We start from the raw sequence: 57,671 nt of genomic DNA on the forward strand, positions 1-57,671 counted from the left end.
GGCGGCAGCACTGCAAACGACACCGCGCACAACACCAGCGCGCCCACCGAAGCGACGCCGCTCATGATTTGATCCGTCGACCAGTAACGCCCGCGCACCTTTTCCGACACCAGTCCTTGCAGCCATGTGGTGATCGCGGCCGCGCCGACCGAGCGACTCATCGAATAACAAAACATCGCGACGACCATCGCGACGATCATCCACGGTTTCACCCCGTAGGCCGACAGCAACGCCAGCGCGAGCGGCACCAGCAAAAACCAACTCCGCGCACCCCACCCCGCCATCGTGAGCCGTTTGAAGCCGAGTTTCGGCAACAAGACGGTCGCGACCACTTGCACCGGGGTCAGCAGCAACGGCCACGCATACACGAGGCCCGTTTGAAACGCGTCCGCGTCGAGATACGCCATGAACAGCACGATCGGCGTGCCGGTCGCGATCTGCCAGTTGAGCGCGTTGAAAAACGCGAAATACAATCCCTGCCGGAAAGGATGCAGTTCGGGATCGCGATGAGGAAAAAGCGATGCCATCGGATTTCAAATTGCCACCGGCAACACACGCCCGGCGGCAATCGTCTTAACCGAGCAACTTCTTCCAGCGTTTGAACTGGCGCGCGACTTGCGCCGGCCCCGGCATACCGGTGCCCTTGCGTCGCGCCATGGCTTTCTCGAGGTGGAACGACTCCACCCAATCGGCTTCGAACTTCGGATGAACGCTCTGCACTTCTTCGAAAGTGAGGCGATCGAGCGCGACATTGTTTTTCTCGGCCAGCTTGACGACCGCGCCGACGGCGTGATGCGCATCGCGAAACGCTACGCCTTGGCGCACGAGATAGTCGGCCAAATCGGTTGCGAGCAGCGCGGGATCGGCCACTGCAGTCGCACATTTCTCCGGCAAAATTTCCATGCCCGCAAACGTGCCCGCGAGGACTTGCAAGCAGAGCACCGTCTGGTCGTGGCTGTCGAATACCGGCGGCTTGTCTTCCTGCAAATCGCGGTTGTAAGTGAGCGGTAAACCCTTCGCGAGCGTGAGCAACGTGTGGAGATTTCCCTGCAAACGCGCCGACTTGCCGCGCAGCAATTCCATCGAATCCGGATTTTTTTTCTGCGGCATCAAACTCGATCCGGTGCAGAACGCGTCGGGCAGCTCGGCGAACTTAAATTCCTGGCTCGCCCACAAAATCTGGTCTTCCGCCATGCGCGAAAAATGCACGCCGACGAGCGCGCACGCCGAGGCGAACTCGATAAACGTGTCGCGATCGCTGACCGCATCCATGCTGTTTTGTGTGACGCGCGGTTTGCCCTTGGCGTCGACAAACCCGAGCGTCTCTGCAGTGAACTCGCGGTCGTTGGGCAACGTCGTGCCCGCAATCGCGCCGGAACCGAGCGGACACCAGTTCGCGTGATCGGCGACCACCGCGAAACGCTCTGCATCGCGCTGCAACATCTCCAAGTAAGCGAACAAATGATGCGACACGTAAACCGGCTGCGCGCGCTGCAAATGCGTGTAGCCCGGGATGAGCACGTGGCCGTATTTTTCGGCGACGGAAAGAATTGCGCGCTGCGCATCCTGAATGCCGGCGATAATCTCCGCACAGGCCGCTTTGAAATAAAGGCGCATGTCGGTTGCGACTTGATCATTGCGGCTGCGCGCGGTGTGCAATTTGGCGGCGGCCGGCTCGATCTTCGTCAGCGCCTGCTCGATGTTCATGTGCACGTCTTCGAGCTTCGTCTGCCACTTGAATTTGCCGCTCTCGATTTCTTTCAGCACGACGTCGAGGCCACGATGAATCGCGTCACGCTCGTCGGCCGTGATCAGGCCGACGTGAGCGAGCATCGCGGAGTGCGCTTTGCTGCCTTGAATATCGAACGGAGCGAGTCGGCGGTCGAACGAAACGGATTCGCTGAACCGCAGCATGAGGTCGGCGGGACCCGCCGAGAAACGTCCGCCCCAAGTCGCTTGTGCTTTATGCGCCATAGAGGGCGAAGCAACGCCGCGCCGCCGGTCTTGGCAACGAGATTTTGGGTCGCGTTCGCGCAACATAACGTTGCGAAACCGGTCTGGGCGTGAGCATCTTCGATTCTATGCGTTTGCTCGCGTTAGCCAGTCTTCTCTTGGTGGCGGTGGCTGCACTTCAGGCCGCGCCGCCCGCGCTGCCCTCACGCACCGTGATCGTGGCGCCAATGAAGACCTCCATTTACGTGGGCAGCGTAAAACTCAACCCGGGAGTGCTCACGTGGCAGGGCGACGGTTTCGCGACCACGTATGAGGCCAAAGTCACGCCATGGTTTTTCTGGGGCGAAAGCGGCACCATGCTCATCAAACTCACGCATGATTCGCTCGGTCGACTTGCGATGGGCGAAACGGTCGAATTCACCGGTGACGCTGTAAACGAGAAAAAGAAAACACGATCCATCACGGGGCGTGCCCAGCCCAACAGCGCAACCACCGGCAAAATCAAAGTCCGCATCATGGCCGACGGGGTGGAACTGATTTTCAACTCCACTTACGAGTTCACGGCGGAACGCGGGCCGGACAAAACGTAGGTAGGGGCGGTTACCCTTAACCGCCCTGTGCGATGATCGAAAGCCAAGGGCCGTTAAGGATAACGGCCCCCACCCCAATCCCGACCTCACTCCGCCCAGTGAAACGTCACCGGCTTATCAATTGCCGGATTCAGGCTGTGGTGCACGGGGCAGTTCAGTGCGGCTTTTTCCAAAACACCCTCGGGATCTTTTGATTTTGGAAACGGCAACCAAACCTGCGTCGCCATGCGCACGATGCGACGCGGAGCATCGGTCGACATTTCCTTCGTGATCTCCCACTTGATTCCGGGAATGTCGAAGCCGAGCTTCACTTTCGACGCAATCGCCATGGTCGTCACCATGCATGAGGCATAAGACGCGACCGTTAAATCCGTCGGCGAAAATGCGAGTCCGCGGCCGTGGTTGTCCTTGGGTGCGTCGGTTTCGATGACTTGATTCGAAGGACCGTGCGTGAGTTCGCAGTTCAAACCGCCTTTATAAACACCAGTGCTTTTGACCATCGGAGGAGTTAGTTGAATTTCTTTAATCGAGCCGCGACATCTGCGCGCAGCCGGTCGATGTAGTTGAGGGTGAATTTTTCGATCGAGAGTTTTTCGTTCTGCACGAGCGGCGTGAGATCCATTGCCCACGTGAGCGCATCGGCTTTGTCCGTAAAATGCGAAGTATGAAACGTCGCGTTGGCGAGCCGGCGACCGGCGGTCGCGAGGTCGTAACGTTTTCCTCCCGCGATCTGGGACTGGAACACGGCGACAAGTTTCGCGGCGAGTTTCGGATTCGCGGAGGCATCGAGCACTTGTTTGTCTTCGTCGAGCAGCCAGTCGAGGTTGCGCCACACTTCACAGCCGTAAACTTGACGCGGCCGTTTCGCTTTCGGCATCGCACGCAACGCTTCGATGCACCGCAGAAATACCGCGATGTGCGTGTCGTGTTTATCGGCGGGATTGTGGAGGTAAACGGTGTGCGGCGCGGTGGCTTCGAGAATCGCGCCGATATCGGCGCGCACGCGCGGTTCTTTCGCGCTCTTCACCAACGAACTCGGATGCGCGAGTTGCAGCATCGCGGAAAATTTTCCCAGCTTCGCAGCTTTGCGCTGCTCAAGGCGACGCTCGGCCTTCATCTGCTCGTCGGAAAAGTTCGCGTAGCGCCCTGCCCGCGGACTGCCGCTGCCATCCGTGACGACCACGCCCGTAAACCAGCGCTCGTCACTCGCAAAACATTCGGCGATGCCGTGATACGCCATGATCTCGATGTCGTCTTGGTGCGCGGCAAGGCAGAGGTGCGTCGTGCGCGCGAGCGCTTCGGCCACCGGAGTTTTGCTTGGGACGAAAATGTCAGCGTGAACTTGGGAAAGATTCATAAATCAAAAACCGTTATTCGCTTTTGAGATTCAGCCACTCGATTTTTTCCGCGCGGCCCACGGCGTTAAATTCCACCAGCGCGCCCGACAGCCGATTGTCGCCCGTCGCGATTTCAAAACGTCGCGGCATGCCGTCGAGAAAACGACTGATCACCGGCTCGATTTCGCGACCGATCACCGACTCATGGGGGCCGGTCATCCCCACATCGCACATGAAGGCGGTTTGCTTGCGCAACAAGGACGCGTCCGCCGTGGCGACATGCGTGTGCGTGCCCAAAACCGCCGTGACGCGTCCGTCGAGATGCCAGCCGAGCGCCTGTTTTTCCGAAGTGGTCTCGCCGTGCACCTCGACGAGCGCGCCGTCGAATTGCCCCGCAAGTTTCGTCAGCAACGCGTCGATCCCGAGGAACGGGCAATCCGCTTTCAAATTCATCAAACTGCGCGCGAGCACCGTCACCACGAGAAGGCGGAATCCATTTTTTTCCAAGATGAGATGCGTGCGGCCCGGACACGAAGCAGGCAGATTCGCCGGACGGCACACGCGCTCTAAACCGACGATATCAGTTTCGAATCCCTTTTGATCCCACACGTGATCGCCGAGCGTGATCGCATCGACGCCGGATTCGAGGAGCGTCTTGCAAATCGATGCGGTGATGCCCGAGCCCGCCGCGGCGTTCTCACCGTTGGCGATGACAAAATCGATCCCGCGCTCGACGCGCAGTTTGGGCACGAGCGTTGTGACGATTTCGCGCCCAGGTTTGCCAACGATGTCGCCGATAAAAAGAAGTTTCATGCGCAGCTAGACCGGTGAGCCAACCGCGCAGGGAACGACTCGGCAACGCCCATTATTTTGCCAGATAGCTGGCGCTGCCCGCATTGCCGAACGAGGTCGGACTGACGCGCGTCGCCTTGCCGCTTTCGGTATCAAGCACCCAAAGGCTCGTCGAATTTGCAGCGCGGAACGTGCACAGCACGTGGCGACCGTCCGCGAGCCACACCGGCTCGATCGCATCGGCGGGAGCCTTGGAAACGATTTTGGCCGAGCCGGCGGTCATGTCATGCACCGCGATTTGAAAGCCGCGGCCGGCGCCAGCCGTGAAAACGATTTTATTCGGCGCTGCAGCGCTCCAATCCGGTTCCGCGCAATAGCCGGAGACATTGGTCGCGAGGCGCGTCATCGTGCCGCCACCCGCAGGCATCACGAAAAGTTGGGGCCGGCCCACCGCCATGTTATCGGACGTGAAGACTAAGCGCGAACCATCCGGCGACCACGCCGGCGAAGCTTCGACTGATGTGTTCCGTGTGAGGCGTTTGATTTGGCGGCCAAATGAGTTTCCGACGTAAACTTCGGGGTTACCCTCACCCGACAACACCATGGCGACTTTCGAACCGTCCGGACTGAAACGACCACCGCTGTTCGTGCCCTTCAAACTCACAAGCACAGAAATGCGACGCGTGCCTAAATCGATCACGTAGATATCCGGGAAGCTCGTGCGGTAGCTGGTGAAAACAATTTTGCTGCCGTCCGGCGACCAACGCGGGCTGACGATTTGTTTGCCTTCGCTCGTCCAACGCAAGACGTCGCCGAAGAAAAGATCCGAGGTGTAGATTTCCGATTTGCCCGACTTGCCGCCGACGAAGGCGATTTTACCGGCGAAGAATCCCGGCAGGCCGGAAGTTTTTTTCACGGCGACGTCGGCCGCTTTCAGCAAGGCGTTGCGCGCGTTCGCGCCGGTCACAGTCTCGCTGTGCACCGCGCCGCCACTGCCCTTGGAGATCGCGACAGTCACTTGATTCGCGCCTGCGGCCGTGAACTTGATCGCAAACGCGCCGCCCGTGGCAACTTCACGAAATTTACCGTGGGTGCTGAACGCCTGACGCGCGAGCGCCTGCAGTTCGGGGGTGCTCGCGGACAGCGAGACCGAAATCGCATCGCCGGCGGCGACTTTAACCGTGCCGATGTCCTGGGCGGTGGATTTGACGACGAGAGCCGTCGCGCAAGCGAGGCTGAGAATGAGGCGAAAAGCTTTATGCATGAGGGTGAGTCAGTAATTAATGACGAAAGTGCGCGCGGGGTTTTTGTTTTACTCCCGGCAACCTCCTCACAAGGTCAAAAGCGCACCGTTTTCCAAGCAATTTTCGCACCGTTTTTTCGTGACCTCCGACTCCCTCAAAGAAGCTCTCAAACAAGTGAAGTATCCCGGCTTCAGCCGCGATATCGTGTCGTTTGGGCTGGTGCGCTCGGCAACATTTGCAGAAGGCACAGCCAAAGTTTCCGTCGCGATCACGACCTCCGATCCGAAAGTGCCGGTGATGTTGAAGCAGGAAATTGAAAACTGCCTGCGCGCTCAGCCCGGCGTGAAGGACGTCATCATCGAACTCGCCGTCTCCGCCGCAAAAGCCGCGCCAAAAGCCGGCCAAGGTAACCTCGCCAGCGGCTCGACGCCCCCCGGCATCAAGCACTCCGTCGCGATCGCGTCCGGAAAAGGCGGCGTGGGCAAATCGACCTTCGCCGTAAACCTCGCGTGCGCGCTCGCGCAGTTGTTGGAGAAACGCGGGACGCCCGGGCGCGTGGGACTGATGGATTGCGATATTTACGGGCCGTCGGTGCCGTTGATGCTCGGCGTTTCCGGTCGCCCGAACGTCGAGGGCGAATCGCTAATTCCACTCGAACGCCACGGCGTGAAGGTGATGTCGATGGGCTTTCTGGTGGACGACAACACTCCAGTCGTGTGGCGCGGCCCGATGATCATGAAAACGATCCAGCAATTCGTCCAAAACGTGAAATGGGGCGAACTGGATGTGTTACTCGTGGATTTACCGCCGGGCACTGGCGACGCACAATTGTCACTCGTGCAAACGCTGCCGCTCGACGGCGCCGTCATCGTAACCACGCCACAAGCCGCGGCGACCAACATCGCCCGCAAAGGCGGCATCATGTTTCAAAAGGTCAATGTGCCAATTCTGGGCGTGGCCGAGAACATGAGTTGGTTCGAAGACGCCAATGGCAAGAAGCAGTATTTATTCGGCGAGGGCGGCGGCGCGCACACGGCGGAAGCCCTGGCGACGGAATTGTTGGGCCAAGTGCCGCTTTTCCAAGAAATCCGCGCCGGCGGTGACTGCGGGTTACCCGTTGTGGTTAACTCGCCCGAGAGCAGACCCGCGCACGTTTTTCGCGATATCGCAGAGACCCTCCTGAAAAAGCTGAAGGTCTGAGCACGCGGGTTGACAGATGCTCGCGGAGTTCTCTACTTTGGCCGCAGATGACATTGAAGCAGGCCAAACTCAGCTGACCACTCGCGTTTGGCACTTTTTTTCCTGCCGCCCGTAAGACCTATCCATGACCGGCACCACCAACAGCCCGATCGAAACCAGCGGAAATCGCGAATTTGTTAAGCAATCCAGCCTTTACCAAGAGTTTCTCGCTGAGCGTGAGGAGATCTTGAAGCATAAGTGGATTGAGTCCGAGCGTCTCGGCTACGACATCGGCTTCGAACGCGCCCTCCTCGACTGGATTCGGAAGCATCGCGACAGCTGGCGCGCGGCCCGGCGGGCGCAAATTTCCGCCGCCGCGACCGCTCCCGCAGGTCCCGTTTCGTTGGAAAAGAAGTAAGTCGCGCGCATGAAACGCGTCGGTCTCGCCGCACCCTTTGTTTTGCTGGCGGTGTTGAGTATCGCTTCGCGGTGGTTTCCGAATGGCAGCTTTTTGGGTAACGTCTGGTTCCTCGCTTTTCTCGGCTGCATTTTGCTCGTGCCGGTGTTGTCGCGGCTGTGCGTGTGGCTCGGCTACATCGCCCTGTTTTACCCGTTTATCCTGCTGGGCCTAATCGTGGCGCTCGATTGGGGCAACCTGAGCATCGGCTGGAACTAAAAGAAAAAGGCCGGCTCCGTAAGGAACCGGCCTCAAAGTGAAACGGGGATTAACCCGAGACGCGCTTACTTGATCTCTTTGTGCAGCGTGTGGCGCTTGAGGAAGGGATTATACTTCTTCTTCTCGATGCGCTCGGTGACGGTCTTCTTGTTACGCTTCGTGAGGTAACGCGAGGCGGGTTTACCCTCTTTGCGGGCTTCGGTGCATTCCAATGTGACGGTTTCTTGCATGGCTTTAAATGGGTTGTAAAGGCCGAGAGCAAAGCCGCGCGCATCCCGCGTGCAACCTAAAAGTTTTCGCAGTGCAAAAGTAAGCTGGAATACCGAAGCGAAGAGAACGTTCCTCGGGATAACCTCCCACTTTGGGTCGCTCCAAGCGACGAGCAAGGCACTCGTCTTTAAGAGCTTACCTTCTTCTCCGTCAGTGACATCATCACTCCGCGGCGAAAAAGAGTCACTTGCCCGGTGCTCGAAGAAACCACGATCGCGATGCAATCTACAGCCACCGAAATCGCCGCCGCCGCCGCGTGGCGTGAACCCAGACCGCTCGGCAATGAGTGATTATAGTCCGCCGCCTGAATCAGCGAGCCCGCTGACTCCACCACGCCATCGCCCCGCAGAACGAATGCGCCATCAATCGACGAAAACTCCTTAATCGTCTCGTCCATGAAGGGATTGAGAATGTTTCGATCTTCCTCCTTGTAGCCGTAAAATGGATTAAGCACGAGCGGCTTGATGACGTTTTTTACGTTTTCGCTGTCGCCGATCACAAACAAACAACCGACGGGCCGGCCCTCGCGGCCTTCCACCGCGAGTTCCATCGCCACCGCCATTACACGCTCAAGCACTTCCGGTTTCACATCCGCAGGCAACAAATCCGCGTGCCCAGTGAGGAGCGTCTGAAATTCGTTTTCCACATCGACCACCACGACGGTGTCGAACTGGTTGCTGCCCGCGAGGCCGCCCACGCAGCAAATGCGGTCAGTAAATACAATCAATCCACGCGTCAGCCCGATGAGCACCGCACTGCGTAATTGCGCCAAACGCTGGTTGGAGAACGAACGCACCTGGATCGTTTCATCGAAACGCGCGGGATGATCATCCGCATCAGTGAGACTGCGCGTCACCAGAATCGTTTTCAACGACGTCTTCCATTTCGGTGATTCAAAACCGCCCGAAAAAGTATCGCCGAAAACCATCAAGCCCGTGCACCCGCTGCCGCGCGCAATCACTTCCGCTTCACGCAAAATAACTTTGTTAACCTTACTCTGCGCCGCTGGCACCGCCTTGATCGCAATGCCACCGAAGCCTGCGAAAAGACGCTCATAAAGGGTGTCGAGATCCGGTGCATCAACGAGGCTGTTGACGAAATCCTGCTCCTTCAGCAAACGCGCCAGCGCAGCGAGCACTTGAAGGTAATCGCGGGTTTTCTCGTCCGCGATGAGCATCAACACAAGACGCACGGGCTCGTTCTCCATCGCACCATCGTAACGAACGCCGTAATGGCTGCGCCCCACCGAGAGAATATAACGCCGGCTCATCTTTGTGCGCACGTGCGGCAGAGCCACACCGCCCCCGAGATAAGTCGTCATCGTGTCTTCGCGGCGCATCAGGCCTTTCAACAGCGAATCACGATTCAAATCCGGAAACCGTTCCACCGTTTGATTAAGCAATTCCTCCATCGCGCCGTCCATGTCGGCGCTGCTCAGATCCACCACCCGGTTGCGGGAAATATATTTGTCTAGCCGCATGCGTTAGCGTGGGGGACGCTCATTTTTCCCACTCGAGCGCGCCCTTTTTCACTTCGTAAATTAAACCGAGCACGAGCACGCCTAGGAAAAATAAAATCGGGGAAAGAATCGCGATGTTGTTCGCGAGGAAATCGCGGTAAACAAACGTCCAAGGAATCAAAAACACGACTTCGATATCAAACAGGATGAACAACATCGCCGTCACATAAAATTTAACCGAAAAACGTGTATGCGTGGTGCCTTCGACCGGCACGCCGCACTCGTATGGCGTATCCTTGATCGCATTCTTGCGAAAGCGCTGGCCAAAAAATTGGCTGAGCAAAATCACCGTGATGGTGATCACGCCAGCGAGCACAACTTGGACGAGAATAGGAAGATAGGCAGCAGAACTCATCGCTGTCACCATGCGCGGAAGCCCCGCTCCGCTTCAAGTGGAAATTTTCAGAAACAAGCGATTCGAGCACGGGTGCTTACGGAGCAGATTAGAGGAGAATGGCTCCAGGCACAAAAAAGCCGCGGCTTTTAACCGCGGCTGTTGACTTAGGTTTGATCCAATGAAGCGCGCTTAGCGCTTCTTTACCAAGCCAAGTTCCTTTTTGATGTTTGCCACGCTCGGAACAGAAATGCCCAGCTTGCTCGCGATTTCAGCACCCGTTTTTCCATCATGCACGAGGGATTTCACCTGCGCCTTGATCTCTGGCGTGATTTTAGCGCGCGTGCGCTTACCGCTGCTCGCTTGGGCCTTCTGGAAAGCCCCGCCCGCGGCTTTACCTGCGGACTGAATTGCGTTCACAAAATCACCGACCGTCTTGAAACCAAACTTACCCGGCAGCGCTAGCAGCTTGCGCTGACGTTTAATAAGTTGCTTCTCCAAGGAAGCCACCTGCTTTTTCAATGTTTCGAGTTCGAGGAATTTATTTTTGCCCATAGCTCACAATAGAGAAAACTCCCTCCAAAACGCAATCCGTATATACCCTGTATCGATAGCTTGTCTTGTGAATAATCAGAACTATCACCGCCACGTCAGCTAACTTGGCCGAGCCGCTTCTCGCAACGACACCAAAAAACTTCCATGCACGACTCCTCTCGCGACGCACGCATCCAAGCAATCACACGCCCTGACAAAGCCCTGTGGAAATATTATTTACTGGGCGCTATAGCGATTCCGCCCGCATTTCCGTTCGTGATATTACCGATGTATTTCCGCTATCACACGATGCGGTATAAATTCACCGACGATGGCATATCCATGAGCTGGGGGATCTTATTTCGCCGCGAGATCATCGTGAATTATGCGCGCATTCAAGACATCCACCTGCGGTCAAATTTTGTCGAACGCTGGCTCGGCCTCGCGCGCATCCTCGTGCAAACCGCCTCAGGCAACAGCTCCGCCGAGATGACCATCGAAGGCATCAAAGAATTCGAAGAGCTGCGCGATTTCCTCTATGCACGGATGCGCGGCGTGAAAGATCATCATCCGCATCCAATCATCACGTCCGCAATTGTGCCACCGAGCGCCGCATTGACCAATGACCACGACGCGCTGACGGCTGCATTGCGCGAAGCCACCAGCGAGTTGCGCGCCCTTCGCGTAGCGTTGGACAAAAAACAATCTTAACGCGACGACGCATGTATACTCATTCAAGCTCGCTGCTTTTACGCTGGCTCAAAGTCCCGCCGGAACCGCACGCACCGTTCGGCGCACCGGAATCCTTGCGCGTATTTCGCGCGGGCAAAAACTTTTTCAAACTCAAGCTCCTCGGTTGGGGCGTCGGTCAGCTCGTCGCGCTCGCCGGTGTTCTTTTCTGGGCGTTTCTGTTTCTGCACGTCGAGGATCGCGTAAAAGCCGAGCGCGTGGCGCGCGCGGAACGCGCCAACGCAACGGCCGCTGCGCCTGCGAACCCAGGGCCCGCTGCGGGGCAATCGAGCACCCTCACCGAACCAAGTCCCGCCGAATCCAGCGCCAAGCCGGTGAAGAAAAAACGCGCGCGCGGCCAGGGTTATAAAGGGATCGTCAACGTGTTTGTTGAGCTAGCTATGAGAATCCCACCCAAAGCCTGGCCGCTCTTGTGGGCACTTAAAATCGTCGGCTTCCTGATCTACCTCGCGCAAATCCCGCTCACCTACTCGGTCATCCGACTGGATTACGAGATGCGCTGGTATGTCGTCACCGACCGCTCGCTGCGCATCCGCACCGGAGTCTGGAGCGTGCAGGAACTCACCATGAGTTTTGCCAATCTCCAGCAGGTCGTCGTCACGCAAGGCCCCCTCCAACGATTACTTAAACTGGCCGATGTGCGGGTCCAATCCGCCGGTGGCGGCGCTGACACGCATCATGGAGAAACGGCCGATGGCATGCACACCGGTCTCTTTCACGGCGTCGAACATGCCGATGAAATTCGCGACCTGATTCTCGCTCGGTTGAAACGGTTTCGTGAAACCGGGCTGGGCGATCCGGATGAAGTTCGCACTGTCCACGCGTCCGACTGGCTTTCCAACCAGCACGCGACAACAACCGCCGCGACAACGAACGTTGGGGCATCATCAGAAGCGATTGCAGCGGCCCAGGAACTGGCCGCCGAAGCCAAGGCGCTCAGAATCGCGCTCAGTTAAACCTCGCGGGATAGCGTGCCTGCAATTTTCGCGACGCTCGCGCCGCGAAAAAGCACCGACCAATCACCGCGGCGCTTCGCCGAGTTTTTGCCAGGCGGCATGCTTGGTATCGGTGGAGCCCACGCCCAGTTGCGCGGCAAAATCGAGCATACGCGCGTCTTCTTCGCTGATCGGTTCAAACCCATTCTTTTTGCGCGCCGCATTAAGCCGTTCCAGCATGACCGAATCCAACAACACCGGATCCGCACTCATCAGCAAACGCGGCTCGGACACCGTGTAGAGCGAGTTGAAATACGGGCCGCCGATGAATTGATAGAGCTGCAAGCTCGTCAGCGTGATCGCCCACGTCTCACGCAATTCGGGAATCGCCGACATCTCCGCCACCGCTGCCGGCGCCGTGGCCGGGCTCCTGAAAAAGCGGAATGTATTCGAAGCGTTCCACAACGTCGCATTCACCAGTGAACCGTTCACGCCCAGCACGGGATGATCGGTATAAACAGGAAGATTAATCCAGAAATCGGCTTCGAGAAACAAGGGCGTCGCGAGGAAACTCTTGCGATCCTCCTCGGTCGTCGTGGTGGATTTTCCTCCCGCCGCTTGCTCGACGGCGCGCTCATTGGTCACCGGATCAAAACGCGCTGGCAACGGGCTGTCGTAGAACCAGGTCGGGTCGTAATATTTACCCGATTCCAACACAAACATCTGGTGGCCCGGGAATGGCAGCACGCCTGTTGAAAATGACGGCAAATACCCCGTGAGGCGCAGGCGCAGCGGATTCAAACCGACGAGGAAGATATTTTCTTTCGTGAACCCGCGTTTCTCGAGCGCGACGATCACACCGCGCACAAGCCCAAAGGGCGTCGCGAGGCCCGGGCCGGAGTCAGCGTAGATTTTCAGGCCGACCTTCTTTTTTGGGCCGGGCTCCAGTTTCTTACCGCTCTGGCGCTCGAAATCCTGAAGCAGCTGCTCCACGGCGTAGCGGTAATCCGCGTCGCTGAAGTCAGCGAGTTTGTGTTCCCAAATCGGCGCGACGGGCGCCGCTTTTTCAGCGGGAAACGCCGACGCGATCGCGCTGGCGAAAGTTAAAATGAGAACCGTTTTCTGCAGGAGTGAACGCATGTGGATGAGCGCGCGAAGCGCCGAGTCAGACGGGCGCGCAACTTGACAGACCCCAACGGCGGTTAAAAGTTTAATCTTCCCGCATTTCCTTGCGCGGTTCACATTCCGCCGCCTCGTCCACCGTGCCAGTCATCAAAACCACCAGCCTTCGCGATCTCAAAACTCGCGTAAACATCCACGACGTCGTCGCACGCGTGGTGGCCTTGAAACCAGCCGGGGGCGGACGCTTCAAAGGCCTCTGCCCTTTTCACTCGGAAAAAACGCCCTCGTTCAACGTTTCCGCCGACAAAGGTTTCTACAAATGCTTCGGTTGCGGCAAAGCCGGCGACATCCTGAATTTCGTGATGGAGACGGAAGGATTGCAGTTCACCGAAGCAGTCGAAGCGCTCGCCCAACGCTTCAATATCACGCTCGAATACGAGGAAGGCTCCGGCGGCCCGACGAAAGAGACGCGCTCGTTGCGGCAGGAAATTTTCGACATCCACGACCTCGCGACGGAATATTATCGGCAGGCTTTTCTCGCACAGACACCGCACGGCGAGTTCATCCGGAATTACTGGGAAAATAACCGCAAATTCACGGCGGAAATCGGTGACGAATTTAAAATCGGCTTCGCGCCCACCGAAGATAGCGGACTCGCGGCGGCATTGTTAAAACGCAAATTCTCCGAAGACGCACTGCGCCAATGCGGTTTGTTTTTCACGCGCGACGGCGCCGTGCTCACGCATCACACGATGCGCCCGCGTTTCCGCGGCCGGTTGATGATTCCGATTCGCGACCATCAAGGCCGCGTCGTCGCCTTCACCGCGCGCCAGCTCGAACTCACGCCGAAAGACGACGCCTCGCACGAGGCCAAATACGTCAACTCGCCCGAGACGCCGATTTTCACGAAGAGCAATTTGCTGTTTAATCTCGATCGCGCCCGCAGTCACGTGGCCGATGGAAAACCGTTCGTGCTCGTCGAAGGACAACTTGATTCATTGCGCTGCTGGAGCGTCGGCCTGAAGACCGCGATCGCGCCGCAAGGCACGTCCATTACCGAGGGGCAACTCGCGTTGCTGCGGCGTTATCATCCGACTGTGGAATGCTTTTTCGACAGCGACAGCGCCGGTCAAAAAGCCGCCCTGCGCTTTCTGCCGATGGCTCTGAAGGCCGGACTCGAAGTGCGTTTCCTGATGCTCGCAGGCGCAGAGAAACTCGATCCCGATTTACTGTTTCTCGAACGCGGCCTGGCGGCCTACGAAGAGGTTCGGAAAAGTTCTCTTTCAGCGATGGACTTCGCGTGTCGCTCGCTCCTGCCGAATATCTCCGGCGCTTCCGCCGAACAAAAATCGCGCGCCGCCACGGCGCTATTCGAGATCATCGCGCAGACCGATTCCAATGTCGCGCGCATGTCGTTTCTCGGCGAAATAGCCGGTTTGTTGCGCGTGCCTCCCGGTTCACTCGAGCGCGATTTGCAAAGCTACCTCGCGAAAAACGCCAACTCGCGCTTCGCGCCCGCGAACAACGCCAAGCCCGCCGGCGCGCCCGCACGCGCCGCCGCCAATCCCAACGACTCGCGCGGCAAAGCCACGGAAACTCACCTGCTCTTCCTGTGCTTGCACCACGAACGGCTCTTGCGCGCACTTGCGACGCAACTCCCGCACGAGTGGATCGATTCCTCGCATATCTCTGGACGCTTATTGGATCGTGTGCTCGCCGAGGTCAGCCATGGCGATTGGCTGGGCCGTGAAAGCTTGGAGCAACTAATTGAAACAGAGGAAGAAAAGACTTTAATCGCGTCATTGTTATTCGAGGTCGTCGACGACGATGGTTTGGCGAAGATCGCGAACGAAGGAATGCGCGCGTTACAGCGCCGTTTCCTCGAGCCGCGCCAGAGGCAAATAGAACTTGAAATAGCCTCGAAAGGGTCGAATGGTGACTCTGACTTACTTTCTCTCCTAAAACAGCGCGCAGAAATCACTCGACAGCTCCTCAATCCCCTCAAGCTTTCGCTCGATTTCTGAAGCACCTGTAAACGCCGCCGACCAACGTTAAGCTGCCCGCTGAGTAACTATTTACGCTATGCCGCATTCCAAGAACGCCAAGACCGCCAATGATAAAGCCCATGCCAAAGCGCACGCCGCTGAGGCCAAGGAAAAAGCTCACGACAAGCACGCCGCTCCCGCCAAACACGCGGCTCCGGCGAAACCCGTCGCAGCAGCGGCGAATGGTAACGGCAAACAGGTCGAGTCCGGCAAAAACACCGCCCTCGCCGCCGCCGTGGATGCGACCAAGGAGTTCAAGGAAAAGGCTCTCGAAAATCTCTCCGGCGATCTCAACGACAAGATTCGTTACCTGATCCGTCTCTCGAAAGAGCAAGGTTACCTCACTTACGCGGACATCAACGAGGCGCTTCCCGAGTCCGTCGACAATCCCGAGGACATCGAGAACGTTATCTCCGTCCTCCAGAATCTCGAAATCGACATCCTCGATCCGCAAGAAGTCGAGGGCTACAAAGCCCGCCAGGAAGAAGCGGAAGAAGAAGAATCCCGCACGTCGAATAACGACATCCTCGACGATCCGGTGCGTATGTATCTCAAGCAGATGGGCCAGGTCCCGCTGCTGACGCGCGAACAGGAAGTCGAAATTTCCAAACGCATCGAGACCGCCGAAATCAATGCGCTCGCCGCCCTTTTCGCTCTCGGGCCGGTCGGCAAACACCTTTCAGACCTCGGCGAAAAACTTATCCTCCGCACGGAGCGCTTCGACCGTCTGGTCATCGACAAGAAAATCGAAAGCCGCGACGCCTACTTCAAGGGCCTCGAAGGTCTCGTCAAAACCACGCGCGACAACGACGTCGCCGCCACTGAAGCGTGGGACGATGCGCAAAAATCCAAGGACGAGAAACTGAAAAAGAACGCGATGATCCGCTTCAAGAAGCGCGATAACGTTCTCCGTGCGACCTACGTTAAATATTATTTCAAGCTGAAGGTCTTCGAGGATTTCCTCATCGAACTGCGCCCGAAGATCAGCGACGTCGAAAAATGTTTCAGCGATCTCCATCGCGCGAAACATCCGAAATCGAAAAAAGACACCACGATTGACGTCCGCGCAGTCAACGCGCGCCTCAAGCAACTCGAACACGAACTCCGCATCACGCCGGAAGGCCTGATGGAAACGTTGAAGGTTGCCCGCGGTTTCATTCGTGACGCGCACCAAGCCAAGACTGAGATGGTCGAGGCCAATTTGCGCCTCGTGATCTCCATCGCGAAAAAATACACGAATCGCGGCCTCTCTTTCCTCGATCTCATCCAAGAGGGCAACATGGGCCTCATGAAGGCCGTCGAAAAATTCGAATACCGCCGCGGTTACAAATTCTCGACCTACGCCACGTGGTGGATCCGTCAGGCCATCACTCGCTCCATCGCCGATCAGGCCCGCACCATCCGCATCCCGGTCCACATGATCGAGACGCTGAACAAGGTGATGCAGGTTCAGAAGCAACTCCTCCAGGAATTCGGCCACGAGCCTACCCCGGAAGAAGTCGCGGAAGAAATGAATCTCCCGGTCGAGCGCGTGCAGCAAATCATGAAGATGGCGCAGCAGCCCATCTCGCTCCAATCCCCGGTCGGCGACGGCGACGACACGAGCTTCGGCGATTTCATCGAAGACAAGTCCGCGGACAATCCTTACGACATGACCGCCTTCTCGCTCCTCCGCGAAAAGATCATGGACGTCCTCGATTCGCTCACCGAACGCGAACGCCGCGTGCTCACGCTGCGCTTCGGCCTCGTCGATGGCTATAGCCGCACGCTCGAAGAAGTGGGTAAACAATTCAAAGTCACCCGCGAACGCATCCGCCAGATCGAGGCGAAAGCGCTTCGCAAAATGCGTCACCCGACGCGTATTCGTCAGTTGCACGGCTTCTTCGACGCCGAGCAAATCGACAACCCGCAAAACCTCCTCAAGAAGCCGCCGGCAATCCCCCCGCAGTTCATCAAACAGGGCGGCCCGCTGGTGAAAGCGCTTTTCCCGCAGGACTAAGCCTCTGCTTTAGCCCTTTACTCACCGTTTCGTTAAAACAAATTAATCACCATGTCCTCACTCGCCCCAACCTTTCTGGCCATCGCCGGCATCGGTCCGACGGAATTGATCATCGTTTTGATCATTATCCTGCTTCTTTTTGGCGGTTCAAAACTTCCTTCCCTTGCGAAAGGCCTCGGCCAATCCATCAAGGAATTTAAGAACGCGGCCAAAGACGATCCAGAGGAGAAAGACTCCAAGAAGTCCGACGCCAGTTCGAAGTCCGGCAATAACTAAGCCGGATTTAATCCCACTGCTTTTTCAAAGCGCGCCCCAAACGGCGCGCTTTTTTATTTCCGCAGATCGTTTTTGAAGAGTTCGATTTGGTCGCTGCTGCCCAGCACGAGCACATCATCTCCGGCCGAAAAAGAATCCGTCCCGCTGGGATTGAGCAGGCGCACGCCAGCGCGGTTGATTCCCGCGACTTGCAACCCGTAGATCTTGCCCAAGGCGAGCTCGGCCAAAGTTTTTCCCGCAAACGCGCTTTCCTCCGGTATCTGCACCGAGTCCATGCGCACGTCTTCGAAATCTGATACCGATTGCACGCCTGACACTGCGCGCAGGAACGTCTTGGCCGCCGCGATTTGCTTCGGCTCACCCAGTAATAATACGCGATCGCCGGGATAAAGCGCCGTCGATGGCGCTGGATTCCCGAGCATCACCCCCTGCCGGTCGACTCCCGCCACGACCACGCCGAACTTGGTGCGCAAGCCGAGTTCATCGAGCGTGCGTCCCCGCACATCCGCCAGATCCGGCAGCACGCATTCCGTCAGGGCCATTTCCCAATCGCCATGCGGAGCCAGCCACGGGGCCTTGGCGGCGGGTGCCTTTTGTTCGTTCTGGTTCAGCCGCTCCTGCAACTCCACCTCCATCATGCTGTGCCAGTAAACAAATTTGGTGCGCAGCAGCGTCACGACGATTCCCGCGACGAGCAGCGCAATCAAAGGCACCCAGCGCCCCATGCCTTCGAATGGCACGAGCGCACTCACCCACAGAAAAATCGCCACCCCCGCCGCCACCTTGAGCCCGGTCTCGACCACTTTTCTAAAAATCGCCGCGCGCGGATGCCCCTGCGTCGTGGAGTCCGCGATGATCATCGCGAGCGCGGAAACATTGCGCCAAATTGCCAGCAATGGCACGAGCGTCACGAGTCCGAGCGTTCCCCAAAACACGATCTCGGCAGCGCGAGGAAAATTGCTGCCACTTGGAAGGTATTCTTCGACCAGGACGAAAAGCTGGTTCGAGAACAGCAGCAAGCCCGACACTAACAACACCTCGACGCCAATCTGGATCAGGCGCTTGCGGCTCAGCTGCCAGAGCACATTTTTCCGGCCGCGCTGTTGGAGCCGTTGCAACCAGTTCCGGTAGCCGCTCTGCACGCTTTGCAACCACTGCGGCTGCCGCGCGAGCAGCGCGTCGGCGATTTTTTCCGAGTGCCGCGTGAGCAAAGGAGCGACTAACGACGTCAACAAAGCCACGCCCACCGCCAGTGGATAAAATTTCGCCGGCACCACCGCGAGGCTTACGCCGAGTTGCGCGATGATCAGGGAAAATTCCCCGATCGGCGTCGCAATCAAACCGATGCGCAACGCGTCGCGCACTGGCGTGCCCGACAAAAAGAATCCCACCGTGCACACGAGCGGACGCATCAGCAGCGAAAACACCGCCACCACCACAATCAGACCTGCCGTGCTGCCGAGCATCCGGATATCAATCTGCATGCCGATCGCCACGAAGAATACCGCGCTGAACACATCGTGCAGTCCCTCGAACGTGCGTTCGACCTGCGTGCGCTGCGCCGTTTCCGCCACCACGCAGCCGAGCAGAAACGCCCCGAGCGCCAGCGAATAGCCCGCGCGCGCCGCGATCACCGCGAGGCCCAGCAACAAGCCGGCCATGCAAAGTGTTTGGAGTTCCTCGCTCACCGCCACCGAAAGCCGCCGCAGCAGCCACGGCACGGTGAGCAAACTCAACACGCCCGCGAGCACCACAAACGCGCCCATCACGCCAATCGTCTCGCCGATTTTCGTTCCACCACTACCGCCTCCATCAAATTTTGCGAACGAGCTGAGAATCGTGAGCATCACCACCGCCACGACGTCCTCGACCACGCTCAAACTCATCGCCGATTGCGCCGTCGCATCGTGCGTCACGCCGACCTCGACGAGAATTTTTCCAATAATCGCCGACGACGAGACCATTAACATCGCCGCGAGAAACAACGTCTCCGCCGCATTCCAGTGCATCGCCGCGCCGAAAATCCGCGTGAGATAATAAATCAGCAGCGTGTTGATCGTCACCGCAAACACCAGCGGCAGCCCCATGCGCCGCAGCCGGCGAAAACTCAGCCGCAGCCCGATGCCAAACATCAAAAACACCAGCCCGAGTTGCGAAAGCGTTTCAATGCGCTCGACGTCGGTCACCAGCGAAAATGGCGGCGTGAACGGACCGATCAACATGCCCGCGCCGAGAAACCCCACGATCACCGAAAGCCCGATCCGATGGCAAAGCCAGCCGACCAGCCCCGCCACAATTAAAACCACCGCCAGATCTTGGATGAAATCAATGCCGTGCATGCGCGTCAGGGCCTAACACGGCACAATCACCACGACCGTCAAGCCCGCAGGTTTTGGCAGCCGAACTTGAATGGGTCGTTGTAGGTTGCGAGCTTGCTCGCAACGTAGCGTTGCCGACTCGCTCGCTCCATTTTCACGCCAACCGCGTCACATCCGACGCTCTGAGAAAAATCTTCACGCTCTCCGCGAGCCCGGCTGCATCCTCCGCATCAAAACGCGCCAGTTCTGGGCTATCCAAATCCAGCACGCCAATCAAATTCCCGGCCGCATCGATTAACGGCAGCACGATTTCCGAACGCGACGCATGGTCGCACGCGATGTGCCCGGGAAACGCCTCCACATCCGGCACGACGACTGTTTCGCGCCGTTGCACGGCGGTCCCGCACACGCCCTTGCCCACTTTAATGCGCACGCAGGCCACTTTCCCTTGGAATGGCCCCAGCACGAGTTCGTTACCGCGCAGAAAATAGAAACCCGCCCAGTTCAGCCCGCTGAGCCCCTGCCACAACAGCGCCGCCATGTTCGCGGCGTTCGCCAGCCCATCGCGCTCACCGTCCAACAACGCCGCCAGTTGGGCGTTCAATTCGCGGTAGCGCTCGGTTTTGGAAATTCCGTCCGTGGTTTTGACGACAAACATGGATTCGATGAAGTGACGTTCACATGAATCTGCCTGCCGTGGATTCGCCAGCTTGTTTTCATCGAAAAATCCCAGGCGCTCGTCCGCGTTAAACTCTTTCCGCCCACGAGTTTGCTTTTGACAATTTCCGTCGCCGCCCGCTTCTATTCGTCAACCCGCCACCGCCACAATGTTTAACCAACTGCTGGGACTTTTCTCCAACGACATCGGCATCGATTTGGGCACCGCCAACACCCTTGTTTACGTCAAGGACAAGGGCATCGTGCTCCGCGAGCCCAGCGTCGTCGCCGTGCATACGGCCTCCCGCAAGGTGCTGGCCGTCGGTGACGAGGCGAAAAAGATGCTCGGCCGCACGCCCGGCAACATCACCGCCATCCGCCCGATGAAAGACGGCGTCATCGCCGATTTCGACATCACGGAGGCCATGCTGCGCTACTTCATCAAGAAAGTGCACAACAACTCCAAGATCGTCTCGCCGCGCGTCGTCGTCGCCATCCCGAGCGGCATCACGGAAGTTGAAAAACGCGCCGTTAAAGAATCCGCCACGCACGCCGGCGCCCGCGAAGTCATCACCATTCTCGAACCCATGGCCGCTGCGCTCGGCGTCGGTCTGCCCGTCGATGAACCTGCTGCGAACATGATCGTCGACATCGGCGGCGGCACCACGGAGATCGCCATCATCTCGCTCCACGGTATCGTGTTTTCCAAATCCATCCGCGTCGCCGGTGATGAGATCGATCTCGCGATCATCAACTACATGAAGCGCGCCTACAATCTGCTGATCGGCGAGCGCACCGCGGAAGAAATCAAAGTCACCATCGGCTCCGCCTACCCGCTCGATACCGAACTCGGCATGGAAGTCAAAGGCCGCGACTCCGTCGCCGGTTTGCCGAAAACGATTCACATCACCTCGCAGGAAATTCGCGAAGCCCTCGCCGACACCATCGCCTCGATCGTTGAAGCCGTCCGCGCCGCCCTCGAACGCTGCCCGCCGGAACTTTCCGCCGATCTCGTCGACCGTGGTTTCGTGATGGCCGGCGGTGGCTCGCTCATCCGCGGCATCGACAAACTCCTTTCCGAGAAAACCGGCCTGCCCGTCACGGTGGCCGACGACCCTCTGTCGGCCGTCGCCAACGGCACCGGCGTGTTCCTGAACAACATCGACGAACTCTACCGCACCGCGGCGGATTTCTAAGCCGGACATGAGAATGTCACCGCAAAAACTGGACACGTGGTCTAAGCGAAGAGTTGCCGGTCAAAAGGCGTTTCGCGTTCGCTCCAGTTTAATTGCAGGTGGAATTCACGCGATTCTCCAATCGTTGCTCTCGCTGAGTAATGTGACCGACTTTAACTGGAAAGGCATTGTTTTCATGACGGTCTTGCTCGGCGTCACGACGTATTTTATCGCGGGCGCAATCTGGCAACAAAACGAATCCGCCTTCTCGAAACACGTGAGCGGCGCTTAAGTCGGATTACCCGCAACCCGCGCCGTGCTCCCGAAACGTTTCGATCAGATTCGCCCCTTCTTCACGCTTGGCGTGGTGCTGTTCGTGTGGCTGTTCGTCCCGTTGGTTTTAAAGACGTTTTCGCGCACTACGTTTTTCGAAATTCAAGCGCCGCTCGCGCTGGCAGATTCTTACGCGGAAGACCTGCAAACGTTCTGGTCGAACCGCCTGCATTCAAAAGACGAACTCCTTAAAGCCGGCCGCGAAACCGCCGGGTTGATCGCGCAATACGATTTTGCGGTGCAGCAAAATCGTCACCTCGAGGCCGAGATCATGCGCCTCGAAAACTTGCTGAACCTGCCGCCCATGCCGGCTTATCGCTTCGAGCCGGCGCGCGTGGCCAAGCGCGATTTCAGCGGCTGGTGGCAGCGGATGATTCTCCGCAAAGGTAAAAACTTCGGCATCACGGTCGGCGCACCGGTCGTATTTTCAGGCGGCGTCGTCGGGCGCGTCACGGAAGTTTACAGCTACACGTGCGTCGTCGATATGCTCACCAGCCCGACCTTCCGCATTGCCGCCACTATCGCGGGCGACAACCGCCCGATTAGTTTCCAAGGCGGCATCAACGATTCCTTCCAACCGCCGCGTGGCAGCGTGGAATTTGTGCCCAACGAAATTCTCGTATCCGCCAATGCGCCCAAACGCCTCGTAACTTCCGGTTTGGGTGGCGTGTTTCCCGCCGGACTTTACCTCGGCGACGTCATCAAACTCGAGAGCAGCCCCGATGGGCTTTTCCAAACGGGCAATGTGCGCTTCGACGAACGCCTCAGCACGTTGAGCGAGGTCACCATTCTCGTTCCGCTGAACTCCGAGGATTTCTGATGCGCCGTTTTGATCCGCGCTGGCTGGTCGTCTTTCTTTCCAACCTGCTGCTCTTCTGGCTGGTGGGTATCGCGAACAATCATCTCGCCCACTTTTCACTCTTCGGACTTACCCACGCTTCGCTGCACCTCTATATCTGCGGATTGGCCGTCGTATATTCGGCCATGCGGCTTGATCCAAAACACGGGGCCATTGCGATGATTTTGACCGGACTCGCCTACGACGCGATGGAGCCCGTTCCCTACGGAACTCACGTGGTGCTCCTCGGCCTCGTGCACGCCACGCTGGTTTACGGGCGTCGCCGTTTCCCGCGGGAAGGCGGCGTGTTTGGCATCGTGCTGGCGCAGTTCGCCAACCTCTTTTTGTTTATCGCACTGTCCTTTCTGTTGGTCGGCGCCAATCCGCACCCGGCGGAAGCATGGCTGCGCATCTTTGTCGATCTGCTGGCCTCGCAAATTTGCATTCTCGCCGTCGCACCTTGGTTTCTCGCGCTTCAGGAAAAAATCATGGGGCTTTTGAAAATTCATCCGGAAACCGGCCGCCGCGTGCTGCTTTGATTTTTTGGCGCGCCTGACTCTTTTAACGCCGTGAGCAAATCCATCGAAACCTACAGCAATCGCAACCCGCGCCTGCTGGTATTCCACGGAATCGTGCTCGCCCTCATCTCCGTGCTCATCGGCGGGATGGCGTTCCGGCAACTCTTCACGACCGCGATTTACAGCGAGCGTGAGCGCAAACAAAACCAACGTCGCGTCATCACGCCCGCGCCGCGCGGAAATATCTACGATCGCGACGGCGAAATCATCGTGGGCAATCGCGCGCGTTTCTCCGTGGTGCTCGACCTCGCAACCTTGCGCGGCGAATTCCGCTCCGAATACAATAAGATCAAGCGCAACTTCAGTTCCCTCGACGTCAAGGAACGGCCCAACGTCGCCCAACTCTCGCAAATTGCCCGCACGACCGTGGCGCAACGCTACCTGGATCAAGTTAACACGATTCTGAAGCGTAAGGAAAAAGTGAACGGCACCGAACTCAGCCGCCACATCGAGCAAACCCTGCTGCTGCCCTACGTGCTGCTCGACGATCTCGCGCCCGAGGAATACGCCCGCCTGCTCGAACGCCTGCCGGTCAACGCGCCGGTGCAAGTCAGCACGTCGAGCAAACGTAATTATAATTTCGGTTCCGCCGCCGCGCACACCCTCGGCTACATCGGCGTCAACACCGACCCCGAGGTCCTCGATTTTCCCGGCGACGACCTGCTGCAATTCAAAATGAAAGGCACGGTTGGTCGCGCCGGTCTCGAAAAAATCTTCGACGAACAACTCCAAGGCACGACCGGCGCCGCGATTTACCTCGTCGATCCCGCCGGCTACAAAATCGACACTCCGCTGGAGACGCGTAAGCCGCAACAGGGCCAGGATCTGCACACGAGCCTGGATATGGAATTACAGCTCGCCGCAGAAACCGCCATGGCAGGCCGCACCGGCGCCGCCGTCGCGATTGATGTGCGCACGGGCGAGGTGCTCGTGCTCGCCTCGAAGCCCGACTACGACACGGTAACACTTAAACCCAATCTGGAGCCCGGCGTTGACGTAGAGAGTTCTGGATTGTGGCTCAACCGAACCATTCAAGGACAGTATCCACCTGGATCGACGTTTAAACTTATCACCGCGATCGCCAGCCTGCGTGCTGGGGCAGTTCTTCCTTCTGACAGGGTGCTATGCCCCGGTTATTACATGGTGGGGCGTCAACGCTTCGTGTGCCATGTTCGCAGCGGTCATGGTGAACGCGACATCGTAGGCGCAATCCGCGATTCCTGTAATATTTTTTTCTACAAATACGGCCTCGAAATTGGTCCAGAGCTGATTGCCTCTGAAGCTCGACGCTTTGGCTACAATCACCCAACTGGCATTGAGCTGCCCTCGGAATTCAAAACACCACGAGTCGCCGATCCGGAATGGCGCAAGATTGGGTGGAAAAGCGCCAACTTGCAGGACGGCATTTGGCGAATGGGCGACACCGCCAACACTGCTATCGGGCAAGGTGACACGCTTATCACCCCTTTGCAGGCTGCCTGTATGATCGCATCACTTGCGCGGGGTGAGACCGAGACGAAACCCACGCTCCTCCACGATCCGAAGCGCCCTGCATTTCATTCCGCGCCTCTTGGCCTGTCTCCTTCCGACTACAACCTGATCCTTGAGGGCATGAAACAGTGCTACCAGATCGGCACTGGAAAGCTCGCAAGAGTCGACGGACTTAGCGGCGCCGCAAAGTCAGGCACGGCTCAAAAACATCCAATCGAACTAGCGTGGCTCGTCGCTTTCGCGCCGGCGGAAAACCCGCAGATCGCTGTCGCGGTCGTGCTTGAAGGCAAAGAAGATCAAAGTTTTGGCGGCGGCACCTACGCCGGTCCGGTCGTGAAAGCCATCCTCCAAGCGTGGAAAGACAAACGCGACCGACCGCCAACCCTTCCCAGCGCGGCACCCGTGAATCTCCGCATCGAATAAGCGACTTCAGCGCGGCTTGCGCGTCCGCTTCGCCTGCTTGAACACGACGCGCGGCTCCGGCCACGTTTCGCGTCGCCCGTAACGCAACCGCCGCAACTGCTCGAGCGTGCGCGCCGACTCCGTCGATTGCTCCGCGCTCACTCCGCGCTCGCGCATCGTGGTCAGCCAGCGACCCGCATCCCGTCGCACCGGGTCAAATTTCTCCGCCCGACCCCAACCGCGGGCGCGACTCCAAAACCAGCCGAACGCCCGCCACAAGCCCCACGCCACTGCTCCGACGCCAAGCACAAATACCGCGGCCCGCGCGACGCGTTTCCCGTCCCAGGGTTTACCGATCCAGGTTTTCAACTGCTTGGAAATCGCGCCGAATTTCTCGCGTAGCGCCGCGCCCGCATCGGTGGTCAGCGCCTTCACTTGTTGGAGCATCTGCACCTGCGCACGCGAATCGAAATTCACGATCCGCCGATACCACAGCACGCGCAAACTATCGAGCCGCGCCGACCAGCTGCTGTCGTTCGCCCGCTCCGCCGCCTGCGCGGTGGCGGCTTCGATGGTGTTCGCCGCACCGGGCGTGGCATCGATCCGCAGCCATGATCCTTCTCCGTCAAAAATCTCCGTCCACGCGTGGGCATCCGAGTTTCGCACCATGTAATAATTCTCGAACGCGTTTAACGTTCCGCCGTGAAACCCGGCAATGACGCGGGCCGGATGTCCCGCCGCGCGACTTAAAACCGCCAGCCCCGACGCGAAGTATTCGCAAAAACCGACCTCATTCGAATCGAGCCACTTCACAATCGCGTCGCCGTCGCCGCTCGGAATATTCGACGAACGCGCATACGCGTGCCTCGCTCGCAGCCACGCGGTCGCCAAAGTCGCGAACTCCCGCGCGGTCGTGCGTTTGCCCTGCGTGATTTCCGCGAGCATCTTTTTCACCGTGGCTTCGTTGACCGCGCCCTCGGGTGTTTTCAGCACGACGCGCGCATCGTAACTTTGCGCTCGGCCAGTTGGCCGGTCCGCCCGCGCCCATTCCTGCAACAGTCCCGAAAACTCGGCATCGCGCAACGTGTCGCCCATCACGACTCCGTCGAGTTGGAACGCCGTCATCGTCATCGGATCCGCGCGCAACGCCACGAGTTGCTGCGACGGCAACGACTGAAGGGGCGTGGTCTCGCGCAGCCGCAAGGTGCCAAACGAACCCGGCAGCGGAAAAAAACGGCTGACGCCTGCTTCGTAATAAAATGTCCACGTGCCACCGACGACATCGCTCGTGCGCCGAGCGCGCCCGCGCACGACTTGCAGCGGACGCTGCCCGCGCATCAGTTGCCCCTTCAGTTGCGCCGACATCCTGAATCCGTCCTTCGTATATTCGTCCAACACCGCGATTCGCAAATAAGGCACTTCTCGCAAACTCGCCGCGTCACTCAAGTCGACGCGCATCGCCACGCCGCTGTCCTGCACGAGTTCGGAAACTGAACCCAGCTTGATCGTGTCGGTAAAACCCGTGCGGTTCTGTCGGGTGAGATATTTATCAAGAAAGTATCCGCCCGCGATTTCGAAGCGCGGGATGATCACGAACAACAGCGCCGAAAATCCCACGACCAGCGCAAACAACCCGCTCGCAAATCCCAGCAATCGCCAGTCGGTCACCGCGCGCATCCGTCCAAAAAACGGCCGCCACCGGCCTTTCGCCCACGCGGGCGACTGGCTCATCTCCGCGTAAGTCAGCGCCGTCGCCGTCTGCTCCGACATATCGATCAACGTGACGACAAACAGAAATCCCAGCGCACACGCCGTGAACAGCAGCAGCAAAAACGCGAAGCCCAGCGACACCGTCAGCACACCGGCCACCACAATCAAAAACAAGCCGAGCACGATCAGCTGCAAGTCTTCGCGTTTACGCCGGTAACTCGCCGCGCGATACAACACCAGCAACACCGCCAGCCGAATGAGCACCGGCATCGTGTCTGGGCTGATGGCGTAATCCACCACTGCCACCGCGATGATTGCGGGCACACCTAATCTCCACACCAGCGCGGGCACGCGCGACGGCAGTTGCGGCCAGATCAACGTTGCGCCCACGGCTAACGTCACGATTCCCACCAATGTGAGCGCTTCGATATCGAGAAAGAACACCGTCCATACCGCCACCAGTGACATGGCGCCGCCGAGCAGCCATTTCAGGCGACGCAGTTCGTCGAGATTAAGCTGACGCGGTTTGCTGGCCATCGACATAAGCGGCAACTCCCCGCGCCCCGTTGGGCGCAAATGTGATTAGATTTTTCGTCGCCGTCGGACCGTCAGCCCCACGGCTTTCAAACGTCGTCGGCTTGATTAACGCCAGCGTATCCAGAAACGCTTCCACATCCCGCACGCGGCGCACCTCCACCAGCGGCCCGCCGTTCACGCTGATCGCGCGCAAACGCCCGGCAGCGAACAAATCCTCCACCAACGTCCCGGCAAACGCGCACAACAACTCGAACTGCTCCGAATGCGTCCATACCTCCGCCGGCGTATCGAATCGCAGCGCGTAGCCATCCTGGCTGTCCGCCGCGAATTGCCGCACCATCAGCTTGCCGAGCCGCGCGCTCGCCTTCCAGTGAATCAACCGGTGCGAATCGCCGCGCTCGTATTTGCGTAGTGCCAGCAAGTCCTCGCCGATACCCGCGCGCGATGTCTTTCGGCCCGCGCTGCCGGCGAAATTCGCCACCGCGCCCGTCCATTGATACTCCACCTGCGCCGGCCACACGAGCACCGGACGTTTCAGCGCCACGCCGATATTCTTTTTCAAAAATCCAAAGGGAAAAAGCGAACCCACCGCGGAAAGTTCGACCAACGCTTCGCCGCGCCGGTCGGGTTTCACGCCCCAGTCGACCGCGACCTCGGCCCCGGGCTCGATGCGTTCGCGATAAAAGACGCGCCCAGGCGTCACGAGCTTCTCGGCCGCCGCCAGAATCTCGCGCATTTTGAGTTCTTTCGTCGGTTTAACATCAATCGCAGGCAGACACGGCTGCGTCGCGAGATCAAACCACAGCCCGTAAGTCGGCAGCCATTTCTTCCGATTCAAAATCTCCACCACGACAAGCGTATCGTGCCCCGCGCGCCACGGCCCTTGCGGACGCAACCGCCAGCACACGCCCTTAAAATTAAACCACGAGAGCAGTCCGCTGAGCAGCAGGCATGCGAGCAGGAGCGACAGCGTAATGAACAAAATATTACTCGAGGTATTATACGCCGCCGTGCCGATGCCCATCGCGACCACCATTAAAAAAATGCCTGGCACCGTTGCCGAGATCCGGTGGCGTCGCACCGGAAACACCAGCGCCCACACCAAATTTTTCCAGCGAAACCCTCGCCGCCGCTCCTTCGCGCCGGGCCCGTGCCAGTCACCACTGCCAGCAACATCGAACGCCGAGCGCTCAACATCCAACGTCGAAGGTAAAGCCGTGGTTTGGGTGCTCAAAGTTCAGAGTTCCGTGTTCGACGTTCCACCCGCTTCACTCCGGCACCGCAATCGACGCGATGATCCGCTTCAACGCCGCCGTGACCGTGCGTCGTTCCTCCATCGCATCCGACGTCTGGCGCGCCAGCGACAAGCGATGCGTGAGCACGGCTCCTGCGATGGATTGCACGTCTTCGGGCAAAACAAAATCACGTCCCAGCACGATCGCGCGCGCTTGCGCAGCGATGCGTAACGCAAGTCCCCCGCGCACGCTCGCCCCGGCTTTGAATTCGGATTCCGTGCGCGTGGCGGTGATGATTTTCAGGATGTAATCAAGCACGCTGTCCTCGACAAACACCTGACCCGTGAGCGCCTGCATTTTCAGCACTTCGGAGCGTGTCACCACCGGATTGAGCGCGATGGCATCGTAACCCAATTTAGGCGCGCGAAGAATTTCCAGTTCATGGGCCGGCAGCGGATAGCCCATCTGCAAACGCATCAGAAAACGATCCATCTGGCTCTCCGGCAGCGGAAAAGTGCCTTCGTAATCCACGGGATTCTGCGTCGCCACGACCATGAACGGTGCGCCCACCGGATGCGCCTCACCATCCACCGTCACGCGCGCACGATCCATGACTTCAAGCAGCGCCGACTGGGTCTTGGGCGTGGCGCGATTGATTTCGTCCGCCAACACGATGTTCGCGAACACGGGGCCGGATTTGAACACGAATTCCTTCACCGTATCATCGTAAATGGAAACTCCCGTCACGTCCGTCGGCAGCAAATCGCTGGTGAACTGAATGCGCGAAAACGCACAGTCCATCGAGCGGGCGAGCGAATACGCGAGCGTGGTCTTCCCCACGCCGGGCAAATCCTCGATGAGCAAATGCCCGCCCGCGAGCAGGCACACGAGTGACTGTTCGATGACGTCGTCCTTGCCGCGAATCGTCAGGCGCATGTTAGCCTTCAGGCGTTCCAAAGCGTCGCGCACCAACGCGACATCAGCAGCAGAAGCGAAATCACTCATGCGCTCACGCTAGGCTCGCACCCCGACCGCGCAAACGATTTTCCAATTTCGTGTAACGTCAGTTTTGAAATGGCCATCCCCAACGTTTGCGCCAACAACCACCGGGCACCATGGAGCATTTCGAACACGCGTTGATCCTGATTTTGCTGCTGACCGCCCTGAGCGTCGTCGGGCGCTGGCTGCCGTGGCCGCAACCCATCACGTTTGCCGCGGGCGGCACGCTCGCGGCCTTGCTGCCGGGGTTTCCGCGCGTGGAACTCGATCCGGGTTTCTTCTTTCTTTGCTTTGTGCCGCCGTTGCTTTTTTCAGATGGCTGGCTGATGCCGTTGCGTGACTTTCTCGCCGAGCGGCGCTCCATTCTGCTGCTCGCGACGTGGCTGGTGGTTTTCACCACGGTGAGCGTGGGCCTGGTCGCGCATTGGCTGGTGCCGGGATTGCCGCTGGCGATGGCGTTTGCGCTCGGCGCGGTGGTTTCCCCGACCGACGCCGTCGCGGTATCCGCAATCACCCACAAGCTGAAGATCCCGCCGCGACTCACCACGATTTTGAATGGCGAGAGTTTGATGAACGACGCCACAGGCCTGGTGGCGTTTAAATTTGCGCTCGCGGCCATGTTGGCGGGCACGTTCTCGCTGAAAGCCGCGACGCTTGATTTTCTCTGGCTGGCCATCGGCGGTTTAACCGTGGGAATCGTGATCGCGTATGGCGTCGGTCGCATCCGCGATTTGCTCAAAAATGTCCGCAGTTCCGACGCGTTTGTTGAAACCAGCCTGTCGCTGCTCACGCCCTACGCCGCTTATCTCGCGGCGGAGAAACTCGGTTTATCGAGCATTCTCGCAGTAGTCGCGGCCGGCCTGTATTCCGGTTGGCGCGACCCAATCAAACTGAGCGTCTCCGCGCGGCAGACCTCGTGGACGGTGTGGTCGGTCGTGCTCTTCTGGCTCAACGGCCTCGCATTTATTCTACTTGGGCTGCAATTGCCGGGCTTGCTCACCAACGTCCTGCAAGAATTTTCCGGCACGCAACTCCTGCTCTTCACCGCCGCGGTTGCCGGCACCGCGATAATCAGTCGTCTGGTCTTTGTGTTTCCCGGAGCTTACTTGCCGTATTTGTTGCGGCGTAAAAAAACTCCCACGCAAACCGCACCTTCCTCCCGTAGCGTTCTGGCGATCGGCTGGGCCGGCATGCGCGGCACCATCACCCTCGCGGCCGCACTTTCGATCCCCGTATTGCAGGCGGACGGATCACCGTTCCCGGGTCGTGACATTGTTATCTTTCTCGCGCTGGGTGTAATCGTCGTGACGTTGTCGTTGCAAGGCATGACCCTCAGTTCGCTGCTCTGCTGGCTCAAACTGCCTGTCGACGATACTCGTTTAAAAGAAGACCGCGTCGCGCGGATTGCCGCCGTCGAAGGAGGCTTGGGCAGCCTGCGTAGCCTCGAACAAACCGCCGACTCGCCCGAAGAAGCCGCCGCACTCGGCGCCGTCATCGCCGAATACGAACACCGTCTCGCCGAACTCACGGCCCAGGGCGAAACCCAAACCAGCGCGCAAAAACGCCGCAAATCCAGCCGCAAGCACCGACTCCATGCGTTGCGCGCCGAACGTCACGCCGTTGATGATTTGTGGCGCCGCGACATCATCACGATTGAGACGCACCGTCCGCTGCAGCAGCTGCTCGACTACGAAGAATCGTTACTCGACGGTCAGCCCGAGCATCAGGAAGCGTAACGCCCGCCTCAGAGAATCGGCGTGAGCGGCGAGCCGACCGCTTTGAAGAGCCTCGTTAAAATCTCTTTCTGACTCAACGCACCGTCTGCTCCCGGAAACGATCCGGCTTCGCGATAGTTTTGATAAAACGCTGGGTCGCCCGCCGGAACTTCCTTTCCACCGGGGCGCAGTTCGAAGCTCGTCGTGTTTTGCACGGGCCAGAGATCGACGGGCCCGAGTCCCAGGATGCCGTCGATCAAGCTATTCAGCGAATCCAAGCCGAGTGGCACCGCGCGTCGCGCAATCACCCAGCTATTCTCCGCACGCATGTCGCGCTCGATTTCTTCACGGAGCTCACGAGCAAACGCCGCGTCCTCGACGAGGAGGCCGACTTCGGTGTTAAGCGATTCCGAGCGCGGATCTAAATTATAGGAACCGATGTAAGCGACGCGATCGTCCACCACGAGCGACTTCGCGTGCATGCAAAGAAAAGGCCCGCGCGCGGGCTTGCCTGAAACGGGACGGGACTTGGCATCGATAACCATCGCGGGATAGCGTGGGAATAACGTGAGCAACGAATCGGGCAGCGGCCGAAATTCGTGCACTTCCAACTTCAGATCTTCAACGTAACCCGAGCGTAGCCGGTAATTCGCCGAATACGCGAGCAAGTTGTCCGTCGAAGCGAAACTGTTGGACGAAATTCGAATGCGCAGGTTCGGTTTCTTCTCACGCAAATCGAGGATCAGTTTACGCGCCGGTTTGCTGAGCACGAGATACGGCGTCTGCATCACGATGTCGTTTTTTGCCTGTTCGAGCGCTTTCCGCAGTTCGCGAGTAATGCGTGCCGAGCGCGAAAAATAACCTGAGGACTTGCCGGGTTCGTCACTGATAAAAGTCACTTTTTCAACGGGCCTCAGCAAGGTGCCGAAGCGTTTCGCAATCAGCGCAACGTCGCCCGCCTCGCGACCCAGTTCATCAAAGTAGCCGCCGAAATCGTAGTCGGCGCGCGTGGCGTAGTGTGGATATTTCCCGTTCGCGATCAGCGTAACGACATCCTTAAGTTCGCGACTCGGCACCGATTGCCGGTAAGCCCAAAACTGTTCGAACGACTCCGATGCTTCTCGCGCCACCGGCCCGATGGCCAGCACGTCGCGGTCGCGAAAATTCATCGACCTCGAGTGATCGTAGTAAGTGTTTTCGATGTTGCGCCCGCCGGTGATCATCACGGCGTCATCGAAAACCATCAGCTTGTTGTGCATCCGCTGGTTCACGTCGCGGAACGACTGGATGCCAGCGAGAATGGTGTGATAAAACGACGCCTTCATCCGCGCCATCGTCGGACGGTAATGCTTCACCTCCAGATTCGGATGCACGGTGGCCAGAAACGCCGCCGTCTCCGGATTCTGCTCCGAGACCATGTGATCCGCGATGATTCGCACCTTCACCCCGCGTTTCGCCGCCTCGATCAATTCATACATCAACAGCCGCCCGGATTCATCGTTTGTCCAAATAAACGTCTGCACCACGATCGAGCGCTTCGCCTCGCGAATCAGATGCACGCGCAGCAGCAGCGCATCGTAGCCATTCCCGATGATCGCAAGGTGGTTGGATTGCCCGGCTTCAATGGTATCAACGTTCCCACCGAGCAAGGAGGAGTAGGTCGACGCGACCGACCTGGCAGAACTCTCCGCGCCCAACGCGATGTTCGCTGAAAGGAAAAATAACGCCGTTGCACTGCACCACAATCTGCCGTCGCTTAGCCACCGTCCGATGAAAGCAAAGTTCACTCTGTCACTAACACTGCGCGCACTGCCCGGTTCAATGCGAAATCTCGCCGCGCTCGCCGCCATCGCACTCGCGAGCGGCTGCGCGACGAGCGGGCCGAATCATCTCTACGCGACTTTCACAACAGACAGCGCCATCCACGATGTCACTGCGGGCAAAGACATCCCGAAGATCATCCGGGCCGACGACCACGTGGTCGGCCTGGCCTACGATTTCAACACCGATCATCTCTTCGCGCGCATCGCACCCGCGCAGATCATTCGGGTGATCGAACGTCCTTCGGGAAAAATCCTGCGCGAGATGCCGTTGCCGATTGAACTGCACGCAACCACGCATGCTGATCTCGCGATTCGCTCGAGCGACCGTCACTTGTTCGCCGTTCATCGTGACGGACGCTCGATCGTGGAATTGCATCTTTTCGGGAAAACACTCCGCGTATTTTCACTCGTCGGCCAAACTGCGTCCATCGACGGTCTCGCCTTCGATCAACGCGACGGACATTTGCTTGTGCTCACAGGAAACCTTGTCGTGCGCTATTCTGTGCAGGGGGGCGAAGTCGATCGAGTGACACTTGATGCGCCAATTAACCGCCCCGTTTCGCTCGGATATGACTCTCACGCCCGGCACTACTTTGTGCCGCTTGATAACGGCTATGAAATTGGCGAATTCGACGCAAACGGTCAGATGCTCGGAATTACAGGGGGGCGTCCTGAAGGTGCCATCACGGCGCTTGATGCCGGCGCACGGTCACTCGTGCGCGTATTTTGAAAGTAACCCGGGGCGTCTTTCGCCTGTGTTCAATCCATCTCGGGCGAGAGCCCCGTGCTACTCACTGCACCCACGACACCGCTTCGATCTTGCGCGCCAGTTCGACGTCTTTGGCCGTCACTTTGTCACCGGCGTCATGGGTAGTTAACCGGATGGCGACGCGCTTGTAGACATTCGTCCATTCAGGATGATGGTTCAACGATTCAGCTTCGAAGCCCACCCGCACCATAAACGACAGCGCTTCGCGAAAATTGCCGAATTCGAATTCTTTCACCAGTCCATCTCGTTTGAATTTCCAACCGTCCAGAGTTTCCAGCGCGGCATCGATTTTAGAGCGAGATAAGGGTTTGGCCATAAACGCACTGAACTGCCGCCCTTCCCCCTTGTCAAATTTGCGCGCGCCTCCCTAAATCGCCAACCGCCCATGCCTTCAGAGAATTCCGCTCAAATCCCACAGCACATCGCCATCATCATGGATGGAAACGGGCGCTGGGCGAAACAACGCGGCCTGCCGCGCCTCGAAGGTCACCGCCGCGGGGTCGAAACCGTGCGCACCGTCGTCGATGCCGCCCGCGAACTCGGCATCCGTTACATCACGCTCTACGCATTTTCCGTGGAAAACTGGAAACGTCCGACCGAGGAAGTTTCCGGGCTGATGGGACTGCTCGATTATTTCCTCAAGCGTGAGCTGAACAATCTGATCAAAAACAAAGTGCGCCTGCTCACAATCGGCCGCACGGATCAGTTGCCCGCCAACGTCCAACGCGAACTGAACCGCGTTAAAGAAGCGACGAAAGAGTTCACCGAGTGGACGCTTGTGCTCGCGTTGAACTACGGTGCGCGCACCGAAGTCGCCGACGCCGCCAAAGCCTACGCCGCGGCCGTGCAAGCCGGCACTGAAAAGCTCGACGACGCTTCGTGGGAAAATTTCGCGCGCTACCTTTATACCGCGGATATTCCCGAGCCCGATCTACTCGTCCGCACTTCCGGGGAACAACGCATGAGTAACTTCCTGCTGATGCAATGCGCGTATTCGGAAATGGTTTTCACGCCGGTGCTGTGGCCCGACTTCGGCAAAGACGATTTGCAGGCCGCCATCGATGAATATAACAAACGCGAACGCCGCTACGGCCTCACGACCGAACAATTGAAAAGCGTCTCGAAATAACCCGAACTTTACCCCACCTCGCCATGGCCAAACGCATTTTCAGCACGCTCCTGCTCTGGGGCACAATTCTCGGCGGACTCTACCTCTTCGGCGCTCACGCCGCCATCGTGATGCTCACGCTGCTCACGGCACTGACGCTCCATGAATTCTACGGCATGACGGCGAAGATGGGCGCGCGCCCGTTTCACTGGATGGGCGTATTTATCGCCGCGCTCATGGTCGGCGCGCCTTACTACATCTCTTACTTCACCGGCGAACGTGACGTCGGCGGAATTCCCACCCTGCTCCTGATCGCGGCCCTCATCATTTCGTGTTACCGAGTGTTGGGCGAACGCGACACCAGTAACCGCGTCGAGACGATCGCCTCCACGGTGGGCGGCCTGTTGTTTATCCCGTTCATGCTGCAATTCCTCAGCGCCATCCTCATGCGCGACGCGGATAGCGGCGACAATCTCGCGCTGTGCTTGTGGCTCATCGCGGTTTCAAAATTCTGCGATGTCGGTGCGCTTTTGACCGGTCTTGCCTTCGGTAAACATAAAATGTGCCCGACGATCAGTCCGAAGAAAACGTGGGAAGGCGCTGTCGGCGGCGTTTTGATTTCCGCCGGACTCGGCGCAACCATCGCATTTTTCGCCTCGGCTCGTTTGCCCGAGGCCATGACGCCCCTCATCGCCGCGCTCATCGCCGTGCCGCTCGCGATCACGACAATTGTTTCAGATCTAATCGAGTCCGCCATCAAGCGTCGCGCCGACACCAAGGACACCGGCGCACTCATTCCTGGAATCGGCGGCGCGTTCGATTTGACGGACAGTTTAATCCTGACGTCACCGCTGGCATTTTTCATTTTCGAGTTCCTGCAATAACCGGCGCGTTGATCCCACTCTGTGTCCGGATTTAATTCTAAACGTCGCGTCGTTCTCCTCGGTGCTACTGGCTCCATCGGCGAAAACACGCTACGCGTCATCTCGGCGAATCGAGATCGCCTCGAACTCGTCGGCATCGCCTCGCACGGAAAGCACCAACGCCTCGCCGAGATCGCGCGCCAGTTCGGCGTAAAGCATGTCGGTGTTTACGATTCCGCTGCGTATAAAAATGCGCGCCAGAGCACAGAGTTTCCGGTCGGCACGCAATTCTACGAAGGCGCCGCCGGCTTGAGCGAACTGGCCGCGTTACCCGAGGCTGATGTCGTTTTGATCGCCGTCGTCGGCACGGCCGGCTTGCAACCCGCGCTCGCGGCGATCGCGGCAAAGAAGACCATCGCCCTCGCCTCGAAGGAAGTGCTCGTGCTCGCAGGAAAATTTGTGATGGCCGCCGCGCGCGCCAGCGGCAGCGCCTTGCTGCCCGTCGACAGCGAGCACAACGCCGTTTTCCAATGTCTCGAAGGCCACCGCTCCAGCGACGTGCGCCGCGTGGTGCTCACCGCGTCGGGCGGGGCGTTTCGCGATTGGCCCGTGGAAAAACTTTCCACCGTCACCGTCGCCGACGCGCTGAAGCATCCGAACTGGGCGATGGGCCCGAAGATTACTGTCGATTCGGCCACGCTCGCAAACAAAGGCCTCGAATTAATGGAAGCCCAAGTGCTGTTCGGCCTGCGTCCCGAGCAGTGTCAGGCCGTCATTCATCTGCAGAGCGTCGTGCATTGTCTCGTTGAATTTAAAGACGGTTCGATGCTCGCGCAGATGTGCCCGCCGTCGATGACGTTTCCGATTCAACACGCGTTGCTTTACCCCGAACGCGCGCCCGCCGGCACGGACAGCGCGTTGCCGCTGGAGAAAATTTTCTCCCTCGATTTTCGGCCGGCCGACGAAGGCCGTTATCCGTGTCTGCGCCTTGCGCGCGAATCGATGCAGGCAGGCGGTGTCGCTCCCGCCACCTATAACGCCGCGAACGAAGTCGCCGTGGCGGCTTTCTTGCAAAACCAGGTGCCCTTCCTTGCCATTCCCGGCATTATCGCTAAAACCTTGGCCGCCGTGAGAAACTTCGAACCAGGCACACTGGCCGAAGTCCTTGCGGCCGACGCCGAAGCCCGGCGCCTCGCCCTTCAATTTATTTAAACAGATTCGCCGTTCGGCTTCGCTCCCTACCCAAGCCATCCCCACATGGAATTATTTTCCGGTATTTTTAGCAGCATCTGGTCGATCTTTCTCATCGTCCTTTTCTTCGGCGGTTCGATTTTTGTCCACGAACTCGGTCACTTCCTCGCCGCCCGCCGTCGCGGAGTAAAAGTTGAACGTTTCTCCATCGGCTTCGGTCCGAAGATTTTTGCGTGGCGCGGCAAAGACGGCGTCGAATATCGCCTCTCGTGGCTTCCGCTCGGCGGCTACGTCGCGTTGCCGCAACTCGCCGATATGTCCGCCATCGAAGGCGAATCCGAGGACGTGGAAAAACTCCCGCCGGTCAGTTACACGACCAAGGTGATCGTTTTCGTCGCGGGCGCAGTCTTCAATATTCTCTTCGCGCTGGTGCTCGCGACTATCCTCTGGATTTCCGGCCGCCCTGAATCGGAACACGTCACGTCGACTCGCATCGGTTACGTCGCGGAGCGGATTGAACTGCCCGATAAAACCATCGTGCCCAGTCCTGCCTTCGCCGCCGGCCTCAAGCCCGGTGACAAAATCATTTCGATCGACGGTAAGACGATGCGCAGCTGGCAGGATATTCTCAATTCCATCGTCTTGAGCACTCGCGTGGACGCAGCCGGCGAGCGGACAGCGATCTTCACGATCGAGCGCGATAACTCGATTCAAGACATCACCGTGAAACCTGTCCGCACGGGCGAAGAACGTTTTCGCAAAGTCGGCATCGACGCCGCCTACGAAGTGCTGGTCAAAAATGTTCGCCCCGATTCGGCCGGCGCCAAGATCGGCCTCCAGGCGAACGATCGCTTCGCGGAGTTGGACGGCAAACGCATCTGGAGTCTCCTTTCGCTGGGCATGCAGTTGTCCAAAGAAGCCGGCGTGGAACAAAAGCTCACGATCCTGCGCGATGGAAAACCGCTCGTGCTCACGCTCAAATCCGTCGGGGCCGACGCCTCGAAGTCACTTCAAGGCGTGGAGTTCACCACCAACTGGCGCCAGCTTCATCAATCGCCTTTGGAGCAAATTCAAGTCGTGCTCACGAACACTTACCAAACGCTGACCACGTTACTTCACCCCAAAGGCGACGTCAGCGCCCAGAACATGAGCGGCGTCATCGGAATCGGTCGCGGTTTTTGGGACGCCCTGCAATCGGATCATCCGGTCGCGTTCGTGCTCTGGTTCACGGTTATGATCAACGTCAGCCTGGCGTTCTTCAACCTGCTCCCGATTCCCGTGCTCGACGGCGGCCACATCGTCCTCGCCACGATCGCGAAGCTGCGAGGTAAACCACTCCCGCAAAATTTCGTCCTGACCACCCAAAGTGTCTTCATGGTGCTGCTCTTCGGGCTCATGCTCTACGTCACGGTGTTCGGCGACATGCGCCGCATCTTGAGTGATTTCCGCGCCGAAGCGGCGGCTCAAAAAGCCGAGTCGAGCAAAGCAGAGCCGGCCAAGCCTTGACGCTTTTTGCGCCCTGCGCACCTTGTGACGCATGTCTTATTGCGCGTCCCGCTACCACACGATCCGCCGCCGCACTGTTGAAGTGATGGTCGGTTCTGTCGGCGTCGGCGCGCACAATCCCGTGCGAATCCAGTCGATGACGACGAGCGACACGCAAGACATCGACGCCACAGTAAAACAATCCATCGCGCTCGCCGAAGTCGGTTGCGAAATCGTCCGCATCACCGCGCCCAACGTGCCGGCGGCGCGCTGCCTCAAGGATATTCGCGCAAAAATTTCCGCCGCCGGTTTCGCGCACATTCCTCTCGTCGCTGACATCCATTTCCTACCGTCCGCCGCGATGGAAGCCGTCGAGCACGTGGAAAAAATTCGCGTCAATCCAGGCAACTACGCCGACAAAAAGAAATTTGCCGTCAAGGAATACACCGACCGCGATTACGAACAGGAGCTGGAGCGCTTGCACGAATCGTTTTCGCCGCTCGTGAAGCGTTGCAAAGAGCTCGGCCGCGCGATGCGCATCGGGACGAACCACGGTTCACTTTCCGACCGCATCATGAACCGCTACGGCGACACGCCTCTCGGCATGGTGGAGAGCGCGCTGGAGTTTCTCCGCATCGCGCGTTCGCACGATTATCAAGGCATCGTGCTTTCGATGAAAGCGAGCAACCCGAAGGTGATGATCCAAGCTTATCGCCTGCTCGTCGAACGCATGCAGCAGGAGGACATGCATTATCCGTTGCATCTCGGCGTGACGGAAGCCGGCGACGGCGAAGATGGCCGCATTAAATCCGCAATCGGCATCGGCAGTCTGCTCCTCGACGGCCTCGGTGACACCATCCGCGTATCGCTCACCGAGGATTCCGTTTACGAGATCCCGGTCGCGCGCGCCATTGCCCAAAAAGCGATGAGCCTCTGGCAAGCGCCCCAACCCGACGCCAGCGCGTTTCCGCTGAGTGATTCGCTCGACCCGTTTCATTTCGTGCGTCGCGAGACCAGCGTCTTGCAGCTTTCTGAAAAATGCACGGTTGGCCCTGAGCAAGCGCCCCGCGTCATCGTGCGCGCCGCGGGCATCGCCGCGCTTTCGGAAACAGCGAAACAACTTTCCGCGCCGAAGCTCAAAGACACACCGCCGGAAGGCCTGCTCGTTAAAATCGAGTGCGTCGCCGACCTCACCGCGCTGCGCGACTCCGTCGCGACGCTCGATCTTCCGGTTGAATTCCTTGCGCTCGAACTCTCGCCCGCGCTCACGCCCGCCGACCTCGACGCCACGCTGGTCGCGAGCAAACGCCGGTTGATGCTTGTGCGTTCTTTCGCCGCCGACGAAACGGCGAGGCTCAACGATTTCGTGACGCTCGTGCGCAAGCACGGTCATTTTCTCGCCGTCGAAATCGCGCCCGAACACTTCACGGCTTACGAAAATCTCCTGCGCCAACTCGGCGACGCGAACCTGCTCTTCACGCTCTCTGTGCTGCGTCCGCAATCCGTAGCAACGCACGCGACCGGCGCATATCGTCGCCTACTCGAACACCTCAAAGCCGCCAGCTCGAAAGCTCCAATCTGGATTCGCAACACCGCCGGCGTCGCCGTGAGCGGCGACAATAGTTTTCTGTCGAAATTAATCGAAGCGAGTTTCCTTACCGGTGGACTGCTTTGCGATGGCGTGGGCGATCTCGTCAGCATCGAAACCGAAACGGACGCCGCCCGCGCCACTAAACTTTGCTACAACGTCTTGCAAGGCGCCGGAGCGCGCATTTCAAAAACCGAATTCGTGGCCTGCCCGAGTTGCGGTCGCACACTGTTTGATCTGCAAACCACGACGCAGCGCATCCGCGCGCAAACCGGTCACCTCAAAGGCGTGAAAATCGCCATCATGGGCTGCATCGTCAACGGCCCGGGAGAAATGGCGGACGCCGATTTCGGTTACGTCGGCGGTGCACCGGGAAAAATCAATCTCTACGTCGGCAAAAACTGCGTCCAATACAACATCCCGCAGGTTGAAGCCGACGCCCGCCTCATCGCACTCATCCGCGAGCACGGCAAATGGGCCGACCCCGAGCCGCATCAGTTAGCGAACGCCTAGTTGCACCGTCGCAGTGGCGCTCGTTATTGCGCTGCTGCGCAGGCCCGGCGTGAAATGCACGCTTCAATGCGTGAACTAAAAAAATTTCGCGCTCAGCCCTCGTGCCAATTTCCCGATCTTACGTCATATCGCCGTTAGCGCGCCGCTTCTGAAATGCATATTCCGGGTGTTTTCAGAGGAAAAATCACCGCCGAGTTACGAAGCGTTTTTCGCAACCAAATAATCTGAAAAGTTATCGTTCGGTTTTTGTGAATAAACTGTCGGGAAGTTGCTCTTGAAACGCATTTTTTGATTCACGTTATTCGCAAAGTCATTTTTAACCGTCCTCCTCCCGGTTGTTCTTTGTTCAGTCCCGCTCCGCACTCCGTGCACCGCCTCCCTCAAGGTTCTCCTTAGACGCTGGCTTCTAACTACTTTCCCGCATCCTCCCCACGCGCGATTGGGTTAAAGTCTCCCTTTACCATTTTCCCTTGCGAGCGACGGCCCACGACGAGCGAAACGGCCCTGAAACAAAAGCAATTGCCGGGTTGTGAATAAACCGTCACCACACTCGCACGCTCATGCCCCCATCACCACTCCAGGCCAGTCTCTGGGAAACCGTCAAATCCGACCTCAAAGCCGTATTTCCGGATGACGTGTATCAAATGTGGTTTGAACCGATGCGCTGCCTCGATAGCTCCGAAGACGCCATTGCGCTCGGCGTGCCTAATGATTTCGCCGCGATCTGGATTCACGACAACTACCTCGATCTGATCACCCAAAAACTGCGTGCCGCCGCCGGTCGCATGGTTTCGGTTAATTTGAAGAAGTGCGCCAGCAACGGCACCGCTGTGCAAGTGCCGGCCATCGAACCCAAGAGCCGCATCGCTCCCGCTAAACGCACGGTTCGCTACGACGAGCGCTCTGCTGCCGCCGGTTCGCTCAACCCGCGCAACACCTTCGAAAATTTCGTCGTTGGTTCGAACAACCAACTCGCGCACGCCGCCGCGCTCGCGGTCGCGCAAGCTCCCGCGCAGGCCTACAATCCGCTTTTCATCCACGGCTCGACTGGTCTCGGTAAGACCCACCTGATGCACGCCATCGGGCACAGCATTTTACAGCGCAACCCCGAGGCCAAGATCGCCTACCTTTCTACGGAGAAGTTCACGAACGAATACATCCACGCGATCCAAGAGAACGCGCTCACGAAGTTCCGCCAGCGCTATCGCAACGTCGATGTCCTCCTCGTGGACGACGTGCAGTTCCTCGCCGGCAAGGAACGCATCCAGGAAGAATTTTTCCACACGTTCAACGACCTCTTCGAGTCGCAGAAACAGATCATCATTTCCAGCGATCGTCCCGTGACGGAAATCGCCACACTCGAAGCCCGGCTCGTTTCTCGTTTCCAATGGGGCCTGTCCGCCGACGTTCAGTCGCCCGACCTCGAGACTCGCGTCGCCATCCTTCGCACCAAAGCCGCCACGCTGAAGATTCAGCTACCGCCCGCCGTGATCGATTTCATGGCGCAGCACATCTCGAAAAACATCCGTCGTCTCGAAGGTGCGCTCATCAAGATTTCTAGCTACGCTGCCCTCACCGGCAAAACGCTCGACCTCGCGACGGCCGAAAATCTTCTCAAGGACGTGCTCATGGAGGAGGCGCAAAATCGCCTCAACATCGAAGGCATCCAAAAGCGCGTCGCCGATCACTACCAAATCCGTCATTCCGACATGACGAGCAAGCGCCGGCCCAACGCCATCGCGTTTCCGCGTCAGATAGCGATGTATCTCTCGCGCCAACTCACCCGTCACTCTTTGCAGGAAATCGGCCAGGCTTTCGGCGGACGCGACCATGGCACCGTCATTCACGCAGTAAAGACCGTCGAGAACATGATGGATCAGGACGACTCCGTAAAAGGCAGCGTCGACTTCTTGAAAGCCCAACTTTCCAAGTAAGCATTTTTCACTCTGACTTTAAGGGCTTGGCGAGTTGCCAAGCCCTTTTTCTTTGGTAGGTTTCCCGCCAACTCATCCATGAAACTTTCGCCCGAACAAAAAGAAACCGTCGCCACCTGGGTGGCCGCCGGTGACAACCTTTCCACTGTCCAGAAAAAGCTCCGCGACGAGCTCAAGATTTCGATGACTTATATGGACGTCCGTTTTCTCGTGGATGATCTCGGCCTCGAACTCAAAAATCCCGCGCCTAAAGCCGACACGTCTGACGTCAGCAAAACTCCGGCGCCCCAACCTGCTGCCGCGCCCGCAGCCGATGACGATTCCCACGCAGACGAAAATCTACCCGAAGGCGGCGCACCTCCGGACGAAGAGCTTCCCGAAGACGCCGGCGTGGCCCCAGACGGCACGCTCCCGCTCGCAACGAACGTCTCGCTCGAACTCGACCGCATTGTCCGCCCCGGCACCGTCGTGAGCGGCACCGTGACCTTCACCGATGGCATGACCGGCAACTGGGGCCTTGATCAATACGGCCGCCTAATGCTCGACGCTGCGACCAAGGGCTACAAACCCTCGCCCACCGACATCCAAGCGTTCCAAAAAGAACTCCAAGTCCAGCTCCAGAAGCAGGGCTATTGAGCTTCGGGGAAATCGCCCGCGCGCCGATCAGTCTTTAGCGACGAGCGGTGATCACGGCACTTCGCGCATTTGCTCCAGCATTTGCCGCGCCGCATCCAAATCAGGACGAAGCCGCACCGCTTCCTGAAAATGCTTCTTCGCTTCACTCCAGCGCTGGAGTTGGATTAGCGCGTTGCCGAGATTGTAGTGGGTCAGCGCATAATCTGGACTCAACCTTAGCGCCTCTTGATAACTCGCTACGGCCTCGAGTGGCTGTCGCAATTCAACGAGCACAATTCCCAGATTCGCGTGCGCTTCCGCCAGCGAGGGTTTCAGACGCACCGTTTCCACAAGCGTCGTCCGCGCTTCGTCCATGCGCCCCGCTTGCGCGAGCAATATCCCCAGATTTAACCGGGCCGCGATCTGCTCAGCATCCAATCGAATCGCTTCGCGGTAAGCGGCCATCGCCTCCTCCGTTCGACCCACACCCGTCAGCGCACGCCCGAGAAAATAATGCGCATCCGGCATCGTTGCCACCGCGAGAATTGCTCCGCGTAAATGCGGAATCGCCTCCTCGTAAGCGCCGCGATCCACCAACAGCGCACCCAAATTCGCATGCACTGGCACATACTGCGGCGCGATCCGCAGCGCCGCACGATAACACGCGATCGCTTCATCCACCTGACCCGATGCCCCGTAAGCCAGGCCCAAGTTGTAACGCTTGAGCGCGGAGTCGGGATCAAGCTCTAGTGATTCCGCATAATACCTTATCGCTTCCGCCAAATTCCCGCGTGCGAAATGCGCGGTGCCGAGCCCGGCCAACGCTCGCGAGTTATGCGGCGATGCCGCGACGGTGCCTTCCCATAGCGTCAGATCATCCCGGTAATCATGATTACGCGCGATCGTTGCTCCCCCCGAAGCCACCGCTATCAGCGCTAACCCGACGCACCCACGTCGCCCCAGCCAGTGCACCACGCCCACCGCAGCCAGCGCCACGACCGCAATCAGCGGTAAATACATCCGATGCTCCGCGATAGTCTGCGTCGTGAGCGGCACGATGCTCGAACTCGGCGCGAGAATCACAAAAAACCACGCGCCCACAAAACCAATTACCGGCCGACGCCACAACGCGAACGCCGTGCCACCGAGCAATCCCACGATAATGACGCCCCGCCACCAAACGTCGCCGAGCGATTTCACCACCGGCGTGCCATAGTCGACGATCAACGGATGCGGCCAGAACGACAGCTTCAGATAAATCGTCAGCGCACGACACTGCGTCAGTAAATATTCCCACGAGGTAACGCCTAAGCCGAAGCCCACGGTGCGCCCACGCTGCTGATTGTGCAGCATTAGCCACGCAAGCCACAACCAGGTCGCCGCCAGCGCGAGATAAAGTTTTTTATGCCGCTGCCACGCTCCGCGAAATGTCCCGCTGATAAAGGTGCGGTCGTAAAGCAGGGCCAGCACCGGCGCGCCGGCCACGATTTCTTTGCTCGTCATGCCGGCCACACAGGCCGCAATCGTCAGCGCGAACCAAACTTGGCTGCCCGATGCCGTCGCGCGGATAAAACCATAAATCGTCGCCAGGAAAAACAGCCCACCGAGCACCTCGGTGCGCTGGATCACGCACGTCACCGATTCGGTCAGCAATGGGTGCACCAACCAAATCAGCGCCATGCACCACGCCAATAGTTCGGCATTTTCGCGCACGCGCGCACTCATCACGTCCGAGCGCAAGGTCCGGCGCGCGATTCCCCACAGCGCCAGTCCGGCGAGCGCATGCAAAAAAACATTCATCACGTGATACCCGCGCACCTCGAAACCGCCGATGGCGAAGTTGATCGCCAGCGACAAATTCACCAGCGGACGCCCCGTTACGCCCTCGCCGTTGGCCGGCGGTGAAAGCGGCACGGTCAATGGCCAGAGCTGACGAATCGTGGGGTTGCCTTGAATCGATGGGCCGTCGTCGAACACAAACGGCACGTCGAAAGAATTCCAATAAACGACGAAAGCCGCGATCAAGAGCGCGCCACCGCCAAGCAATGTTTGCCGGTTAAGCATTCAGCATCCGCACGAATTCGACTTCGTCGATTACCGCGACTCCCAACTCCTTCGCTTTCTCAAGTTTTGAACCGGCTTCCGCCCCCGCGAGCACATAACTGGTTTTCTTGCTCACACTCCCGGACACTTTGCCACCGGCGGCTTCGATTTTTTCAGCAGCTTCGTCGCGAGTCATTGTTGGCAACGTGCCCGTGAGCACGAACGTCTTGCCCGCAAACACCGTGCTTCCGCCCGCGGCTTTCGCCGCAGGTGCCTGCGGCTTCACGCCTATTTCCAGCAACTCGGTAACGACGGCCCGATTTCTTGGCTCTGCAAAGAATCCGACAATCGCCGCCGCCATCGTTTCACCGATGCCGGCGATCACCACGGTTTTGTTCGCGATAAAATCTTCCATCTTCGCGTCGGCGAGTTTCTCCAAATCACGAAAGTGCGCAGCCAAATCCTTCGACGCCGCCACGCCGACGTGCGGAATGCCGAGCCCGTGAATCACGCGCCACAGCTCGCGGGTCTTCGCCGTTTCAATCGCCGCGAGTAAGTTGTCCGTGGATTTTCCGACGTTTTTGCCGAGCGTCAGCAAGTCATCGCGCTTCAACCGGAAAAGATCAGGCATTTCCTTCACCCAGCCTTTCTCCACCAAATCGTCGATCATCGCACCGCCCAAGCCGTCGATATCCAGCGCCCCTTTGGAAACGAAGTGTCCGAGCCGACGCCGCACTTGCGTCGGACAACTCAAATTCGGACAACGCATCGCGACCTCGCCCTCTAGTTGCACGACCGGCGTCTCGCACACCGGACATTTTTTTGGAAACTGATACGGCTCACACGAAGGAGTCCGACGTTTCAAATTCACCTCGATGACAGCTGGGATGATTTCGCCGGCTTTTTCCACGAGCACGTAGTCGCCGATGCGGATGTCTTTGCGCGCGATCTCGTCTTTGTTGTGCAACGTGGCGCGCTGCACCGTGGTTCCAGCAAGCAACACTGGCTCAAGTTCGGCCACCGGCGTCAGCACTCCCGTGCGCCCCACTTGCACCGTGATCGCCTTGATGCGCGTCTCCGCGCGCTCGGCGGCAAACTTATACGCGATCGCCCAACGCGGTGCTTTCGACGTGCTGCCGGCTTCGCGTTGCAGACGAAAATCGTCCAGCTTCACCACCGCGCCATCAGTCGCGTAAGCGAACGAATGGCGCAATTTATCGAGTTCGTTCACCGCCGCCCACGCCGCATCAATTCCCGTCGCGCACCAATAGCGCTCCACCGTCGGCAAACCCCATTGCTTCACGAGTGCGTGGTAACCGCTTTGTTTATCGGCCACGGCCGGTTCGCAAAAACCCACACCGTAAAGCACGATCTCAAGTTTACGCTTCGCGACTTCTTTCGTGTCGAGCTGCTTGATTGTGCCCGATGCAAGATTGCGCGGATTCGCGTAAAGTTCTTCGCCCGCTTCTTCACGCTCTTTATTGATGCGCTGAAATTCCTCCGTGGTGAGATAAATTTCACCGCGAATCTCGATCACATCGGGAATGGGCGCATGCTTCGACGCCTTCAGCTCGCGGGGCAGCGAATGAATCGTCTTGGCGTTCTCCGTGACATCGTCGCCTTCCTCGCCGTTGCCGCGCGTGACTGCGCGCACGAGTTTTCCGTGTTCATAAGTCACGCTCACCGCGAGGCCGTCAACTTTGGGCTCGATCACGTATGCCAGTTCTTCGCGATTAAACAGTTTCACCAGCCGCTGGTGAAACTCACGAAATTCCTGCTCAGAATACGTATTGTCCAAACTCTGCATCCGCGCCCGATGCCGGTATTGGGTGAAACTCGCTAGGCGATCGTCGCCGACTTTCTCCGTCGGCGATTCCTGCGTGGCGAACTCCGGAAACTTCGCCTCCAAGTCCGCGAGTTCGCGCTTCAATGCATCGTAATCAAAATCCGCGATCTCCGGCTTCGCGTTGCGGTAATACAACTCGTCGTGCCGCGCGATTTTTTCGCGGAGCGTGGAAATCTTTTTTTTGGCATCAGCCGGTGTCATGGGGCGGGCGTGAGATTGGCGAGAGGTAACGATTCAACTCCGGGCCTGCGTCGCCGCAACGGCATTTCGAGCAGGAGCTGGTAAGGTTTCCAATACGCATAAAGCGTCGCCGCCACCACTGCGCCGAGCGTGTCGGCGATCCAGTCTTTGAGGTCAAACGTGCGCATCGCCGTGAAGCTTTGGCGAAACTCGTCGCCCAAGCCATACCCTGAAGTGAGCAGCACCGCCCAAATCACGCCCGCCAAAGGTCGTTCACGCAGCCAGCGATTACGAATCACCGCGGTGGCTAGCGCGCCGTAGATGGCGAAGTGCGCCACCTTATCCAATTGAAACCATCCGCTTTCAATCGCCACCGCGGCGCGCCCGGAGCACCAGGTGACGGTGGCCGCGAGCAACATCGGCCACATCCAAGCGCGGCTTGCGTTCCAACGTCTGCTCATCGCGAGGTTTGGATTGCGCGCAAAAGCGGCTCACGAATCGCCAACATTCCTTTGTAGCTCGCGACATCATCGGGCATGGTTCGCAATGCGCGCTCAAATCCTTTCGCCACGACCGCGTCTCTCAAAAGCACTTCGACCGGAATGACGCGGAGCTTGATTCCAAAAATCACTCCGCGTGTCACCGGCAGCGCGGCCAAAATTTGGTCCTCGATGCGCACCCACATTTTTTGGAGATCGATCGGCAGCGCCAGTCGCGGGTTCTCGCGATGCGGGTGCATGTTGAGTTCCGCCGTCGCGGCGAGGCCCCAATTTGCACGCTCAAAGGCCAGACCCGGACGCAGTTTTTGCAGAAACTGCCCGATGCTGGCTCCCAAAGTCGCATTCAGTCGCGGCACCACCCCGTGAATTGATTCCAAGCCGAGTCCAAATTTTTCGGCGGGAGCCCACGACGACGGAAAACACACCACGCCCGCCTGAAGTTGAAAATGCCCGGGTGTGTCCTCACGCATCAGCATAAAATCCGGCTCCAGAGCCTCGCCAAGTTGCAGCAACCGCTCGCGCGCGCTGCCTGGTTTCACACCCGCGCCCACCCATTGCGGTGCCAGCGATGCCAACTCATCAACCAGCGGTTCGGCCTCCGGTAAAAATCCCAAGTAGTGCTGCGGTTCCGTGGCCAACCACCATTTGCGTTCCGCCAGCACCGCCAAATCCGGCCGGCTGAAAAACTCTGTAAGATCGCCCTTCCTCAACGTCAGATGGAAGCGGTAATCTTCATCAGGAAAAAGCTCGGGGAGTGGTAGCGGCATAACCTGCTTTAACCGTGCGAAATGCAGGCATGCTGCCAAGCTTCCGCCGCACCCTTTCACAAAAAAATGGTCGGGCCGGTGAGATTCGAACTCAGAGAGGCGCAGACGAGTCATCCGAACCATCAACGCGATACAGAAATTGCGAAATGAGCAGCACACCAAAACGCGCATTCATTTTACGGAGTGGACATCAACACGTCTTTTTTCCGAAGGACTCGGTTGAACTCTGCCGGCAGCACAGCATGCACGTGAAATGACGCCCGCGGGTCTCCTCTACTCGGGGAGAACCTCAAAAGGAATATTGCGCGTTCACTTGCAGCACGAACCAGTTTTCCCGGTCACTTGTGAAATAACCCAAATCAGCTCCCGCTCGGAAGCGTTCGACTGTGCCGCTGATTCCTGCCCCAAAGTAAAATTGGCCGGCAGATGATGATTTCGAGAGACCCGCGCCAAGGTTAGATCCGTTGATGGCTGAACTGCGAATCGTGGCATCGCTTCCAGATAAATGTTCGAGCCACGCCACGGTCGCATGAGGAATCCAATTTCCCTGACGGCCGCTGACGCGCACGCCTGCCACGCCGTAAGATTCATCCACCGAGAAAGCTTGCAGGATACGGCGATCGGGAGCCGTCCCCTGCTCCGTAAACCCATCGGTGTCGGAAGTCGCTTTGCTCAGACCGATAAAAGGTTGGGCGGAGACCGCGTCGTTCATCGGGATCTCATAGGAAATCCGCACGGCAAACGAACCGCCCTCGCTGTCGTAGTTGGCCTTCGACGTGCCTGCATCGTTCACACGCGTGCCATCGTTACTCGTGTTGTCGATCGCACCGGCTACCGACATACGGAAGTTTCCCGCTTCAACGCCCACCCATGCACGGCCCTGAACGGTGGAGGCTTCCACCGTGCCGTGGATCGGCGTGGGCGCAGGGGAATTCACCTCGCTGTAACTCGTTTTGATACGAGCGCCGCCGACACCGATACCAAAATTCCAGTTAGCTTTTTTCCAGTTGTAGCCAATCAGGCCGGTCGCACCGTCTGCTTCGCGGGAAAAGCTATCATCACCGCGATCGATCTCGCGGGAAAGATATCCGGTCGAGGCTACAATTCCGGTAGCCGCGATCAGCGAGTTATCCAGACCTACAAGATCGTGCCGCGAGAGCGCCACCTGGGTTTCGACGCCCGAAGCATACCCATTGAGAGTATCAAAGTTTGAAACTTGGGCCGGGAGCCCCGACGAAATCGCGACCGTCAATAGCGCGAAAGCAAACAGGCGGGACGAAGGGATTCGAGAGCTCATAACTGGGGTAGTATACGGTGGAGTGATTGGAAACGAGAGATCCTGCAAAGCTGGGATCAGTGGGAAATTTTTAATCTAAAGAACGCATTCGTCGCGGACGATAGCGGATAACGGGCACGCCACGTATCGATGCCACCACTGGAAGAAACGATTTCATGGGTGACACCGACTGCGCTCCAAGACGTCAAGCTGGTCGATACTTCCACTTCGTAAGTAACGTCAGTGATCGCGGTCGGGCGGGTGTAGAGATAAACCCAGTCTGACGAAGTGGTGCTGACCTCTGGCAGGTCTTCGGCGACATTGGTCCTGGCCGAAAATCCGAGCGCATACTTGAGCAGATTGGACAAACCGTCCTGACCATAGACCGCATTCGGCCCGCTGACGTTGGCATCTGCGAGTTCGGACGACGTAAAATTAGTCGCGCGCCACGATTCGAATCCGCCGCTCACAACGAACGATCGGGTAAGGCTGACGGAAGCGTAATTGGTATTCCCCGCTTGGGTCGCGGTGACACTGACCGCACCCGATCCAGTGAGCGTGAGTTCATTGCCTGAAACTGTGGCCGAACCGGTGGCGCTGAAAGTCACCGCGAGTTCCGAACTTGCTGTCGCCGTCAACGTGATCGGCGTGGTCGAGTATGGACGATCCGCCAAGGGCGCGAAGGTGATGGTTTGTGACGCTTTGGCGATGACCAGGGTATCGCTGGCGGATCCGGAATAGTTGGGATCGATAATCGTCGCGACGACCGCGTAGCTCCCCGCATTGGTCGGAGCGGTAGTCGAGCCAGCATAGGTGATTGAAACCGTGAGGCCTGTCGGCATGGTCGTGGCGGTAACGCTCTTCGCCGTGCCATCGTAGGTTGCGCTGAGATTTCCTAACGAGACGGTCGCTGCGGGCGCGCTGACCACGAAACTGCGTTCAACCGGAGGCGCAGGATTATAGGTCGCGTTGCCCGACTGTTCTGCGCGAACAGTGACGGTGCCGGCACCGGTTAGGGAGAGTTGATTACCCGACACGGTAGCCGGGCCAGAGACCACACTGAATGCCACGCTCAGGCCCGAACTCGCGGTCGCACTCAACGTGATTGGAGTGGAGCTGAAGGCCTGATTTGCCGGGCCGCTAAATGTGATGGTTTGATAACCAGAAAAATCTTCGCCCACCACCAAGACTTCGCCGCCGGAGTCAACGGCCAGCGTGGTGATGGCACCACCGCCGGGAACGGGCGATTGCGTCACAGTCGCGCTGCCTGCTGTGGGATAGTTGAGTTGAACCAGATCGTCACCGCCGACAGCCCATCCGGTCGAAGTGCTGACCACCGCATTGAGATTTTCGGAGACCAGGCCGGAGTTGACATCGGCGTTGAACGTTTGTCCACCGTCCACCGACACCAAGAGCGTGCCCGCATCACCCACGGCGAGGAGCCGGCCAGCGCCGTTACTCGAAACATCATTGAGCGGCGCAGCCCCAACAACCGAAACCGCCGACCAAGTTTTGCCATCGGTGGAGTTGAGGATACGCGCATCGAAAAATCCGTCAGAGCCCACTGCAGTCCAACGCGTGGTGCCGGTATCGTAGGCCACGGCGTGAAGCGTCCCGCTAAGACCGGGAACGGAGCCATAATTCCATGTCGCGCCACCGTTGTCCGACCAAAGCGTGACCAAGTTACCGTTGGCTTTGCCCACCGTGACCCAGAAGCTGCCATCCTTACTCGCGACATCGCGAAGTTCACCCACAAACGCCGGCGCTGCAGAGACACTCAGATCGCTCCAGCTCTGGCCGCTGTCGCCGGAGCGCGCGATGAAACCGGCGTCACCGATCGCCACCACGGTGTTCGAAAATGATTCGAGGTTGCGAAGCGCCGAAGAAGAGGCGTTGCGCACCGTGCTGAAACTGCTGCCACCATTCGTCGAGCGTTTTACCTCTCCGGCGGTGGAGATACCCACCAAGATGGAACCGGTGCGAGTAAGCGCGACGAGGTCAGACTGGACAACCGCCCCCCTCGCCAAACTTAAAGCGGCGAAACACGAGGCGGCAGCGAAAAGATAGCGGCCGAACGATATCATGAGAAGACGAGGTAGAGGGTGATGTATTGGGAGTTGCGGCGGAAAATGGTGAGGGAGTTGGCGGTGACGGAGGGAGCATCGACGGTGAGGTCGATGACCTTCGTGGCCAGCAACGAAGGCCGGATATTGGCGGCGGTGGTGATGTTGATGCCGGAGTAGCCGGGGGTGCGCAGGATGGAAGCGGTGGTGGAGGTAACGCTGACTTGCCCGAAGGTGGCGGTGAGGCTGGCGAGGTAGACGTCGTGTTTGGCGTGGACGACGATGTTACCGGAGTTCGAAGTGAAGGCCGCGTTGGCGGCCATCGTGATTGAGCCTTGGTCGCTGACGACGGAGAGCAGTCCGCTGGTCGTGGTGAGGCTGCCTAGGTTCATATTGCCGGAAGCCGTGAGGCGCAGTTCGCCTTGGGTGAAGAGCGTGCCCGAGGTGACGATGCCGCCTTGGGTGCTGGTCAAGGTGATGCCGCCCGAGGCGTTCAGAGAGCCGGTGGTGAGCGTGCCGGCGGTGGTGAGCGTGATAAAGTTGGCGTTGGTGACCGTGCCCAGGCTGAGGGTGCCACTCGTGTTGAAGACCAGGTTGCCGGAGCCGGCGTTCAAGTCCCCGGTCGTGATCGTGCCCGCTGCGTTCAGGTTCAAACCGGCCAGACCAGTGAGGTTGCCGGTGGTCAGGTTGCCGGCTGCGTTCAACGTGATGCTGCCCGAGGCGGTGGCGGAACCGAGGTTCACACTGCCCTGCGTGCTGGTGACTGTCAGGTTGCCGGAACCGGCATCCAAGTTGCCCGTGCTGAGGTTGCCCGTGGCAGTGAGGTTCACCCCGGCGAGGCCAGTCAGAGCACCCGTGGTCAGGCTGCCCGCGGCCTTGAGGGTGATGCTGCCGGAGGTGGAGGCGGAACCGAGGTTCACACTGCCCTGCGTGCTGGTGACCGTGAGGTTGCCGGAACCGGCATCCAAGTTGCCCGTGCCGATGGCCCCCGTGGCGTTGAGGCTCAGGCCGGCGAGGCCAGTCAGGGCACCCGTGGTCAGGCTGCCCGCGGCGTTGAGCGTGATGCTGCCGGAGGTGGAGGCGGAGCCGAGGTTCACACTGCCCTGCGTGCTGGTGAGGCTCAAGTTGCCTGAGCTAGTCGAGAGCGTGCCCAAGGAGAGGTTGCCAGCGGAGGTCAGGCTGATCGAGCCGGAGTTGGTCGAGAGGGTGCCGCTGACCGTGATCGTGCCCGCGGTGCTGGTCAGGTTCACCGGGCCGGAGCCGCCGGTCACGGTGCCGAGGGCGAGGCCGCCCGGGGCACTGATCGTGATGGCGCCCGGGGCACTGATGGTCGCCGGGGCGTTGATGACGCCGCCGGCCTGGAGTGTCACGCTGCCGGTCGCGGAGACTGCAGCATTCACGTTTAAGTTGCCGCCTACTTCCAATGAGACGCTGCCGGAGCTGGTGCTGAGGCCCGCACCGGTGACGGTGGTGGAGCCGGTGGTGTGCAGATTGATATCGCCGGAGTTGGTGGTGGCCGTGATGGCGGTAGCGTTAAAGTCGATATCGGCATTGCCCGCCCCACCGATACCGGTTTGGACGTTCAAGGTGATCATACCGTTGGCGGCATTCAGCAGCGTCCCTTCGTCACTGGTGCCATCGTAAAGGTGACCGCCAGAGTTGATCGTGATGTTACCGTTGTTCGAAGTGAGGGTTGTATTGAGCGTCAGGTCGCCGGAAGCTTGCACGACCAGCGTGCCACTGCCGCGATCGATGATCGCGCCGCCGTTGGAGTTTAAGGTGCCGCCATTGACGTTGATCACGACTTGGTCGCCGGCGCCGGAGTTTAAGTCCAGACCGGAACGACCGGCGGTGAGACTGTTTTGCTCGCGCAGGTTCAGGCTACCGCCGGCGCGGATATCGAGAACGTTGGTGCGGGTCAGGATCGGTGTGCCCGTGGTGCCAACGGCTCCGCCCGTCACCAAGCGCAGGGTGTTCCCTTGCAGTTCGGCGGAAGCGGAGGTGCTGGTGAGCGTGCCGCCGGCTTGGATATCGAGGCTGCCCGGGGTGCTGACCGCTGCGAGGCTCACGTTGCCACCGGCGCTCAGGGCCACGGCGGTGCCGCCGCGCACCGGCGAGGTGGCGTTCAAGGTCAGGGCTCCGGAGGTGACGAGCGTGGTGGTGCCGGTGGTTGCCGTGAGCGCCGAGCCGGTGGCGTTGAGCGTGGTGGCTTGGATCGTAAGATCGGTGCCGGCGGTCAAATTCGCGTTGGTAAGAGTGAGTGCGCCACTGATGCGGAAGGTGATGCTGCCGTTGGGAGCGCTGACCGGACCAGTGACGGCGAGTGCGCCGCTGGATTGCGTAAAGTTAAAGGAACCGGCGGTGCCGAGCGTGGCACCCGTGAGGGTCGTCGCGGATTGGGACTTGAGGTAAACGGAACCGATGCCGGTGTTGGTGAGGCCTAAGCTGCCGACGGAGACATCGAGGTCGCCACGGCCGGTTTGGCCGATGCCGGTGACAGCGGTGAGTGTGAGGGCGCCGGTGGTTACGAGGACGGGGGTTTCCGCGGAAGTGGTTTCAAGGATGCGCGCTCCGGCATTCAAGATGAGCGCCCCGCTGGTCGACGAGACGACCGCCCCAAGACTGATGTCGTGGCTGGAGGTCAACGCGATGCTGCCCGTGCCATGCGCTGTCAGCGCAGAGCTAATCGTGAGGTCGGCGCCGGTGGTGAGCGCGATGGCGCCGTTGCCGGCAGTGGTTTGCACGCCGGTGAGAGTCCCCTCGGTCACGGTGGTGGTGGTCGCGTCGGTGGTGACCTTCTGGATGGTGACGACCACCTCGCCGACGATAAGAGCGGTGGTTTCGGAGAGGTAAATACCACCGGAAGTGGCCCGGCCCGCGAGCGTTGCGATCGTCGTGTCGAGGGCGTTGGTGGCGCTCCCGATCCCGAGGCCGGCGAAGAGGCGCAGGCCGGCGGCAACGACGTCGATTGCATTGTCGGTGTCGAGGTCGGTGATGCTGCCCGCCGTCGCGGTGAGCGAGACGTTGGCGGCAGTGGTGATCACGCCACCGAGGACGATGTTCGTGGCGGAAGTGATACGCACCGCCCCACCCGCCGTGATGTCCGCGGCCAGCGAAGCGGTAATCAGGTTCGCTTCGAGATCGACCGTGCCGGTGCCACCGGTCGAGAGGTCGGCGTTAAGCGAGAGGGTGGCCGTGGCTGTAAGCGTCACGTGGCCACTGCCGGTGACGATATCGGCGTTGACCGTGAACGCACCCGTGGCGGCGAGGAGCACGTTGCCCGCGCCATGCGCACTAATGACCGAGGCGACGGTGAGATCGCCGCCCGCTACCAAGATGATCGAACCGTTGCCGGCCGTCGTGCGCACATCGGATTGTGCGAGGTCGGTCACGACCGAGGTCGTCGCATCGGTGGCGACCTTTTGGATCGTGACCGCGACGCTGCCGATTGTGAGGGCGTTAGTTTCGCTGAGGTAAATGCCACCGGAGGTCGCACGCGCGCTGAGCGTGGCGATCGTCGTGTCGAGGTGGTTTGTCGCGGTGCCTGCACCCACACCGGCGACCAAGCGCAGACCGGCGGCCACGACGTCGATTGCGCTGTCGGTGTCGAGGTCGGTGATGCTGCCCCCAGTCGCGATCAAGGAGACGTTGGCCGGGGTTGTGATGACGCCACCGAGGACGATGTTCGTCGCGGAGACCAAACGCACGTCGGCTCCGGCGGTGATGTCAGCCGTGAGCGAGGCGGTGATCAGATTCGCTTCGAGGTTAACGGTGCCGAGGTTTGAGAGGTCGGCGTTGAGTGTGAGCGTCGCCGTGGCGGTCGCGGTGATGTGGCCGGAGCCGGAGACGATGTCGGCGTTGACGCTAATCGAGCCCGTGGTGGCGAGGAGGATATTGCCGCTGCCGTGGGCGTTGATCGTCGTGGCGACGTTCAAGTCGCCACCGGTCGTGACCACGATGGCACCGTTGCCAGCCGTCGTGCGCAGGTCGGATTGCGCGGCGTCGGTGAGCGTGGAGGTGGTGGCGTCGGTCGCTACTTTTTGGATCGTAACCGTGACGTTGTTGATTTCGAGGGCGTTGGTTTCAGAGAGGAAGAGGCCACCGGAGGTGGCGCGCGCGGAGAGCGTGGCGATTGTCGTGTCGAGGTGGTTTGTCGCATCGCCTGCACTCAAGCCGGCGACGATCCGTAGGCCAGCGGCGATCACGTCGATTGCATTGTTGGTGTCGAGGTCGGTGATGTTGCCGGCGGTCGCAGTGAGCGAGACGTTCGCGGGCGTCGTGATTACACCACCGAGGATAATGTTGGTGGCGGAGACTAAACGCACGTCGCTTCCGGCGGTGATGTCCGCAGTGAGCGCGGCGGTGATCAGGTTCGCTTCAAAGTTAACCGTGCCGCTCGTCGTAATGTCGGCGTTGAGCGTGATCGTCGCCGTGGCCGTCGCGGTGATATGGCCGCTACCGGAGACCACGTCCGCGTTCACCGTAATGGAGCCCGTGGTGGAGAGGAGGATATTGCCGCTGCCGTGCGCGTTGATCGTCGTAGCGACGTTCAAGTCGCCGCCAGTGGTGAGGATGATCGCACCATTGCCCGCGGTCGTGCGCAGGTCGGACTGGGCCGCGTCGGTGACGGCGGCGGTCGTGGCGTCGGTCGCAACCTTTTGGATCGTGACCGCGACGTTGTCGATTACGAGGGCGTTGGTTTGGGAGAGGAAGAGGCCGCCGGAGGTGGCGCGGGCACTGAGGGTCGCGATCGTCGTGTCGAGGTGGTTCGTCGCGGTGCCTGCACCGACCCCGGCGACGATCCGCAGGCCCGCGGCGATGACGTCGACCGCATTGTCGGTGTCGAGGTCGGTGATCGAGCCCGCAGTCGCGATGAGGGAGACATTCGTGGGCGTCGTGATCACACCACCGAGGACGATGTTAGTGGCGGAGACCAGGCGCACGTCGCTACCGGCCGTGATGTCGGCGGTGAGCGAAGCCGTGATCAGGTTCGCTTCGAGGTTAACGGTGCCGCTCGTGGTGAGGTCCGCGTTGAGTGTGAGCGTTGCCGTGGCGGTGAGCGTCACGTGGCCGGAGCTTGAGAGGATGTCCGCGTTGACCGTGATCGCGCCCGTGGTCGCGAGAAGGACATTGCCCGTGCCGTGGGCACTGATGACCGAGGCAACCGTGAGGTCACCGCCCGCCGTGACGACGATCGAGCCGTTGCCCGTGGTCGTGCGCAGGTCGGACTGGGCGGCATCGGTCACGGCGGCGGTCGTCGCGTCGGCGGCAACCTTTTGGATCGTGACCTCGACGCTGCTAATTTCGAGGGCGTTGGTTTCGCTAACGTAAATGCCAACCGAGGTCGCACGCGCGCTGAGCGTCGAAATCGTGGTGTCGAGATGGTTCATGGCCGTGCCCGCACCCACACCGGCGACGAGGCGCAGACCGGCCGCGACCACGTCGACCGAGTTGTCGGTGTCGAGGTCGGTGATGCTGCCGGCGGTCGCGATCATGGAGACGTTCGCTGGTGTCGTGATCACACCACCGAGGACGATGTTCGTCGCGGAGACTAGGCGCACGTC

The 57,671-nt window shown here is 59.2% G+C and carries 48 protein-coding genes (2 of these 48 cut by a window edge); 23 read left to right on the top strand and 25 right to left on the bottom strand.

The features are described 5' to 3' along the window. Positions 1-527, bottom strand: partial view of an MFS transporter gene (locus ACRRQW_RS19260; RefSeq protein ID WP_438483251.1) — the 5' end (the start) only. The gene continues 835 nt to the left of window position 1, outside the view; the window shows 527 of its 1,362 coding nt (coding positions 1-527); its start codon is at positions 525-527; its stop codon lies beyond the left edge, outside the window. Between the two features lie 46 nt (positions 528-573). Further along, positions 574-1,974: an argininosuccinate lyase gene (gene argH / locus ACRRQW_RS19265; protein ID WP_438483252.1), complete on the bottom strand. Its 1,401-nt coding sequence runs from the start codon at positions 1,972-1,974 to the stop codon at positions 574-576. Positions 1,975-2,081: 107 nt separating this feature from the next. On the opposite strand from argH, the gene ACRRQW_RS19270 reads away from it, so the two are divergent. Further along, complete coding sequence (locus ACRRQW_RS19270; RefSeq protein ID WP_438483253.1) at positions 2,082-2,543, top strand: hypothetical protein; 462 nt, start codon at positions 2,082-2,084, stop codon at positions 2,541-2,543. Positions 2,544-2,629: 86 nt separating this feature from the next. Here the strand turns inward: ACRRQW_RS19270 and ACRRQW_RS19275 are convergent, their stop codons facing one another. The 4 genes from ACRRQW_RS19275 to ACRRQW_RS19290 are packed head-to-tail and all read right to left on the bottom strand — an operon-like array spanning position 2,630 to position 5,936. Continuing rightward, positions 2,630-3,043: an OsmC family protein gene (locus ACRRQW_RS19275; protein WP_438483254.1), complete on the bottom strand. Its 414-nt coding sequence runs from the start codon at positions 3,041-3,043 to the stop codon at positions 2,630-2,632. An 8-nt stretch (positions 3,044-3,051) separates the two neighbouring features. Beyond that, positions 3,052-3,900 (bottom strand): PIG-L deacetylase family protein, encoded by an 849-nt coding sequence (locus tag ACRRQW_RS19280; RefSeq protein ID WP_438483255.1) that lies wholly within the window; start codon positions 3,898-3,900, stop codon positions 3,052-3,054. Between the two features lie 13 nt (positions 3,901-3,913). Further along, entirely contained in the window at positions 3,914-4,693 is a 780-nt protein-coding gene (locus ACRRQW_RS19285) for a TIGR00282 family metallophosphoesterase (RefSeq protein WP_438483256.1), read from the bottom strand. Positions 4,694-4,745: 52 nt separating this feature from the next. Continuing rightward, positions 4,746-5,936: a biopolymer transporter Tol gene (locus ACRRQW_RS19290; protein ID WP_438483257.1), complete on the bottom strand. Its 1,191-nt coding sequence runs from the start codon at positions 5,934-5,936 to the stop codon at positions 4,746-4,748. 118 nt (positions 5,937-6,054) lie between these two features. Between ACRRQW_RS19290 and ACRRQW_RS19295 the strand changes: the two genes are divergently transcribed. From ACRRQW_RS19295 to ACRRQW_RS19305, 3 genes are all read left to right on the top strand, one after another. Continuing rightward, positions 6,055-7,116, top strand: a complete 1,062-nt coding sequence (locus ACRRQW_RS19295) for a P-loop NTPase (RefSeq protein WP_438483258.1) — start codon at positions 6,055-6,057, stop codon at positions 7,114-7,116. 124 nt (positions 7,117-7,240) lie between these two features. Continuing rightward, positions 7,241-7,513, top strand: coding sequence for a hypothetical protein (locus ACRRQW_RS19300; protein WP_438483259.1), 273 nt, complete (start codon positions 7,241-7,243; stop codon positions 7,511-7,513). A gap of 9 nt (positions 7,514-7,522) precedes the next feature. Further along, entirely contained in the window at positions 7,523-7,771 is a 249-nt protein-coding gene (locus ACRRQW_RS19305) for a hypothetical protein (protein ID WP_438483260.1), read from the top strand. Positions 7,772-7,836: 65 nt separating this feature from the next. Here ACRRQW_RS19305 and rpmG read toward each other — a convergent pair whose 3' ends face one another. The 4 genes from rpmG to ACRRQW_RS19325 all read right to left on the bottom strand — a co-directional run bounded on the left by rpmG (position 7,837) and on the right by ACRRQW_RS19325 (position 10,449). Next, positions 7,837-8,001, bottom strand: a complete 165-nt coding sequence (gene rpmG, locus ACRRQW_RS19310) for a 50S ribosomal protein L33 (protein WP_091054709.1) — start codon at positions 7,999-8,001, stop codon at positions 7,837-7,839. Between the two features lie 167 nt (positions 8,002-8,168). Continuing rightward, a complete protein-coding gene (locus tag ACRRQW_RS19315; RefSeq protein WP_438483261.1) occupies positions 8,169-9,521 on the bottom strand; it encodes a PTS sugar transporter subunit IIA in 1,353 nt (450 codons plus the stop codon). A gap of 19 nt (positions 9,522-9,540) precedes the next feature. Beyond that, complete coding sequence (locus ACRRQW_RS19320; RefSeq protein WP_438483262.1) at positions 9,541-9,915, bottom strand: NADH-quinone oxidoreductase subunit A; 375 nt, start codon at positions 9,913-9,915, stop codon at positions 9,541-9,543. Positions 9,916-10,086: 171 nt separating this feature from the next. Further along, entirely contained in the window at positions 10,087-10,449 is a 363-nt protein-coding gene (locus ACRRQW_RS19325; protein WP_438483263.1) for a helix-turn-helix domain-containing protein, read from the bottom strand. A gap of 144 nt (positions 10,450-10,593) precedes the next feature. Here ACRRQW_RS19325 and ACRRQW_RS19330 point away from each other — a divergent pair, with 144 nt between their 5' ends. Then, complete coding sequence (locus ACRRQW_RS19330) at positions 10,594-11,139, top strand: PH domain-containing protein (protein ID WP_438483264.1); 546 nt, start codon at positions 10,594-10,596, stop codon at positions 11,137-11,139. A gap of 11 nt (positions 11,140-11,150) precedes the next feature. Continuing rightward, complete coding sequence (locus ACRRQW_RS19335; protein ID WP_438483265.1) at positions 11,151-12,134, top strand: PH domain-containing protein; 984 nt, start codon at positions 11,151-11,153, stop codon at positions 12,132-12,134. Between the two features lie 63 nt (positions 12,135-12,197). Here ACRRQW_RS19335 and ACRRQW_RS19340 read toward each other — a convergent pair whose 3' ends face one another. Then, positions 12,198-13,253, bottom strand: coding sequence for a DUF362 domain-containing protein (locus tag ACRRQW_RS19340; RefSeq protein ID WP_438483266.1), 1,056 nt, complete (start codon positions 13,251-13,253; stop codon positions 12,198-12,200). A gap of 122 nt (positions 13,254-13,375) precedes the next feature. Here ACRRQW_RS19340 and dnaG point away from each other — a divergent pair, with 122 nt between their 5' ends. The 3 genes from dnaG to tatA are packed head-to-tail and all read left to right on the top strand — an operon-like array spanning position 13,376 to position 17,555. Then, complete coding sequence (gene dnaG, locus ACRRQW_RS19345; RefSeq protein ID WP_438483267.1) at positions 13,376-15,259, top strand: DNA primase; 1,884 nt, start codon at positions 13,376-13,378, stop codon at positions 15,257-15,259. 58 nt (positions 15,260-15,317) lie between these two features. Beyond that, entirely contained in the window at positions 15,318-17,279 is a 1,962-nt protein-coding gene (rpoD, locus tag ACRRQW_RS19350; protein ID WP_438483268.1) for an RNA polymerase sigma factor RpoD, read from the top strand. A 51-nt stretch (positions 17,280-17,330) separates the two neighbouring features. Then, positions 17,331-17,555 carry a twin-arginine translocase TatA/TatE family subunit gene (gene tatA, locus ACRRQW_RS19355; RefSeq protein WP_438483269.1) on the top strand — a complete coding sequence of 75 codons (225 nt, stop codon included), beginning with the start codon at positions 17,331-17,333 and terminating at the stop codon, positions 17,553-17,555. Positions 17,556-17,608: 53 nt separating this feature from the next. Here tatA and ACRRQW_RS19360 read toward each other — a convergent pair whose 3' ends face one another. Together ACRRQW_RS19360 and ACRRQW_RS19365 are read right to left on the bottom strand one after the other, a co-directional pair. Next, positions 17,609-19,894 (bottom strand): cation:proton antiporter domain-containing protein, encoded by a 2,286-nt coding sequence (locus ACRRQW_RS19360; RefSeq protein ID WP_438483270.1) that lies wholly within the window; start codon positions 19,892-19,894, stop codon positions 17,609-17,611. 133 nt (positions 19,895-20,027) lie between these two features. Then, on the bottom strand, positions 20,028-20,531 hold the full coding sequence (locus tag ACRRQW_RS19365) for a GAF domain-containing protein (RefSeq protein ID WP_438483271.1): 504 nt from the start codon (positions 20,529-20,531) through the stop codon (positions 20,028-20,030). Positions 20,532-20,700: 169 nt separating this feature from the next. On the opposite strand from ACRRQW_RS19365, the gene ACRRQW_RS19370 reads away from it, so the two are divergent. From ACRRQW_RS19370 to ACRRQW_RS19390, 5 genes are all read left to right on the top strand, one after another. Continuing rightward, positions 20,701-21,726, top strand: a complete 1,026-nt coding sequence (locus tag ACRRQW_RS19370; RefSeq protein ID WP_438483272.1) for a rod shape-determining protein — start codon at positions 20,701-20,703, stop codon at positions 21,724-21,726. Positions 21,727-21,868: 142 nt separating this feature from the next. Next, entirely contained in the window at positions 21,869-21,997 is a 129-nt protein-coding gene (locus ACRRQW_RS19375) for a hypothetical protein (RefSeq protein WP_438483273.1), read from the top strand. Positions 21,998-22,021: 24 nt separating this feature from the next. Continuing rightward, complete coding sequence (mreC, locus tag ACRRQW_RS19380) at positions 22,022-22,858, top strand: rod shape-determining protein MreC (RefSeq protein ID WP_438483274.1); 837 nt, start codon at positions 22,022-22,024, stop codon at positions 22,856-22,858. Further along, positions 22,858-23,415 carry a hypothetical protein gene (locus ACRRQW_RS19385; protein ID WP_438483275.1) on the top strand — a complete coding sequence of 186 codons (558 nt, stop codon included), beginning with the start codon at positions 22,858-22,860 and terminating at the stop codon, positions 23,413-23,415. The genes mreC and ACRRQW_RS19385 overlap by 1 nt, the downstream gene beginning before the upstream one ends. A gap of 30 nt (positions 23,416-23,445) precedes the next feature. Further along, positions 23,446-25,368 (top strand): peptidoglycan D,D-transpeptidase FtsI family protein, encoded by a 1,923-nt coding sequence (locus ACRRQW_RS19390; protein WP_438483276.1) that lies wholly within the window; start codon positions 23,446-23,448, stop codon positions 25,366-25,368. A gap of 6 nt (positions 25,369-25,374) precedes the next feature. On the opposite strand, the gene ACRRQW_RS19395 is transcribed toward ACRRQW_RS19390, so the two are convergent. Genes ACRRQW_RS19395 through ACRRQW_RS19405 form a run of 3 tightly spaced genes read right to left on the bottom strand, consistent with a single transcriptional unit; the run spans position 25,375 to position 29,834 of the window. After that, entirely contained in the window at positions 25,375-27,600 is a 2,226-nt protein-coding gene (locus ACRRQW_RS19395) for a transglutaminaseTgpA domain-containing protein (RefSeq protein WP_438483277.1), read from the bottom strand. Beyond that, on the bottom strand, positions 27,569-28,828 hold the full coding sequence (locus ACRRQW_RS19400) for a DUF58 domain-containing protein (RefSeq protein ID WP_438483278.1): 1,260 nt from the start codon (positions 28,826-28,828) through the stop codon (positions 27,569-27,571). The genes ACRRQW_RS19395 and ACRRQW_RS19400 overlap by 32 nt, the downstream gene beginning before the upstream one ends. Before the next feature lie 34 nt (positions 28,829-28,862). Beyond that, positions 28,863-29,834 carry an AAA family ATPase gene (locus tag ACRRQW_RS19405; protein WP_438483279.1) on the bottom strand — a complete coding sequence of 324 codons (972 nt, stop codon included), beginning with the start codon at positions 29,832-29,834 and terminating at the stop codon, positions 28,863-28,865. Positions 29,835-29,944: 110 nt separating this feature from the next. Between ACRRQW_RS19405 and ACRRQW_RS19410 the strand changes: the two genes are divergently transcribed. Then, the gene (locus tag ACRRQW_RS19410) at positions 29,945-31,564 is read left to right on the top strand and encodes a Na+/H+ antiporter (RefSeq protein ID WP_438483280.1); all 1,620 of its coding nucleotides are present in this window, start codon (positions 29,945-29,947) and stop codon (positions 31,562-31,564) included. 8 nt (positions 31,565-31,572) lie between these two features. On the opposite strand, the gene ACRRQW_RS19415 is transcribed toward ACRRQW_RS19410, so the two are convergent. Beyond that, on the bottom strand, positions 31,573-33,192 hold the full coding sequence (locus ACRRQW_RS19415; protein WP_438483281.1) for a phospholipase D family protein: 1,620 nt from the start codon (positions 33,190-33,192) through the stop codon (positions 31,573-31,575). 121 nt (positions 33,193-33,313) lie between these two features. Here ACRRQW_RS19415 and ACRRQW_RS19420 point away from each other — a divergent pair, with 121 nt between their 5' ends. Further along, complete coding sequence (locus ACRRQW_RS19420) at positions 33,314-34,096, top strand: hypothetical protein (protein WP_438483282.1); 783 nt, start codon at positions 33,314-33,316, stop codon at positions 34,094-34,096. 61 nt (positions 34,097-34,157) lie between these two features. Here ACRRQW_RS19420 and ACRRQW_RS19425 read toward each other — a convergent pair whose 3' ends face one another. Next, positions 34,158-34,451 (bottom strand): 4a-hydroxytetrahydrobiopterin dehydratase, encoded by a 294-nt coding sequence (locus tag ACRRQW_RS19425; protein WP_438483283.1) that lies wholly within the window; start codon positions 34,449-34,451, stop codon positions 34,158-34,160. Positions 34,452-34,520: 69 nt separating this feature from the next. Between ACRRQW_RS19425 and ACRRQW_RS19430 the strand changes: the two genes are divergently transcribed. The 7 genes from ACRRQW_RS19430 (at position 34,521) to ACRRQW_RS19460 (ending at position 43,453) form a co-directional block, all read left to right on the top strand. Continuing rightward, positions 34,521-35,264, top strand: a complete 744-nt coding sequence (locus ACRRQW_RS19430) for an isoprenyl transferase (RefSeq protein ID WP_438483284.1) — start codon at positions 34,521-34,523, stop codon at positions 35,262-35,264. Between the two features lie 23 nt (positions 35,265-35,287). Beyond that, positions 35,288-36,127 carry a phosphatidate cytidylyltransferase gene (locus ACRRQW_RS19435; RefSeq protein WP_438483285.1) on the top strand — a complete coding sequence of 280 codons (840 nt, stop codon included), beginning with the start codon at positions 35,288-35,290 and terminating at the stop codon, positions 36,125-36,127. 21 nt (positions 36,128-36,148) lie between these two features. Continuing rightward, complete coding sequence (gene dxr, locus ACRRQW_RS19440) at positions 36,149-37,318, top strand: 1-deoxy-D-xylulose-5-phosphate reductoisomerase (protein ID WP_438483286.1); 1,170 nt, start codon at positions 36,149-36,151, stop codon at positions 37,316-37,318. Positions 37,319-37,363: 45 nt separating this feature from the next. Then, a complete protein-coding gene (locus ACRRQW_RS19445) occupies positions 37,364-38,803 on the top strand; it encodes a site-2 protease family protein (RefSeq protein WP_438483287.1) in 1,440 nt (479 codons plus the stop codon). A gap of 31 nt (positions 38,804-38,834) precedes the next feature. After that, positions 38,835-40,883 (top strand): (E)-4-hydroxy-3-methylbut-2-enyl-diphosphate synthase, encoded by a 2,049-nt coding sequence (gene ispG / locus ACRRQW_RS19450; RefSeq protein WP_438483288.1) that lies wholly within the window; start codon positions 38,835-38,837, stop codon positions 40,881-40,883. Between the two features lie 560 nt (positions 40,884-41,443). Then, positions 41,444-42,817: a chromosomal replication initiator protein DnaA gene (dnaA, locus tag ACRRQW_RS19455; RefSeq protein WP_438483289.1), complete on the top strand. Its 1,374-nt coding sequence runs from the start codon at positions 41,444-41,446 to the stop codon at positions 42,815-42,817. Positions 42,818-42,895: 78 nt separating this feature from the next. Beyond that, positions 42,896-43,453, top strand: coding sequence for a hypothetical protein (locus tag ACRRQW_RS19460; protein ID WP_438483290.1), 558 nt, complete (start codon positions 42,896-42,898; stop codon positions 43,451-43,453). Between the two features lie 51 nt (positions 43,454-43,504). On the opposite strand, the gene ACRRQW_RS19465 is transcribed toward ACRRQW_RS19460, so the two are convergent. From ACRRQW_RS19465 to ACRRQW_RS19495, 7 genes are all read right to left on the bottom strand, one after another. Continuing rightward, positions 43,505-45,496 carry a tetratricopeptide repeat protein gene (locus tag ACRRQW_RS19465; protein ID WP_438483291.1) on the bottom strand — a complete coding sequence of 664 codons (1,992 nt, stop codon included), beginning with the start codon at positions 45,494-45,496 and terminating at the stop codon, positions 43,505-43,507. After that, a complete protein-coding gene (gene ligA, locus ACRRQW_RS19470; protein WP_438483292.1) occupies positions 45,489-47,522 on the bottom strand; it encodes an NAD-dependent DNA ligase LigA in 2,034 nt (677 codons plus the stop codon). The genes ACRRQW_RS19465 and ligA overlap by 8 nt, the downstream gene beginning before the upstream one ends. Further along, entirely contained in the window at positions 47,519-47,962 is a 444-nt protein-coding gene (locus ACRRQW_RS19475; RefSeq protein ID WP_438483293.1) for a VanZ family protein, read from the bottom strand. The genes ligA and ACRRQW_RS19475 overlap by 4 nt, the downstream gene beginning before the upstream one ends. Then, positions 47,959-48,768: a heme-dependent oxidative N-demethylase subunit alpha family protein gene (locus ACRRQW_RS19480; RefSeq protein WP_438483294.1), complete on the bottom strand. Its 810-nt coding sequence runs from the start codon at positions 48,766-48,768 to the stop codon at positions 47,959-47,961. The genes ACRRQW_RS19475 and ACRRQW_RS19480 overlap by 4 nt, the downstream gene beginning before the upstream one ends. A gap of 289 nt (positions 48,769-49,057) precedes the next feature. Then, positions 49,058-50,113, bottom strand: a complete 1,056-nt coding sequence (locus tag ACRRQW_RS19485) for an autotransporter outer membrane beta-barrel domain-containing protein (RefSeq protein WP_438483295.1) — start codon at positions 50,111-50,113, stop codon at positions 49,058-49,060. A gap of 8 nt (positions 50,114-50,121) precedes the next feature. After that, positions 50,122-52,128 (bottom strand): MBG domain-containing protein, encoded by a 2,007-nt coding sequence (locus tag ACRRQW_RS19490; RefSeq protein ID WP_438483296.1) that lies wholly within the window; start codon positions 52,126-52,128, stop codon positions 50,122-50,124. Beyond that, positions 52,125-57,671: the 3' portion of a beta strand repeat-containing protein gene (locus tag ACRRQW_RS19495; protein WP_438483297.1), read on the bottom strand. The gene runs 4,566 nt beyond the window's last position; only the last 5,547 of its 10,113 coding nucleotides appear in the window; its start codon lies beyond the right edge, outside the window — the gene reads right to left on this strand; its stop codon occupies positions 52,125-52,127. Before ACRRQW_RS19495 ends, ACRRQW_RS19490 begins: the two co-directional genes overlap by 4 nt.

Source organism: Oleiharenicola lentus, assembly GCF_051660365.1.
GTDB lineage: Bacteria > Verrucomicrobiota > Verrucomicrobiia > Opitutales > Opitutaceae > Lacunisphaera > Lacunisphaera lenta_A.

What these genes read in the sequence shown, in the direction of transcription:
- argH (WP_438483252.1), bottom strand. Translation starts at nt 1,974, where the DNA reads ATGGCGCATAAAGCACAAGCGACTTGGGGCGGACGTTTCTCGGCGGGT.
- ACRRQW_RS19270 (WP_438483253.1), top strand. Translation starts at nt 2,082, where the DNA reads ATGCGTTTGCTCGCGTTAGCCAGTCTTCTCTTGGTGGCGGTGGCTGCA.
- ACRRQW_RS19275 (WP_438483254.1), bottom strand. Translation starts at nt 3,043, where the DNA reads ATGGTCAAAAGCACTGGTGTTTATAAAGGCGGTTTGAACTGCGAACTC.
- ACRRQW_RS19280 (WP_438483255.1), bottom strand. Translation starts at nt 3,900, where the DNA reads ATGAATCTTTCCCAAGTTCACGCTGACATTTTCGTCCCAAGCAAAACT.
- ACRRQW_RS19285 (WP_438483256.1), bottom strand. Translation starts at nt 4,693, where the DNA reads ATGAAACTTCTTTTTATCGGCGACATCGTTGGCAAACCTGGGCGCGAA.
- ACRRQW_RS19290 (WP_438483257.1), bottom strand. Translation starts at nt 5,936, where the DNA reads ATGCATAAAGCTTTTCGCCTCATTCTCAGCCTCGCTTGCGCGACGGCT.
- ACRRQW_RS19300 (WP_438483259.1), top strand. Translation starts at nt 7,241, where the DNA reads ATGACCGGCACCACCAACAGCCCGATCGAAACCAGCGGAAATCGCGAA.
- ACRRQW_RS19305 (WP_438483260.1), top strand. Translation starts at nt 7,523, where the DNA reads ATGAAACGCGTCGGTCTCGCCGCACCCTTTGTTTTGCTGGCGGTGTTG.
- rpmG (WP_091054709.1), bottom strand. Translation starts at nt 8,001, where the DNA reads ATGCAAGAAACCGTCACATTGGAATGCACCGAAGCCCGCAAAGAGGGT.
- ACRRQW_RS19315 (WP_438483261.1), bottom strand. Translation starts at nt 9,521, where the DNA reads ATGCGGCTAGACAAATATATTTCCCGCAACCGGGTGGTGGATCTGAGC.
- ACRRQW_RS19320 (WP_438483262.1), bottom strand. Translation starts at nt 9,915, where the DNA reads ATGAGTTCTGCTGCCTATCTTCCTATTCTCGTCCAAGTTGTGCTCGCT.
- ACRRQW_RS19325 (WP_438483263.1), bottom strand. Translation starts at nt 10,449, where the DNA reads ATGGGCAAAAATAAATTCCTCGAACTCGAAACATTGAAAAAGCAGGTG.
- ACRRQW_RS19330 (WP_438483264.1), top strand. Translation starts at nt 10,594, where the DNA reads ATGCACGACTCCTCTCGCGACGCACGCATCCAAGCAATCACACGCCCT.
- ACRRQW_RS19335 (WP_438483265.1), top strand. Translation starts at nt 11,151, where the DNA reads ATGTATACTCATTCAAGCTCGCTGCTTTTACGCTGGCTCAAAGTCCCG.
- ACRRQW_RS19340 (WP_438483266.1), bottom strand. Translation starts at nt 13,253, where the DNA reads ATGCGTTCACTCCTGCAGAAAACGGTTCTCATTTTAACTTTCGCCAGC.
- rpoD (WP_438483268.1), top strand. Translation starts at nt 15,318, where the DNA reads ATGCCGCATTCCAAGAACGCCAAGACCGCCAATGATAAAGCCCATGCC.
- tatA (WP_438483269.1), top strand. Translation starts at nt 17,331, where the DNA reads ATGTCCTCACTCGCCCCAACCTTTCTGGCCATCGCCGGCATCGGTCCG.
- ACRRQW_RS19360 (WP_438483270.1), bottom strand. Translation starts at nt 19,894, where the DNA reads ATGCACGGCATTGATTTCATCCAAGATCTGGCGGTGGTTTTAATTGTG.
- ACRRQW_RS19365 (WP_438483271.1), bottom strand. Translation starts at nt 20,531, where the DNA reads ATGTTTGTCGTCAAAACCACGGACGGAATTTCCAAAACCGAGCGCTAC.
- ACRRQW_RS19370 (WP_438483272.1), top strand. Translation starts at nt 20,701, where the DNA reads ATGTTTAACCAACTGCTGGGACTTTTCTCCAACGACATCGGCATCGAT.
- ACRRQW_RS19385 (WP_438483275.1), top strand. Translation starts at nt 22,858, where the DNA reads ATGCGCCGTTTTGATCCGCGCTGGCTGGTCGTCTTTCTTTCCAACCTG.
- ACRRQW_RS19395 (WP_438483277.1), bottom strand. Translation starts at nt 27,600, where the DNA reads ATGTCGATGGCCAGCAAACCGCGTCAGCTTAATCTCGACGAACTGCGT.
- ACRRQW_RS19405 (WP_438483279.1), bottom strand. Translation starts at nt 29,834, where the DNA reads ATGAGTGATTTCGCTTCTGCTGCTGATGTCGCGTTGGTGCGCGACGCT.
- ACRRQW_RS19410 (WP_438483280.1), top strand. Translation starts at nt 29,945, where the DNA reads ATGGAGCATTTCGAACACGCGTTGATCCTGATTTTGCTGCTGACCGCC.
- ACRRQW_RS19420 (WP_438483282.1), top strand. Translation starts at nt 33,314, where the DNA reads ATGAAAGCAAAGTTCACTCTGTCACTAACACTGCGCGCACTGCCCGGT.
- ACRRQW_RS19425 (WP_438483283.1), bottom strand. Translation starts at nt 34,451, where the DNA reads ATGGCCAAACCCTTATCTCGCTCTAAAATCGATGCCGCGCTGGAAACT.
- ACRRQW_RS19430 (WP_438483284.1), top strand. Translation starts at nt 34,521, where the DNA reads ATGCCTTCAGAGAATTCCGCTCAAATCCCACAGCACATCGCCATCATC.
- ACRRQW_RS19435 (WP_438483285.1), top strand. Translation starts at nt 35,288, where the DNA reads ATGGCCAAACGCATTTTCAGCACGCTCCTGCTCTGGGGCACAATTCTC.
- ACRRQW_RS19445 (WP_438483287.1), top strand. Translation starts at nt 37,364, where the DNA reads ATGGAATTATTTTCCGGTATTTTTAGCAGCATCTGGTCGATCTTTCTC.
- ispG (WP_438483288.1), top strand. Translation starts at nt 38,835, where the DNA reads ATGTCTTATTGCGCGTCCCGCTACCACACGATCCGCCGCCGCACTGTT.
- dnaA (WP_438483289.1), top strand. Translation starts at nt 41,444, where the DNA reads ATGCCCCCATCACCACTCCAGGCCAGTCTCTGGGAAACCGTCAAATCC.
- ACRRQW_RS19460 (WP_438483290.1), top strand. Translation starts at nt 42,896, where the DNA reads ATGAAACTTTCGCCCGAACAAAAAGAAACCGTCGCCACCTGGGTGGCC.
- ACRRQW_RS19465 (WP_438483291.1), bottom strand. Translation starts at nt 45,496, where the DNA reads ATGCTTAACCGGCAAACATTGCTTGGCGGTGGCGCGCTCTTGATCGCG.
- ligA (WP_438483292.1), bottom strand. Translation starts at nt 47,522, where the DNA reads ATGACACCGGCTGATGCCAAAAAAAAGATTTCCACGCTCCGCGAAAAA.
- ACRRQW_RS19475 (WP_438483293.1), bottom strand. Translation starts at nt 47,962, where the DNA reads ATGAGCAGACGTTGGAACGCAAGCCGCGCTTGGATGTGGCCGATGTTG.
- ACRRQW_RS19480 (WP_438483294.1), bottom strand. Translation starts at nt 48,768, where the DNA reads ATGCCGCTACCACTCCCCGAGCTTTTTCCTGATGAAGATTACCGCTTC.
- ACRRQW_RS19490 (WP_438483296.1), bottom strand. Translation starts at nt 52,128, where the DNA reads ATGATATCGTTCGGCCGCTATCTTTTCGCTGCCGCCTCGTGTTTCGCC.